Source organism: Paenibacillus sp. Y301 (genome assembly GCF_059445505.1).
The window spans coordinates 1-57,671 of the sequence record NZ_JCAIUL010000005.1 but is presented as its reverse complement, the minus strand read 5'-3'; the positions used below and the strand labels follow the sequence as shown (position 1 = coordinate 57,671).

At 40.2% G+C, this 57,671-nt stretch carries 50 protein-coding genes, 1 pseudogene and 1 other annotated feature (1 of these 52 running past the window's edge); of the genes and pseudogenes, 44 read left to right on the top strand and 7 right to left on the bottom strand.

Features of this window, described 5'->3' with window-relative positions:
* The 4 genes from AC1D69_RS10565 to map all read left to right on the top strand — a co-directional run.
* Positions 1 to 1,470 carry the 3' portion of an S-layer homology domain-containing protein gene (locus AC1D69_RS10565; RefSeq protein ID WP_495456124.1) on the top strand. Its footprint begins 102 nt before the window's first position, so the window shows 1,470 of its 1,572 coding nt (coding positions 103-1,572); the start codon falls outside the window, past its left edge; its stop codon occupies positions 1,468 to 1,470.
* A gap of 39 nt (positions 1,471 to 1,509) precedes the next feature.
* Positions 1,510 to 2,424: a DMT family transporter gene (locus AC1D69_RS10560; protein ID WP_495456123.1), complete on the top strand. Its 915-nt coding sequence runs from the start codon at positions 1,510 to 1,512 to the stop codon at positions 2,422 to 2,424.
* Positions 2,425 to 2,562: 138 nt separating this feature from the next.
* Positions 2,563 to 8,019, top strand: a complete 5,457-nt coding sequence (locus AC1D69_RS10555; RefSeq protein WP_495456122.1) for a HAMP domain-containing protein — start codon at positions 2,563 to 2,565, stop codon at positions 8,017 to 8,019.
* A 249-nt stretch (positions 8,020 to 8,268) separates the two neighbouring features.
* Positions 8,269 to 9,021: a type I methionyl aminopeptidase gene (gene map / locus AC1D69_RS10550; protein WP_495456121.1), complete on the top strand. Its 753-nt coding sequence runs from the start codon at positions 8,269 to 8,271 to the stop codon at positions 9,019 to 9,021.
* 97 nt (positions 9,022 to 9,118) lie between these two features.
* On the opposite strand, the gene AC1D69_RS10545 is transcribed toward map, so the two are convergent.
* Positions 9,119 to 9,724 carry a pentapeptide repeat-containing protein gene (locus AC1D69_RS10545; RefSeq protein WP_495456381.1) on the bottom strand — a complete coding sequence of 202 codons (606 nt, stop codon included), beginning with the start codon at positions 9,722 to 9,724 and terminating at the stop codon, positions 9,119 to 9,121.
* Between the two features lie 163 nt (positions 9,725 to 9,887).
* On the opposite strand from AC1D69_RS10545, the gene AC1D69_RS10540 reads away from it, so the two are divergent.
* From AC1D69_RS10540 to AC1D69_RS10480, 13 genes are all read left to right on the top strand, one after another.
* The gene (locus AC1D69_RS10540) at positions 9,888 to 10,724 is read left to right on the top strand and encodes a DegV family protein (protein ID WP_495456120.1); all 837 of its coding nucleotides are present in this window, start codon (positions 9,888 to 9,890) and stop codon (positions 10,722 to 10,724) included.
* Positions 10,725 to 10,949: 225 nt separating this feature from the next.
* Positions 10,950 to 11,549 carry a nitroreductase family protein gene (locus AC1D69_RS10535; protein WP_495456119.1) on the top strand — a complete coding sequence of 200 codons (600 nt, stop codon included), beginning with the start codon at positions 10,950 to 10,952 and terminating at the stop codon, positions 11,547 to 11,549.
* Between the two features lie 173 nt (positions 11,550 to 11,722).
* Positions 11,723 to 12,067 (top strand): YojF family protein, encoded by a 345-nt coding sequence (locus AC1D69_RS10530; RefSeq protein ID WP_495456118.1) that lies wholly within the window; start codon positions 11,723 to 11,725, stop codon positions 12,065 to 12,067.
* 29 nt (positions 12,068 to 12,096) lie between these two features.
* Positions 12,097 to 12,747, top strand: coding sequence for a bacillithiol biosynthesis deacetylase BshB2 (bshB2, locus tag AC1D69_RS10525; protein ID WP_495456117.1), 651 nt, complete (start codon positions 12,097 to 12,099; stop codon positions 12,745 to 12,747).
* A gap of 167 nt (positions 12,748 to 12,914) precedes the next feature.
* The gene (gene nagZ, locus AC1D69_RS10520) at positions 12,915 to 14,213 is read left to right on the top strand and encodes a beta-N-acetylhexosaminidase (protein WP_495456116.1); all 1,299 of its coding nucleotides are present in this window, start codon (positions 12,915 to 12,917) and stop codon (positions 14,211 to 14,213) included.
* Between the two features lie 36 nt (positions 14,214 to 14,249).
* On the top strand, positions 14,250 to 15,329 hold the full coding sequence (locus AC1D69_RS10515; RefSeq protein WP_495456115.1) for a lactonase family protein: 1,080 nt from the start codon (positions 14,250 to 14,252) through the stop codon (positions 15,327 to 15,329).
* A gap of 180 nt (positions 15,330 to 15,509) precedes the next feature.
* Positions 15,510 to 16,469 (top strand): phosphotransferase family protein, encoded by a 960-nt coding sequence (locus AC1D69_RS10510; RefSeq protein ID WP_495456114.1) that lies wholly within the window; start codon positions 15,510 to 15,512, stop codon positions 16,467 to 16,469.
* 195 nt (positions 16,470 to 16,664) lie between these two features.
* Positions 16,665 to 17,099, top strand: a complete 435-nt coding sequence (locus AC1D69_RS10505; RefSeq protein ID WP_495456113.1) for an NfeD family protein — start codon at positions 16,665 to 16,667, stop codon at positions 17,097 to 17,099.
* A complete protein-coding gene (locus AC1D69_RS10500; protein WP_495456112.1) occupies positions 17,100 to 18,023 on the top strand; it encodes an SPFH domain-containing protein in 924 nt (307 codons plus the stop codon).
* A 306-nt stretch (positions 18,024 to 18,329) separates the two neighbouring features.
* A complete protein-coding gene (locus tag AC1D69_RS10495; RefSeq protein ID WP_495456380.1) occupies positions 18,330 to 18,497 on the top strand; it encodes an ATP-binding protein in 168 nt (55 codons plus the stop codon).
* Positions 18,498 to 19,079: 582 nt separating this feature from the next.
* Positions 19,080 to 19,622, top strand: coding sequence for a hypothetical protein (locus AC1D69_RS10490; RefSeq protein ID WP_495456111.1), 543 nt, complete (start codon positions 19,080 to 19,082; stop codon positions 19,620 to 19,622).
* Between the two features lies 1 nt (position 19,623).
* The gene (locus AC1D69_RS10485) at positions 19,624 to 20,232 is read left to right on the top strand and encodes a hypothetical protein (RefSeq protein ID WP_495456110.1); all 609 of its coding nucleotides are present in this window, start codon (positions 19,624 to 19,626) and stop codon (positions 20,230 to 20,232) included.
* A gap of 636 nt (positions 20,233 to 20,868) precedes the next feature.
* Positions 20,869 to 21,885 (top strand): S66 family peptidase, encoded by a 1,017-nt coding sequence (locus AC1D69_RS10480; protein ID WP_495456109.1) that lies wholly within the window; start codon positions 20,869 to 20,871, stop codon positions 21,883 to 21,885.
* Positions 21,886 to 21,983: 98 nt separating this feature from the next.
* On the opposite strand, the gene AC1D69_RS10475 is transcribed toward AC1D69_RS10480, so the two are convergent.
* Entirely contained in the window at positions 21,984 to 22,454 is a 471-nt protein-coding gene (locus tag AC1D69_RS10475) for a DUF2306 domain-containing protein (protein WP_495456108.1), read from the bottom strand.
* A 560-nt stretch (positions 22,455 to 23,014) separates the two neighbouring features.
* Between AC1D69_RS10475 and AC1D69_RS10470 the strand changes: the two genes are divergently transcribed.
* The 5 genes from AC1D69_RS10470 (at position 23,015) to AC1D69_RS10450 (ending at position 27,178) form a co-directional block, all read left to right on the top strand.
* A complete protein-coding gene (locus AC1D69_RS10470) occupies positions 23,015 to 24,193 on the top strand; it encodes an AI-2E family transporter (RefSeq protein ID WP_495456107.1) in 1,179 nt (392 codons plus the stop codon).
* Positions 24,194 to 24,207: 14 nt separating this feature from the next.
* Complete coding sequence (locus AC1D69_RS10465; protein ID WP_495456106.1) at positions 24,208 to 24,618, top strand: GNAT family N-acetyltransferase; 411 nt, start codon at positions 24,208 to 24,210, stop codon at positions 24,616 to 24,618.
* 82 nt (positions 24,619 to 24,700) lie between these two features.
* On the top strand, positions 24,701 to 25,576 hold the full coding sequence (locus AC1D69_RS10460) for a radical SAM/SPASM domain-containing protein (RefSeq protein WP_495456105.1): 876 nt from the start codon (positions 24,701 to 24,703) through the stop codon (positions 25,574 to 25,576).
* A 94-nt stretch (positions 25,577 to 25,670) separates the two neighbouring features.
* Positions 25,671 to 26,408 (top strand): alpha/beta hydrolase, encoded by a 738-nt coding sequence (locus AC1D69_RS10455; RefSeq protein WP_495456104.1) that lies wholly within the window; start codon positions 25,671 to 25,673, stop codon positions 26,406 to 26,408.
* A 311-nt stretch (positions 26,409 to 26,719) separates the two neighbouring features.
* The gene (locus tag AC1D69_RS10450; RefSeq protein ID WP_495456103.1) at positions 26,720 to 27,178 is read left to right on the top strand and encodes a Fur family transcriptional regulator; all 459 of its coding nucleotides are present in this window, start codon (positions 26,720 to 26,722) and stop codon (positions 27,176 to 27,178) included.
* 2 nt (positions 27,179 to 27,180) lie between these two features.
* Here AC1D69_RS10450 and AC1D69_RS10445 read toward each other — a convergent pair whose 3' ends face one another.
* The 3 genes from AC1D69_RS10445 to AC1D69_RS10435 all read right to left on the bottom strand — a co-directional run bounded on the left by AC1D69_RS10445 (position 27,181) and on the right by AC1D69_RS10435 (position 29,303).
* The gene (locus AC1D69_RS10445) at positions 27,181 to 27,582 is read right to left on the bottom strand and encodes a hypothetical protein (RefSeq protein WP_495456102.1); all 402 of its coding nucleotides are present in this window, start codon (positions 27,580 to 27,582) and stop codon (positions 27,181 to 27,183) included.
* A gap of 174 nt (positions 27,583 to 27,756) precedes the next feature.
* Entirely contained in the window at positions 27,757 to 28,605 is an 849-nt protein-coding gene (locus tag AC1D69_RS10440; RefSeq protein WP_495456101.1) for a 1,4-dihydroxy-6-naphtoate synthase, read from the bottom strand.
* Positions 28,602 to 29,303 (bottom strand): futalosine hydrolase, encoded by a 702-nt coding sequence (locus AC1D69_RS10435; protein WP_495456100.1) that lies wholly within the window; start codon positions 29,301 to 29,303, stop codon positions 28,602 to 28,604. The genes AC1D69_RS10440 and AC1D69_RS10435 overlap by 4 nt, the downstream gene beginning before the upstream one ends.
* A gap of 244 nt (positions 29,304 to 29,547) precedes the next feature.
* Between AC1D69_RS10435 and AC1D69_RS10430 the strand changes: the two genes are divergently transcribed.
* The 21 genes and pseudogenes from AC1D69_RS10430 to AC1D69_RS10330 all read left to right on the top strand — a co-directional run bounded on the left by AC1D69_RS10430 (position 29,548) and on the right by AC1D69_RS10330 (position 54,225).
* On the top strand, positions 29,548 to 30,699 hold the full coding sequence (locus AC1D69_RS10430) for a type III polyketide synthase (RefSeq protein ID WP_495456379.1): 1,152 nt from the start codon (positions 29,548 to 29,550) through the stop codon (positions 30,697 to 30,699).
* On the top strand, positions 30,686 to 31,441 hold the full coding sequence (locus AC1D69_RS10425) for a methyltransferase domain-containing protein (RefSeq protein WP_495456099.1): 756 nt from the start codon (positions 30,686 to 30,688) through the stop codon (positions 31,439 to 31,441). The genes AC1D69_RS10430 and AC1D69_RS10425 overlap by 14 nt, the downstream gene beginning before the upstream one ends.
* The gene (locus AC1D69_RS10420; protein WP_495456098.1) at positions 31,429 to 32,586 is read left to right on the top strand and encodes an NAD(P)/FAD-dependent oxidoreductase; all 1,158 of its coding nucleotides are present in this window, start codon (positions 31,429 to 31,431) and stop codon (positions 32,584 to 32,586) included. The genes AC1D69_RS10425 and AC1D69_RS10420 overlap by 13 nt, the downstream gene beginning before the upstream one ends.
* Before the next feature lie 26 nt (positions 32,587 to 32,612).
* The gene (locus AC1D69_RS10415; RefSeq protein ID WP_495456097.1) at positions 32,613 to 34,823 is read left to right on the top strand and encodes an MMPL family transporter; all 2,211 of its coding nucleotides are present in this window, start codon (positions 32,613 to 32,615) and stop codon (positions 34,821 to 34,823) included.
* 88 nt (positions 34,824 to 34,911) lie between these two features.
* Positions 34,912 to 35,661 (top strand): AAA family ATPase, encoded by a 750-nt coding sequence (locus AC1D69_RS10410; protein ID WP_495456096.1) that lies wholly within the window; start codon positions 34,912 to 34,914, stop codon positions 35,659 to 35,661.
* A gap of 569 nt (positions 35,662 to 36,230) precedes the next feature.
* A complete protein-coding gene (locus AC1D69_RS10405; RefSeq protein WP_495456095.1) occupies positions 36,231 to 36,608 on the top strand; it encodes a hypothetical protein in 378 nt (125 codons plus the stop codon).
* A gap of 191 nt (positions 36,609 to 36,799) precedes the next feature.
* Complete coding sequence (locus AC1D69_RS10400; RefSeq protein WP_495456094.1) at positions 36,800 to 37,123, top strand: LysR substrate-binding domain-containing protein; 324 nt, start codon at positions 36,800 to 36,802, stop codon at positions 37,121 to 37,123.
* Between the two features lie 136 nt (positions 37,124 to 37,259).
* The gene (locus tag AC1D69_RS10395; RefSeq protein WP_495456378.1) at positions 37,260 to 37,994 is read left to right on the top strand and encodes a class I SAM-dependent methyltransferase; all 735 of its coding nucleotides are present in this window, start codon (positions 37,260 to 37,262) and stop codon (positions 37,992 to 37,994) included.
* Between the two features lie 133 nt (positions 37,995 to 38,127).
* Complete coding sequence (locus AC1D69_RS10390; RefSeq protein WP_495456093.1) at positions 38,128 to 38,802, top strand: stalk domain-containing protein; 675 nt, start codon at positions 38,128 to 38,130, stop codon at positions 38,800 to 38,802.
* 363 nt (positions 38,803 to 39,165) lie between these two features.
* A complete protein-coding gene (locus AC1D69_RS10385; protein ID WP_495456092.1) occupies positions 39,166 to 39,708 on the top strand; it encodes a helicase in 543 nt (180 codons plus the stop codon).
* A gap of 245 nt (positions 39,709 to 39,953) precedes the next feature.
* Complete coding sequence (locus AC1D69_RS10380; protein WP_495456091.1) at positions 39,954 to 40,646, top strand: response regulator transcription factor; 693 nt, start codon at positions 39,954 to 39,956, stop codon at positions 40,644 to 40,646.
* Entirely contained in the window at positions 40,624 to 42,843 is a 2,220-nt protein-coding gene (locus tag AC1D69_RS10375) for a sensor histidine kinase (RefSeq protein ID WP_495456090.1), read from the top strand. The genes AC1D69_RS10380 and AC1D69_RS10375 overlap by 23 nt, the downstream gene beginning before the upstream one ends.
* 243 nt (positions 42,844 to 43,086) lie before the next feature.
* Positions 43,087 to 44,016 carry a LytTR family transcriptional regulator DNA-binding domain-containing protein gene (locus AC1D69_RS10370; protein ID WP_495456089.1) on the top strand — a complete coding sequence of 310 codons (930 nt, stop codon included), beginning with the start codon at positions 43,087 to 43,089 and terminating at the stop codon, positions 44,014 to 44,016.
* 177 nt (positions 44,017 to 44,193) lie between these two features.
* Entirely contained in the window at positions 44,194 to 45,039 is an 846-nt protein-coding gene (locus AC1D69_RS10365) for an ABC transporter ATP-binding protein (RefSeq protein WP_495456088.1), read from the top strand.
* Between the two features lie 322 nt (positions 45,040 to 45,361).
* Positions 45,362 to 45,497: pseudogene (locus AC1D69_RS10360) on the top strand (IS1595 family transposase); the annotation flags it as partial.
* A 139-nt stretch (positions 45,498 to 45,636) separates the two neighbouring features.
* Positions 45,637 to 46,155 (top strand): hypothetical protein, encoded by a 519-nt coding sequence (locus tag AC1D69_RS10355; RefSeq protein WP_495456087.1) that lies wholly within the window; start codon positions 45,637 to 45,639, stop codon positions 46,153 to 46,155.
* Between the two features lie 339 nt (positions 46,156 to 46,494).
* Positions 46,495 to 48,771, top strand: coding sequence for an AraC family transcriptional regulator (locus AC1D69_RS10350; protein WP_495456086.1), 2,277 nt, complete (start codon positions 46,495 to 46,497; stop codon positions 48,769 to 48,771).
* Between the two features lie 42 nt (positions 48,772 to 48,813).
* Positions 48,814 to 50,433 carry an extracellular solute-binding protein gene (locus AC1D69_RS10345; protein WP_495456085.1) on the top strand — a complete coding sequence of 540 codons (1,620 nt, stop codon included), beginning with the start codon at positions 48,814 to 48,816 and terminating at the stop codon, positions 50,431 to 50,433.
* Between the two features lie 213 nt (positions 50,434 to 50,646).
* Positions 50,647 to 51,582, top strand: a complete 936-nt coding sequence (locus AC1D69_RS10340; RefSeq protein WP_495456084.1) for an ABC transporter permease — start codon at positions 50,647 to 50,649, stop codon at positions 51,580 to 51,582.
* A 17-nt stretch (positions 51,583 to 51,599) separates the two neighbouring features.
* Positions 51,600 to 52,472, top strand: a complete 873-nt coding sequence (locus tag AC1D69_RS10335) for a carbohydrate ABC transporter permease (protein ID WP_495456083.1) — start codon at positions 51,600 to 51,602, stop codon at positions 52,470 to 52,472.
* 73 nt (positions 52,473 to 52,545) lie between these two features.
* The gene (locus AC1D69_RS10330; RefSeq protein WP_495456082.1) at positions 52,546 to 54,225 is read left to right on the top strand and encodes an ABC transporter substrate-binding protein; all 1,680 of its coding nucleotides are present in this window, start codon (positions 52,546 to 52,548) and stop codon (positions 54,223 to 54,225) included.
* A gap of 149 nt (positions 54,226 to 54,374) precedes the next feature.
* Here AC1D69_RS10330 and AC1D69_RS10325 read toward each other — a convergent pair whose 3' ends face one another.
* Entirely contained in the window at positions 54,375 to 55,457 is a 1,083-nt protein-coding gene (locus AC1D69_RS10325; protein ID WP_495456081.1) for a bifunctional 3-deoxy-7-phosphoheptulonate synthase/chorismate mutase, read from the bottom strand.
* 40 nt (positions 55,458 to 55,497) lie between these two features.
* Positions 55,498 to 55,732: a binding site (T-box leader), on the bottom strand.
* Positions 55,733 to 55,960: 228 nt separating this feature from the next.
* On the opposite strand from AC1D69_RS10325, the gene AC1D69_RS10320 reads away from it, so the two are divergent.
* Positions 55,961 to 56,425 carry a hypothetical protein gene (locus AC1D69_RS10320; protein WP_495456080.1) on the top strand — a complete coding sequence of 155 codons (465 nt, stop codon included), beginning with the start codon at positions 55,961 to 55,963 and terminating at the stop codon, positions 56,423 to 56,425.
* Positions 56,426 to 56,525: 100 nt separating this feature from the next.
* Here AC1D69_RS10320 and AC1D69_RS10315 read toward each other — a convergent pair whose 3' ends face one another.
* Positions 56,526 to 57,494, bottom strand: coding sequence for an NAD-dependent epimerase/dehydratase family protein (locus AC1D69_RS10315; protein ID WP_495456079.1), 969 nt, complete (start codon positions 57,492 to 57,494; stop codon positions 56,526 to 56,528).
* Between the last annotated feature and the right edge of the window lie 177 nt (positions 57,495 to 57,671).

The following is a 57,671-nucleotide window of genomic DNA, read 5'->3' as shown; positions in this document are numbered from 1 at the left end:
CAGAAAGAAATTGTTCGATTAGCTGGTCTGAACATCATTAATGGTACGAAAGTAAGGACATATGAGCCTCGGAAACCTGTGACTAGGGCAGAGTTTATAACGATGATCGGCAGGGTGCTACGACTGGAACCTGTAGATAACGCCATTGCGTCCTTTACGGATGTTCGAAAGAAGGAATGGTATTATGGGTGGGTACAAGCAGGGGTGAACTTAGGTATAGTGGATGGGGTTCGCCCGGGATTCTTCGAACCTACCCAAGAGATTAGCCGTCAAGAAGCGGCTGCATTAATAGTCCGCGCGATGAAACTTAAGGCTGGAACAACGACTAGTAAACTCACATTCGTTGATTCCGATGATATCGCTACGTGGGCCATTCCGTATGTCTATACGATTCAGAAGGAATCGATCATGTCCGGTGAAGGACATAAGTATCGTCCCAATGATGCTATTACTAGACAAGAAACGGCAGTCGTATTGGACCGGATCCTAGACAGTTCATTCGGGGTTAAAGTGAGGAGTGGGCAGAGTGCTTCTGTTATTCATATGGGATGGCAATACGATAGTACAACAACAGAATTCATAGATCAAGTGGAGTCATCAACCGTTAATACATTGGTACCTAGGTGGTTCTATCTAGAGAATAATGCCGTCATATCGGACCATTCCAATGTAGAATTATTGACCTACGCTAAACAAAACAATAAGAAAATATGGGCGATGTTGGGAAATCACTCGAACTCGGAACTGACACATGAGATATTATCTAGTTCAACCTTGAGAAATAAAGCGATCCAACAAATCACTACGTATGTTCAAAAGTATAAACTAGCAGGTATCAATGTTGACTTTGAAGATGTGAATCCTACGGATCGTCAGAATTTAACCACATTTATTACTACACTTGCTAACCAGCTTCATGAGATAAATGCCGTTCTATCTATTGATGTTTCACCAGATTTAGGAACGGATTGGACGGAAGGGTTTGACTATGCAATGCTGGGTAAATCTGCAGACTATGTCGTGTTAATGGGTTATGATGAGCATTGGGGCGGGTCAACGGTAGCTGGATCTGTCTCTTCACTTCCTTGGGTAGAGAAGGCATTAAGCAAATTGCTCAAATCGGTTGCTTCTAATAAAGTTATAGTTGCACTGCCACTGTATACGCGTGACTGGTCTGTATCTTCAAAGAAGGTCCTATCAGAAGAAATAACGCTACCGTTACAGAATCAAAGAATCATTAAGAGGAATGCTAAACTAACATTTGATACTAGCACAAGTCAATATATAGCGAAGTATACTTTGTTAGGGACGAAACATAGCATTTGGATGGAAGAGAGTCGGTCCTTATCGCTCAAAGCCCATATGGCAGCTAGTAAAGGGGTTGCCGGTTATGCATATTGGTATATGGGTGGTGAGACTCATGATATTTGGGCCGCACTTCGGAATGTCGTTCGTTATTCAGCCTATTAATATGAGAAAATTAGATTTATAACGTGAAAGGAAATTGTAATGAAGAAATCAGCAGCACCTATTCCCATCATCATCCCCCTTCTTATCGGTGTTATCGCAGTCTCCTTTTCGTCCATATTCGTGAAATGGTCTACAGCACCCGCATCGATCCAGGGGATGTATAGACTACTATTCACGGTATTCATGATGCTCCCATTTGGTTTTCGGCGGGGTGCTGAATTGCGCTCCATCTCGGTTAAGAACTGGATCCTATTAGGAGCATCTGGTTTTTTTCTTGCATTACATTTTTTGTTATGGATGGGATCATTAACCTATACGACGGTTTCTAGTTCAACGATTATACTAGCACTGGAACCGGTGTTTATTTGGTGCGGAGCTTATTTTTTATTCAAAGAGAGAATGGCTTCTTTCGCGAAGTTGGGTATGCTAATTGCTGTTGCTGGAGCTGCCTTGATCGGCTGGGGGGATATCGGAATTTCAAATGAAAATCTATATGGAGATTTAATGTCTTTCCTAGGAACGCTTGCTGTCGCCGTACATATGTTAATTGGTCAAAAGCTGCTGTCACAAGTGTCGCCTTACGTATATAACTTGATCGTATTTTCATCTGCGGTGGTAGTGTTTGCTATCTATAATGTGACCATGGGGATATCATTTACGCATTATAATGAGCGAGAATGGGGAATCTTTCTATTATTAGCCATCGTTCCAACCGTGTTCGGACATATGTTGTTTAATTGGTTATTGCAATACATATCTGCTACAACCATTTCTATGAGTATCCTAGGGGAACCCATAGGTGCCAGCTTGCTAGCCTTTTTATTGTTAAATGAGACCATGAGTAATGTACAGATTTGTGGAGGACTTATGGCTATAACGGGTATGATTCTTTTTATGAGAGTCACGAACAGGACGAATAAGAGGGAATCAGTTCATGAGTTAGATGTTGTCTAGCATATCGATTTTATCAACAATTCATTTTGGAAGAATGACATAATTTCCATAACAATGTAAAATAAAAATAGTTATAAAAATCACCTGATCTTCACTAGGTGGAAATCAGTCAAGCATGTATTGTGGGAGGAACTGAAAATGCCGGAAAAGGATTCTATTGATGAACTGCCCAAAGAGCAATTCAATACAAGCGAGTTATTAAAAGCTTTAATAGCTTTTAAAAATGGAGATTTCTCTTATCGAATGCCGTATGACCTCGTTGGCCTAGAGGGTAAAGTTGCGGATTCGTTTAATGAGATTATTGAAATGCAAGAAAGCATGGTAGTAGAGATCCAAACAGTCGCTAAGGTTGTAGGAAAAGAAGGTAATCTATCGAGACGTTTCTCTCATATAAATACAGGTGGATCTTGGACGGTTGCTGTTGAAGCATTGAATGGTATGGTCATTGATCTCATTCAACCTACCAGTGAAATGGTCCGTGTCATCAATGCTGTTGCGGAGGGAGATCTCTCCCAGACTGTAGATCTAGAATTTGAAGGGCGTCCATTAACAGGAGAATTTAAGAAGTCTGCTAACAATATAAATATGATGGTGAATCAGCTAAGTAAATTTGCTTCCGAAGTCACACGTGTTGCGCGTGAAGTGGGCACTGAAGGGAACTTGGGTGGACAAGCTGATGTTGAAGGTGTATCGGGTACTTGGAAGAATTTAACCGATAGTGTTAATAATATGGCCACGAACCTGACAGATCAGGTCCGCAATATAGCTGTTGTAACCACGGCTGTTGCCAATGGAGATCTTTCAAAGAAAATTACGGCAGATGTTCAAGGTGAAATACTTGAGCTGAAGATTACAATCAATACAATGGTAGATCAATTATCAATGTTCGCTTCAGAGGTTACTCGTATGGCACGTGATGTTGGTACCGAAGGTATATTAGGTGGACAGGCAGAGGTAAGCGGCGTGGCAGGAACTTGGCGTGATTTGACAGAGAGTGTTAATTACATGGCTAGTAACTTGACGAATCAGGTCCGCAATATAGCTGAAGTTACAACAGCCGTTGCCAAAGGTGATTTATCGAAGACCATTACGGTAGATGCCAAAGGGGAAATTCTAGAGTTAAAGAGCACGATTAACACGATGGTGGATCAGTTAAGCAATTTTGCATCTGAGGTTACAAGGGTAGCGAGAGAAGTCTCAACTGAAGGTAAACTTGGAGGACAGGCTGATGTTAAAGATGTATCTGGGACATGGAAGGATTTAACGGATAACGTTAATTTCATGGCGGGCACATTAACAGATCAGGTTCGGAACATCGCTGAAGTTACGACAGCGGTTGCAAAGGGTGATCTATCCAAGCAAATTACGGTGAATGCCAAAGGTGAAATCCTTGAACTGAAGAATACCATCAATACCATGGTAGATCAGTTATCCACGTTCGCATCAGAAGTAACACGTGTGGCCCGTGAGGTTGGAACGCTGGGTATGTTGGGTGGACAAGCGAAGGTTAAAGGTGTTGCGGGAACATGGCGTGATTTGACGGAAAGCGTCAATTACATGGCTTCCAATCTAACCGATCAAGTTCGAAATATTGCAGTCGTCACGACCGCGGTTGCTAATGGGGACTTATCTAAGAAAATTACAGCAGATGTTCAAGGTGAAATTCTGGAACTCAAGAACACTATTAATACGATGGTAGATCAACTATCTACGTTTGCATCGGAAGTTACACGAGTATCCCAAGAAGTAGGTACGGAAGGTAAGCTTGGCGGACAAGCGCAAGTGAAGGGCGTAGGTGGAACTTGGAAGGACTTAACTGAGGGCGTTAATGGGATGGCTCGTAATCTGACAGATCAAGTGCGTAATATCGCCGACGTAACGACGTCAGTAGCTAAGGGTGACTTGTCTAAAAAGATTACCGTAGACGTTAAGGGTGAGATGCTTGAGCTGAAGAATACAATGAATACGATGCTAGATCAGCTCAGTAACTTCGCTTCAGAGGTTACTCGTGTGGCCCGTGAGGTCGGAACGGAAGGGAAACTTGGAGCCCAAGCAGATGTGAAAGACGTCTCTGGAACTTGGAAAGACCTGACGGATACCGTGAATTATATGGCTAGCAATTTAACGATTCAAATGCGTAACATTGCAGGTGTCACAACAGCTGTTGCGAACGGAGATTTATCTAAGAAGATAACCGTTGATGTAAAAGGTGAACTTCTGGAACTGAAGAATACGATTAACACCATGGTGGACCAACTGAACTCATTCGCATCAGAAGTAACTCGTGTGGCCCGTGAGGTAGGTACTGATGGGAAGCTCGGAGGGCAATCACAAGTACGTGGTGTTGGCGGAATATGGAAGGACCTCACAGATAACGTTAACATCATGGCGACGAATCTTACGGATCAAGTCCGTGGAATTGCCAAGGTTGTGACAGCTGTTGCGAATGGTAATCTGAAGCAGAAGTTAACGGTCGAAGCAAAAGGCGAAATCGCAGAGTTGACAGATACTATTAACAACATGATTGAGACACTGGCTACGTTCGCAGATCAGGTTACTACAGTAGCTAGAGAAGTGGGAGCTGAAGGGAAACTGGGCGGGCAAGCGAGCGTGCCAGGTGCAGCAGGAACGTGGCGTGATCTTACGGATAATGTTAACTATATGGCGAGTACCTTAACAACCCAAGTGCGGGCTATTACCAATGTAGCCACTGCCGTGACGAAGGGAGACTTATCTCGTACCATTGATGTCGCCGCAGCAGGTGAAGTTGCAGCATTGAAAGATAATGTGAATGAGATGATTCGTAATCTCAAAGAAACGACTCGAATTAATACGGATCAAGATTGGCTGAAGACGAATCTGGCTAAGTTTTCCCGATTGTTACAAGGTCAACGGGATTTATATGCTGTATGTCGTATGATTCTTTCAGAATTAGCACCATTGGTGTCCATGCAACATGGTGTTATCTATATTAACGAAGTAGTGAATGATGAGTCGGTATTATCCCTATTTGCAAGTTATGCTTATCAACAGCGTAAACATCTCTCCAATGAGTATCGAGCTGGTGAAGGGTTGGTTGGTCAATGTCTAATTGAGAAACAACGGATATTATTAACGAATGTACCAAGTGACTATGTTATGATCTCGTCTGGTCTAGGTGAGGCAACACCACTTAACATCGTTCTACTTCCAATCATATTTGAAGATCAAGTCCTTGCTGTATTAGAGTTAGCTTCATTCCGTGCTTTCGGAGAGATTGATATTGCCTTCCTAGATCAATTGACGGAATCGATAGGTATTGTTATTAATACGATGCAAGCGAACCAACGTACTGAAGAACTTCTAATTCAATCACAGTCTTTAACAGAGAAGCTACAGAAACAGCAAATGGAGTTACAGAACACGAATGAAGAATTAGAGGATAAGGCGAAACTCCTAGTTCTTCAGAAAGCAGAAGTCGAGAGTAAGAATAACGAAGTTGAAATTGCGAAGAGTTTCTTAGAAGAAAAAGCAGAACAATTAGCTTTGACTTCCAAATATAAATCTGAATTCTTAGCTAATATGTCTCATGAACTTCGCACACCACTTAATTCATTACTATTGCTCGCAGAACAACTTGCTGAGAATCCGGAAGCTAATCTATCCAGCAACCAAGTTAAATTTGCCAAAACAATTCAAGATTCCGGGTTCGATCTCCTTAATTTAATTAACGATATCCTAGATTTATCTAAGATTGAATCAGGAACGATAACACCGGATTATACGGAAATTAAATTGTTGGATTTAGTGGATGGATTAGATCGTACGTTCCGTCATATGGTGGATGATAGCAGACTTGAATTCCACATCAAGACGGAATCGAATGTTCCTGATACCCTAGTGACGGATGTAAAGAGACTCCAACAAGTTCTGAAGAATCTCTTGTCCAATGCATTCAAGTTCACGGAAGAAGGACAGGTCATGCTTCAGATCCGTAGAGCAACCGATGGATGGAATGTAGCAAATTCGACGTTGAGTAATGCGGCAATGGTGTTGTGTTTCTCTGTAAGTGACACCGGGGTAGGCATTCCAGAAGATAAACAGCGCATTATATTTGAAGCCTTCCAACAAGCTGATGGAAGCACCAACCGGGTATATGGAGGTACTGGACTAGGTCTTGCCATTTCTCGTGAAATTGCGAGTATGCTCGGTGGAGAAATTACATTATATAGTGTCGTTGATAAAGGAAGTTACTTCAATTTATACTTGCCGGTAGATGCTGAGTATCAAGAGATTGAAGTGGAGACGAAATATATCCCTGAGGTCATTGATGTCACACCTCCTGAGCGGAGATATACGGATAGTAGAAAATCAGACAATGATATCATCGATGATCGTGACCTGATCGAACCAGGTGACCGTGTGTTTCTAATTATTGAGGACGATTTAAAGTTTAATGAAATTGTCTTAGAACTTCTGCATAAAAGAAATATCAAAGCTGTTATCACAACCAAAGGTTCAAATGCACTTGAACTAGCCAGAAAGTATAACCCTGTTGCCATTACGCTTGACCTGCGATTAAAAGACACGGACGGATGGCTTGTTATTGAACACTTAAAGAATGATGTGAGTGTGAGACATATTCCTGTCTGCGTAATTAGTGTGGAGGAAGATAAAGTCCAACTGATGCAAAAGGGTGTATACGATTATATTTGTAAGCCTGTTAATAACGAGGAACTTGAGAATACATTGGATAACTTAAATCGTTATGCAGATCAGACTATTCATAATCTCCTGCTTGTGAATAGTGATGATGGCATTCGCCAGCAGTGGAAAGAATGTATCGATAATGAAGATGTACAAGTGCACGATACAGACTCGGGTCGTCACGCATTAGAGTATTTAAAAGCTAATGATGTGGAATGTCTATTAGTAGACAATGAATTGCAGGATATGGAGGTCCTTCATTTCATTCGGGAGATACAAAAGAATTCCAAAAATAAATTCTTAAGAATTGTGTTGTTTAGAAAGCAGAAATGGACACACGAGGAAGAGCATGATCTTGAAGATCTAATGAAAGTGGCTGTTATTCGTGAAGTGAAGTCGACGATTCAGATGATGGATGAAACAAGTGTATTCCTACATCGCAAGTCTGAGAATCTACCTGAAGGATCGCGTGAAGCGATTATCAAACTTCATCAATCTGATGAAATGATTAAGTATAAGAAGGTACTTGTTGTGGATGATGATATCCGTAACATATTTGCTCTCACAACCATTCTTGAACGTCATAATATGATGGTAACTTCTGCAGAGAATGGGCACGAAGCCATTACACTTCTAGAGCAATCACCGGACATTGACATTGTACTAATGGATATTATGATGCCGATTATGGACGGATATGAGACTACTCGTGCAATTCGTGAAAAACCTGAGTTTCAAAAGTTGCCAATTATTGCATTGACTGCGAAAGCAATGGCTGGCGATCGTGAGGAATGCTTAGAAGCAGGGGCCTCAGATTACATTACGAAACCCGTAAATAGTGCACATCTATTGTCCATGATTCGTAGCTGGTTAGATGAAGAAGTTGAAGAAGTATCTGAAGAGGATTAAGTGTTGAGTATAGCAGGTCAAGTTTTTTTTCCTTGAACCTGCTATTCTTATTTTTGATCATCCAAGATAAGGATGGTTGTTGGAATTAAAATACAGTAAGACATACTTTCGTATGCATCTTTTTGTCATAACTTTTGTATGCTATACGGAGATGGTGTATAATCTTGTTGTTTGGACTTGAATTTACTTCACCAACTCGAAACAGTTTGGTTATAATAAGAAGACCATAATAGAATGAGGGATAAGAGCATGATTACAATTAAAACGAAAGATCAGATTCAAAAGATGAAATTAGCTGGTGAAATATTAGCGGCCTGTCATCGTGAAATTAGTAAGATGATTGTTCCTGGAATAGCTACGCTTGAGATTGATCGATTTGCTGAAGAATTTATGATTAAGAATGGCGCTACACCGGAACAAAAAGGGTACAATGGGTATCGCTTTGCTACATGCGCTTCTGTAAATGATGTTATTTGTCATGGATTTCCGACGCACACGAAGCTAAAAGAAGGGGACATCGTGACCATCGATATGGTCGTTAATTTAAATGGCTGGTTAGCGGATTCAGCTTGGTCATACCCCGTAGGTCAGATATCTGAGAAATCACAGAAACTCTTAGATGTAACCAAAGAATCCTTATATAAAGGGATTGAGATGGCAGTTGTAGGAAACCGCATTGGAGATATTTCGCATGCTGTTCAAGTCCATGCTGAAGCAGAAGGGTTCTCTGTCGTACGAGAATTCATAGGACATGGTATTGGCAAGGATATGCATGAGGAACCTCAAGTTCCACATTATGGTCCAGCAAATGTCGGTCCAAGATTGAAAGAAGGCATGGTCATTACCATTGAACCTATGCTTAATACCGGTACTTATCGTAGCAAAATAGATGCAGATGGTTGGACAGCTAGAACAGTTGATGGTGGCTTGTCGGCACAGTATGAACATACTTTAGCTATTACGGCTGACGGTCCGATCATTCTAACGGATCAAGGTCTATAAGAAACATAATCATGTAACACAAGCAGCAGGTCAAGGTGTCAGCCTTGATCCGCTCTTTGGTGTTTCCGGTATATTGTGGCTTATTTTTTAGTGGTAGTTAATCTACCTTTGCACCATAAGAACGTGTAAAGGTAGCCGCTTGGGTGAGATCCATTCTAACGCCTTTGATGTCGAGAGACTTAAAGTCAATTCTATCGAGAATAGCACCGCGTAGATCAGCACCCGCTAGTTTGGCTTGACTCAATTGAACGCCAGTTAAATTGGCTTCTCTCAGATCAGCTTTTTCTAAATTGGATTGAACAAAATCTGCTTCCGTAAACCGGACTTTCCGTAAGTCTTGCTTGCTTAGGTTTACATGTCGCAGATTCGTGTAGGACCAATCTCCTTCTTGTATTGTGATTCCATCCATGCGTGCTTGAACAAAGTCGGAACCTACCATTTTGCAATTTTCAAATTTAGATACGAACAAGTTACTTCCTTTAAAAATGCAATTGGTAAAGGCAGAGCCAATATGCTGTGACGCATTAAGATTCGCATTTGTGAAATTACAATTAATAAATTGGCAGTTTGTGGTTGAGACTTCTTCTAAGGGTGTTCCGCTAAAGTTACATTCTTGAAAGGTACAATTCGTCAGTTCGCCATAGCATAAATCGGATTTACTGAAATCAATATGATCATAGTTTTGATCTATATGAAAAAACATCATATCATCTCCTTAATAGGTTCTATTATAATATATCTATCTATATTTGATAAAGAATTAGAAATGGGAATATCGTAAAGTTGAATATCTACTGTTAGTTTGTTATGGTTAATTGTAAGATCTACGAAGACTATATCATCTTTTGAAAGTGAGAAGTGAAACAATGAAATCAATTGCATGGGTTACAGATAGTACATGTACTATTGACCCTGATTTTGCTAGAGAGAATCACATTTATATTGTTCCTTTGCGACTTATATTTGGAAACGATTGTTACAAAGAAACGATAGAGATAACGAACGACGAAGTATACGAGAAACTTAAGGTTTATGAAAAAGCAGGCAGTTCACAACCTCCGATAGGGGAGTTTATTGAACTGTATGAATCGTTAAAAGATAAATATGATGAAATCATAGCAATTCATTGTTCTTCCTCACTTAGTGGAACTTTTCACAATTCGATCCAAGCAGCAGAAATAGCTGAGGCAACGGTCATTGGGATAGATACAGAGGCAGGTGCCTTTCCGATTAGAGAGATGATTATGTATGGGCTTAGATTGCAACATGAGGGATTATCAGCACAGGAGATTAAGAATAACATTCAACCTATGATTGATAATACGAAGTTTTTCCTTATTCCTGCTAATTTACACCAACTTCATCGTAGTGGCAGAGTATCAGGTACACAGTTGTTGATTAGTAACTTGCTTCGAATCCAATTAATTATACGTTTCGACCATGGTAAGATTCTTGTTGATGAGAAAATACGTACCTTTAAGAAAGCAAAGCATAGAATTATTGAACATTTAAAGACTGACATCGAAAAGATAAAAACCGTTTGTATTATGCATGCAAATAATTTATCCGTAGCGCATGAGATTGAACAGGAGATCGCTGAAGATCATCCACATCTCAAAATTGAAATTATGACATTCATTCCTGTGGTTGGAATTCTTGCTGGTGAGGGAACGATTGGATTATCATGGATTAATAATTATTAACCACAATATGTTATGGAAGCGTTCATATTTATGAGAGCTGTAGGCGAATGTGCCTGCAGCTCTTTTTTATTAATGGAGCTACTTATTGAAATCCAGACTAGGGTTAGCATATGTTGAGCAAAATACAATGAGTGAGTGTCATTTTGACATGGAATTTGTATTATTTTGAAAATTCATATATAATATAAAAAGTAAGTACATAACATTAAGGGAGGAACTATAATTATGGAAAAAGGGTTTTTTGAAGCAATTAAAAATAGACGTTCAATTTATGCAATTAGTAAAGAATCTGTGGTGTCTGACGAAAGAATTCAAGAAATCGTGAGCGATGCTGTAAAACATACGCCATCTTCTTTTAACTCTCAAAGTGCAAGAGTGGTCGTTCTTCTTGGAGAGCAACATGATAAACTGTGGAATATTACTGAAAACACACTTAAGAAAATGGTTCCTGATGATAAATTTGCACCAACAGCTGAGAAAATGGCAATGTTCCGTAATGGTTACGGTACCGTGTTGTTCTTTGAAGACCAAGAAGTTATTGAAGGATTGCAGACGGCATTTGCTTCTTACGCAGATAATTTCCCAATCTGGTCTCTACAATCATCAGGAATGCATCAATTGGTTATTTGGACAGGTCTTGAAAATGAAGGTTTCGGTGCATCATTACAGCATTACAATCCATTGATTGATGATGAAGTGAAACAAACTTGGAATATTCCAGCATCATGGAAACTTCTAGCTGAAATGCCATTTGGAAAAGTAGTAGCACCAGCTGGAGAGAAAGAATTCAAGCCTTTAGAAGATCGAGTTAAAGTGTTTAAATAATACTACAAGTGTCAGAAAATTATTTCTAACTAAAGCCGGTCCTCGATACTATAATTGTTCATATAGTATAGGGGGGCTTTTTTATTATTTGAGAATTTGTTGCAATGTAGACTATAATATAGTGTACATACAACAATATAGTAAGTGATTGACAGACGGGAGAGTAGAAAATAATGCAACTCATAGATCAGACAAATGTTCAGTTGATCATAGATCAGCTCAAAAACCAAGACCTATATATCCATCTTGAGATGACAACGGGAGCTTATGCCTCTCACCATGATGACTCAAAGTTCACAGCATCCACATTTATCCGTAATGGACATATTCGATATACTTTAGGTTCAATTGAAGGAAGTGGGCCTTATCGTGTTGGGCTCAAGATCGATCAAGGATGGGTATACTCTCAAGGATTAACGCATTGGGATGAGACGGATACGGAACGTCTAATACTCGCAGGTCATGATAACGACGGTAAATTAGTCGTATCTCTACAATTAAGTAAAGAACCATTTTAATATTAAATAGAGAGAGAGGGTTAATTCATATGGAACGTCAGATATTAGTAGTACTACCACATCCAGATGATGAATGCTTTGGTCTCTCTGGAACATTAGCCAAGCACATCACTGAAGGCACACCTGTAACGTATGCCTGTTTAACTTTAGGAGAAATGGCTCGGAACATGGGCAATCCACTATTTGCTAATCGAGTCACACTTCCAGAGATTCGTAAAATGGAACTGCTAGAATCATGTAAGTCTATTGGGATAACCGATGTAAGAATGATGGGTTATCATGATAAAACGATTGAATTCGAAGATCATGAAGCAATGAGCGAGAGACTTGGAGATTTGATCAAGGAGCTGAATCCTTCTCTTGTTGTTACTTTTCATCCCCTGTATAGTGTTCATCCAGATCATGATGCTACAGGCGCAGCAGTTATACGTACGATCGCGAAGATGCCGAAGGACCAAAGACCAGTCGTCCATTGTATGGCTTTTACGAAGGGCTGTGAGGAAATATTGGGACATTCTGACGTAAAAGTCGATGTTAGTGCTTTTCTTAAGCAGAAGATCGGCTCGATTCAATCTCATCGTTCACAGTGGCAGTTACCTGTAGATAGCCAAATGGTAGAGAGCGAAGCCATGAAGGAAAGATTCGGAACTGAGCGATTCTGGACTTATGTTATAGAATAAAATGAGATTAGGGTACTTGCAAGTTTGAAATAGAAAATAAGAAGCCGAGCCTTTAAGCTCGGCTTTGTTGTATAGTCCATGATATGAAAGTGTTAAAAATGGATGAATTCGGTACAATATAAGAAGTAGAGTAAGACTATACGCTAAGAGGGTAGTGTGATTTGATCGTGAAGAAGAATAACAAACCCATGATTCTAATGTTCCTAATGTGTATAATCCTCGTCCTTGGAGGGTGTGGTTCAACGGAATCGAGCCAGACAACTCCTAATTCTTCATTAGGTAATGAGGCGGAATCACCGAATCCTTCGCAATCCTCTCCTGATGGGACTGGATCGGGTGATCAGAATGATCCTTTAGAAGTAGTAACCGACTCCACACAAGAACTCTTGGAGACGATGAGTATGGATGAGAAGATAGGACAGCTGGTTGTCGTTGGCATGGATGGGACACAACAGAATGAGGATACTCAGAAATTTATTAAGGACTACCATGTGGGTGGATTTATCTTCTATAAAGATAATATTGAGAATACGGAACAATCATTACGTCTGTTTAACGAGTTGAAGAGTAGTAATGAGGGCAATAAAGTCCCACTCTGGATGAGTATAGATGAAGAGGGGGGCCGAGTGACTCGGATGCCTAACGAATTTCTGAAGCTACCTACGAATCAAGCTATTGGGTTGAAAAACGATAGCGAGTTATCCAATCAAATTGGGCAGATTCTTGGTCAAGAATTAAAAGGTTTTGGATTGAATATGGACTTCTCTCCTGTGCTTGATATTAATAGTAACCCGAATAACCCAGTCATTGGAGATCGTTCTTTCGGTGATCAAGCGAAACTCGTCAGCTCGCTTGGTATAGCCACGATGAAAGGCATCCAATCCCAAGGGGTTGTGCCGGTTGTTAAACATTTTCCAGGTCATGGAGATACGTCGGTCGACTCTCATATCGGCTTGCCTGTTGTGGAGAATGATCTAGAACGGTTACGTAAGTTAGAATTAGTTCCTTTTCGAGAAGCTATTCAACAACAAGCAGAAGTCGTTATGATTGCACATCTTCTGATGCCTAAGGTAGACCCAGATAACCCCGCATCCTTATCTAAGATTGTTATTACGGATATTTTACGTGAGGAGCTAGGCTTCAATGGCATTGTAATGACGGATGATATGACCATGGGAGCCATTGCTGACAATGTTGACTTGCAGGAGGCTTCCGTCCAAACGATCCTAGCGGGTACTAATATTGTTCTTGTTGGTCATGATGCACAGAAAGGCGTAGCCGTAATACAAGCTTTGACAGATGCAGTGGAGAACGGTAAAATTTCAGAAGATGTGCTCAACAGTCGAGTCTACACGATATTGAAGCTTAAAGAGAAATATGGATTAACGAACGAAGCTGCCAAAGGGCCCAATGTCCAATCTCTAAATTCAGATATACGAAAGATACTTGACCAGGTAGGGAAGTAACGAAATAAAAAAGACAATCTAAGGGAGGCATTATACATGGTAGATCATCATGGGAAATTGTTTGTGTTTGTTGGCTCATACGCTGAATCGGAAGATAGCGGTGTATATGTGTATTCTTTGGATGAAAGTACAGGGGAATTAACCCGTTTACAAGACGTTGCTGGACTTAAAAATCCGACTTTTTTAAATATAGACCCGAATCAACACAAATTATATGCCATTTCAGAAACACAGCCCTTGGAAGGTACTAAAATCGGGGAAGTTGTTGCCTACTCCATCGATCCTACCACGGGCAATCTCAAGTTGCTTGATCGCAAGAATAGTGTAGCTGCGACCACATGCCATATTCAACGCGATCCATCAGAGAAGTTCCTTACCGTGACTAGTTATCATGGAGGAATGATCGGTCTAATGGCTATTGAACAGGATGGAAGCGTAGGAGAACTATTAGATGTGCAACAGCATGAAGGCCACAGCGTACATAAGAATCAGGATCGACCACATCCACATTCCTCTTTCTATAGTCCAGATGGTAAATATGTATTTGTGCAAGATCTTGGATTGGATATCATTCAAGCCTATCATATCGATCCAGACAAGCAGCAGCTGATCAAGAAGGGAACAACTCATCTCCATCCAGGAGCTGGACCTAGACATCTCGTGTTTCACCCACATGGAACGTACGCTTTTGTCATTAACGAACTGAACTCGACCATCACATCGTTTGCCTATGATGCTGAGAGCGGTGAATTAACGGAGCAAGAGACAGTGCCAACACTTCCGTCAGATTTCACAGGGGAGAATGGTTGTGCAGAGATTACAACTTCTCAAGATGGTAAATATGTGTATGGCTCAAATCGTGGACATGATAGCATTGTTGTCTATGCTTTTGATGAAGAGTCAGGCAAACTTACTTATGTGGAACATGTATCTGTAGAAGGAGAACATCCTCGTCACTTCGCGATAACGCCCAAAGGAGACTACCTCATCGTGGCTAATCGTGATACGAACAACCTTACCACATTCCGTGTGAATCAGGAGTCGGGTAGACTGGAATATACGGGCATAAGCGTAACGGTGTCTAAGCCGGTATGTGTTCAACCTTATTATTTGTAAATATCGATTAATACCGAAAATCTAACTTTTATAAGAAGAACCTATTCAATTCAGTAAATGCTGAAGGATAGGTTCTTTTTAGTATGATAAAGGGGAATTCGAGTGAATAGGAGAAGTAACTAATATGTCGTAAAATCATGGGATATATGAGTAAATCAAACCTATATATTGGAGAGTGTTATGATGGAGAGCTATAACAAAACCAAATTAAGTGATGCCCAACTGAAGATCATTATGGATCAAGCATTTAGTCAATCGATTCAAACAGTAGAAGAACTATCGGATGGCTGGGCTAATGTTGCTTATGTGGTACAACTGAACGATGGAAAAAAGGTCGTCTTAAAGGTCGCTCCCTCGAACGATAAGCAACTCATGCGCACGGAGAAGAATAATATGCAAACCGAGGTTGAAGCGATGAGATTGGTCGCTAATAGGGGAGATGTTCCAGTACCTTACATATATACATACGATCCAGATCGTCGCTTGATTCCGTCTGAATATTTCATTATGGAATTTATTGAAGGTACACCTTTAAATAAAATAAAAGAAACGTTATCTAAAGAAGAGCTAGAAGGAATACAAAAACAGATCGGTGAATACAGTCGACAAATTAATGCATGTAAAGGTGCGAAATTTGGCTATTTTCATGATAGTGATGAATTGAGAAGTTCTTGGACGGATGCATTTCGTAGAATGATGGACGATGTATTGGCTGATGGTAGAGATTTAAATGTTGAACTTCCGATCTCCTATGCCGATATTGAAAAAGAGGTAGAGAAAAGAATAGATGCTTTGGATGAAGTGACCGAGCCTTTTCTTGTTCACTGGGATTTATGGGACGGAAATGTGTTTATCCATGAAGGAAGGATTTCTGGCATTGTTGATTTTGAAAGAGCATTCTGGGGAGATCCTCTGATTGAATATTATTTCGGTAAATTTGGTAGATCCGCTGCCTTTGATGAGGGATATGGTAGAGGGGTGATTACAGAGTCGGAGCGGGTAAGACGAGAATTATATGATCTGTATTTAGATCTGATATTAGTTATTGAATGTGACTATCGTAAATACGAAGATCGGAGTCATATTCAATGGACACGGAATAATTTTGTAGAAGGATTTAAAATACTACAGAATAATTGAGAAAGGTTTCACAATAAATAAAGCCAGAATATGCCAATGTAAGTTATAATGATGTTAGGAGCCAATATCAGGATAAACACGGGATCGAGAATGACAAAGATACAGATAACAACTATTGTAAGCGTGTCACTTCCCGAGTCTGGGTAATAATTATTTGTTTGGTTCCATATAATCCAGCAAAAGGCGGTGAGATCAATGGAACTTTGGGCAATATGGCTCATCATCGGAATCGTACTATTTGTTATTGAGATGCTGACATTAACCTTTTATCTGTTATGGATTGGGATTGGGGCAATTGCGGCAGGACTTATTGCTTTGGTAGTACCTGATTTATTTTTCGTGCAAGTCGTTGTTGGATGTTTAGTGGCGTTAGTGTTAACTTTCTTTACGAAACCTCTTACAAGATTTATGCGGAAAACTAAAGGGTTTACGGATGTGATTGATGATTTAGTTGGTAAGCAAGGTGTTGTTATTGAAGACATTGAGATCGGTAAGAATGGCATAGTTAAGTTGGGCAACGAAACATGGAGTGCTACATCGTATCAGCCTTTACAAAAAGGGGATGTCGTCATTGTAACCCAACGTGGTACCACGGTATTAGAAGTTCAAAAATGGGAAGGGGTTTCTTAAATGATTTATGTTGTATTGATTATCCTCGTTATTGTTGTTGTTTTTATTTCACTGACAATCAAAATTGTACCTCAGCAACGCGTAGGGGTTGTGGAACGTCTCGGTAAATTCCATCGTTTGTTAACACCTGGACTAAATATTCTTATTCCTATTATTGATCATGTAAGGGTATATCACGATTTGCGTATTCAACAGGCGAATGTTCCTCCGCAAACGGTAATAACGAAAGATAATGTTCAAGTTGAGATTGATACGATTATATTCTATCAAGTTGTGGGTCCAGATCAGGCTACATATGGTATTTCCGATTATGTCTATGGTGTTCGTAACATATCTACAGCAACCATGCGTCAGATCATTGGTAAGATGGAATTGGACGAAACGTTATCCGGTCGGGAAAAAATATCGATGGAGATTCGTGTTGCTTTGGATGAAGCGACAGAGAAGTGGGGCGTACGTATTGAACGGGTTGAAGTTATTGATATTCAGCCACCAAGAGATATTCAAGAAGCGATGGATAAGCAGATGAAGGCTGAACGTAGTAAGCGTGCGATTGTACTTGAAGCAGAAGCTGCTAAACAAGACATGATTCTACGTGCTGAAGGTGACAAACAAAGTAAAATCCTTAAGGCTGAAGGGGATAAAGAAGCCCGTATTCGTGAAGCTGAGGGGTTAGGGCAGGCTCAAGAGCTTGAAGCGATTGGTCAAGCGAAAGCGATTCTAGCTGTTGCTGAAGCAGAGAAGAATCGAATTGAGATGATTCGGGATGCTGGACTTAATGAGAGCGTCCTAGCTTATCAATCATTCGAAGCATTGACTGAGATTTCTAAAGGACCTGCTAATAAGGTGTTTATTCCTTCCAATGCGGTGGAGATTCTTGGTAGCCTGGGTGCAATTGGAGAGATTTTTAAATCTAAAAAGTAATATTGGATCTAAAGAGAGCCTAAACAGTAGTTAATGTTTAGGCTCTCTTGGTATAAAAAACGATGCTTAAGTATCTGCAGAAATAGTGAGGAGACCGTGGTTATGATTAAATATCCATTCTTGAAAAAAGGAGCAACAATAGGAATAACAGCGCCCTCATCCGGAGTTCATAGGATCGATTAAGTACATGATATCCAGATTAACATGAGCTTCTTTAACTACGCTTAATTTTCCTTGTTCCATTGCAGATCCGCTCGTCATTGATGAGATTGATTACCGAACGACGATGAATGATACTGCCGCTCAATTTTTCTTCCCAATTATCTCTCTGAACGGTATGAGAAAGGTTTCATCAATCTCACCTCCAATAAGTCGTTTGGCTCTTGGGGTGAAATATTCCGAGACAGGGTACTGGCTACCTCGATCCTAAGCCGTCTCCTGCATCATTTCGTACCTATAGATTTCATGAAGTAACCATAGTCTGAATAATGGAAACAGGCTTCGTATTGTCGTACAAACAGGATGCTCTTGTAATCCCTCAAAAGTATGTCCATGTGTGACATACATTCCTTATAAGTGCATTTTCTTGATCATGAAAAGGCTCAATCTAGAAATCAGTGGTTGATATTTTCAACCAGATAAGCGATGCCTATTGCATTCGACTAAAATGCCAACTTTGTAGCAAACTTCGGTTTTGAGCCTATATCCACCTGTACTTTAACAATAGGTTCATAAATTTTGATACGCTACATCCCCCCCATCTTTCGATATTTTACATGCCCAAAACAAAAAGAGAAACTCGAAATCATGAAATTGCCCGATATTTTTTAATTTTTTTCTCAATATTACTTACTTTGTGGCAACTTGTTGCGTTATATATAGTAGGTGGATTTTTTAACCATTTTAAACGTATTCATAGAAGGGAGGTGATCGGAAAAATTCTCATAACAACAAGCAGAGGGATGATAATCGTATAGTGTACTAATTTACAAGGGTTTCCTCTTCTTGGGCGCCTGTCTTATAGTTTTTCGTATTAAACTAAAGGAGGCAATAAGGATGAAAAAGGTTGTTGGGCTACTACTTGTTTTTTTGTTTATCATTCCTATTAATGCTTTTGCGTCTGATGTTAATATTAACGAGGTAGTACCGAAGGTCGAGGTCTCAGAAGACTTTGCATCACTCCCTGATAGTATCACGGTCGAAGGTGATTATGTTTGTGTGGATGATACTGATGATAACCTAACGGTTCAATCAGTTGATGGTCAGATTGAGCCGCTTTCTACTTGTTCTGGAGACGGAGGATATGCTCGTTTAGATGCAGCCTTTAATGGTGTCAGGTGGGAGATTAATCCTCGATTTTCCACAGTACATACTTTTACCGGTGTTTTGATAATATCAAAATTTGTAGGTGGTCTCCCCGTACCATATGATTCTGTATCGATAACTTGCACAGGCGCATTAGGTGGAGCGTGTGGAGATACCGTAAGTTTAGGTTTATCATCAGGTGCTTACAGTGTCAGCATGACTGGGACGGCAAGAGACGCTTCAGGCCTATTTTTTTGGACTGTACCGCCATGCAGTATAGGAATAAGTATCTAATATGACACTTTCTCGAAATGATAAGCAGTTGCGCATAAGTAACTTCTGCCCTATGGATTTGAATTTTCTTTTATTTATCGAAAATATCTATGAGTGCTATCATAAAGGAGAAGAGGTCTTTCCAGGTAGATACTTAATCTCAAATGACCAAGAATTACTAGAATCTGAGAGTTTTAATGAAATTTTTCATACATGTTGGGATGAAATTGTAAAAGAATTTGAACAGCAACAATACATGGACAACCCTTTAAACACGCTTCATTATAGAGATTGTTATAAGAGTTTGTTTAGAAGGGATTCAGTATTCCATACAGCTGAAAGAGTATGGAATACTTTTTCCTTGTGGTGGTGGTCTGATTACGGTATTAAAGCCTACATGGAGAGATACACTGATCTATTTATGCCAGAACTTGCTGAGCAGATATGGAAAGGGCTTTACGAAAATAATATTGAAATTGATGACGGTAGTTCTCTTTATGTCATTCTACTGTTCAAACAGCCTGTTATGGTAATCCCGAAGAGTTCAAACAAGCTATTTTTCTCAACTATCAATAACTTTGTATATAAAAAGGAGGAGATTGTCAGCGAAATTGTTGATTTATTTGTTTAAGTTATCACCCCTAGTAGCTCTGAAATGAGTTCAGACTGCCTCAAACGTGATAATCTGATTTTAGTGCGAATGCATCGGCAAAAGCCCCGTCAACCTTAATTGGTGAACTGACCCCAAAAATTTAGACACATGTAGACTTAGGCTGCTATAGAGGACTGGAGGCGGTATTCTACCGGCGACAGTCCTCTTAGCTTTTGTATAGTCCTTCGGTGGTAACAAAATACCATATTTCTGCTGCATGATGACATAATGATGTTTAGCGGTCACCGGCTTAGAGTAGGAAAAGTCGACTGTTTATGCTCGTACACGCCCTTAGCGTATATTTTCGTTAAAATGTTGGCTAGACCCCATAAAAAACTCCCTAATCTTGACTATATATTCCTCTCCCCTCGGTAAGTATTTCGGCTAATTTTGGGGAACTTTCAACTGCTGATATTAGTTATTTTACAAGTAATGTTCAAATTACTATAAGATGAAGTCATATTCATGTGGAGTTCAGTTGAGAAAGACCGTGGTATTTGGGTTATTGTCCATGATAGTAGCCATTTTATTTATCTTCACGATATTATAGTAGAAGGAAGTCTAAAATCGCATTGATTACGTGGGTGCAGATGTAATGAGGAGACCCGAGGGAATATGATTAAATATCCATTCTTGAAAAAAGAAGCAACAATAGGAATAACAGCACCTTCATCTGGAGTTAACAATGAATTGCATGACTTGCTAGAACGTTCATGTCATCGTATGAAGATGAAAGGATTCCATGTGATTTGTGGAGATACGGTACGAGTGCAGGATAAGGCAAAGTCATCTCCTGCCAAAATACGTGCTAATGAGTTTAATACGATGATGTCTGATGAACAGATCGATCTCATCATCCCTCCATGGGGTGGAGAACTATTAATCGAAATACTTGAAGATATTGATTTTGAAAATTTGAAGACAAAGTGGATCTTAGGTTATTCCGATATAAGTGTGCTGTTACTAGCCATTACGTTAAAAACAGGCATAGCGACGGCTCATGGAACGAATCTCATGGATTTAAGAGGAGAATATACCGATCATACAACAGGGATGTGGCAATCAGTATTATCCACAAGAACTCATAAATTTAACGTCCAACATTCATCCCTCAAATTCCAAAAAGAATGGCAATTTACTAACCCTTCACCTTGTGTTTTTCATCTAACGGAAGACACATACTGGGGCGTTGTTTCGAATATGAAGGTGAATATCCAAGGTCGCTTACTGGGGGGATGTATCGACGTCATTAGACATTTGATTGGCACCCCGTTTGGTGATGTTGAACATTTCCAGAAACATGTTATCCATGGTGACTCGATTGTGTGGTATTTAGAGAACTGCGAAATGAAAACAACAGACTTACGTAGATCATTAGTTCAAATGAAGTTAGCTGGGTGGTTTGAGAATTGCTCGGGTATTCTGTTCGGTAGAAGTGATGCTAACCAACCTGTTGAGAATTATACTGTTGAAGATATCTATCAAGAAATTTCAGAAGAACTTCAAATCCCTATTATCTACGATGTTGATTGTGGACATGTTCCACCACAAGTGACTTTTATCAATGGGGCATATGCAGAGATTGAAGTAGAAGATGGCAAAGGAACTGTTAAGCAATATTTCAAAGAATAGATAAGTGAGTTGGGTATTCGACATGAACATAAGAAGACTTAAAAAGTCGAAAATATAGCCATTAGGCTGTCTTTTCGACTTTTTAAGATGAATGACTACTATTTAAACGGAATCTTATAAATTCTCCGGATTACGAACTCAGCGATTATGTAGAGTAGTGGTATCGTTGTATAGATGCTGATCGTATAGCTTGTACTATACGTGATACCCAATCCATGATGGAAAATAAAGGTGAAGATATGAATAAACATATTCGTAAAGCAGAACGCGTAACTTCGAATCATCCATTTTCGATGTAGATTGATTTGTTTCTTTTTAATTTGGATGAGTGCAATTAGAGTCATTACCGGCCAAATGATATTTAGTGTATTGAATGCGACGCTATTCAGTTTCCCGCCGGTTGAATAAGGTGCCATGTAGCCAGAGGTTAAGACAACAAGAAGGACGGATATAACATATACATAACCATTGAGTCGATGGAACTTACGATATTTACTCAACATTCGATTAGAAAAATTGATTGCTCCTGATACCATAGCTATACAAGCAACAACTACATGGATATACATGATATTTAACCAAAGTGGGATGGGTAAAGGACGGCCAAGTCCAACTTTATGGCTTAGAAAATCAATAGCTTGGGGATCGTGAATGAAATTTTTATACAATACAAAAATGATGAAAAGGATGGAAACGATTAGCATAAGTTGATATAAACGCTTGCTTGAGAACATTGGATTAAACCTCAATTCGGAGTTGGTATCTTTTATTATTGTAATCCAAATGTCGTATTTATTCACTATTTGCAAGTCGACCAGCTACCTATCAATTAAACATGAAGGAATAATTTGTAATAAATAATCTTGCTGCTGTCTTAAAATGATGTTTAATGAATGTGATAGTATGTATAAATATAAATACAGTGAGCATTGATGTATCCAACTGGAGGGATATAAGAACATCAGCAGCGATTACAAGTATTATCTTGAGTCTTGTGAGTTATCATTTATGGTTCACGAAAGATCTACGAATGGCTCCATGACTAGGTATTCGTGCGAATGGAATCCCATGGGCTTAATAAGTTATAATGATTATAATATCTATTAACTAATAAAGGGACTGATAGCTAATGCGACAAACGGCGGCAGAGATGATGAGACGCTCTCAACTATTGCTCAAACAAAAAAAATTACTGTTTCTAGTCGTTGTTCTACTAATTGGATTAATTATTATGGTGTTTAGTAAGATTTCTTACATTTTCACACCTATCAAAATTATTCTCAGTACAATTTCTATACCCATCATATTAGCTACTGTGGCTTATTATTTGTTTAACCCACTGATTGATTTCATGGAACGACGAAAGATTGGACGTGGTTATTCGATCCTTATCCTGTACGCAGTCATTATTGGATTATTAACGGTTCTCATTGTCGAAATCATTCCAGTGGTTCGCAATCAAGTAACGGAGTTTATTGAGAATCTTCCAGTATACAGTGAGGAAGCGCAGCTGTTATTCGAGAATTGGATAGGTAGCGACCTATTCTCTCAGATTCAGCAGAATCTTGGGTTTAATGCACCCGATCTGATGGGTGAGATTTCTACTAGAGCTTCATCGGTTTTTAACAATACATTTAAAGGGATTGGTACTGTAGTAGGTGCTGTAACAGAATTTATTCTAGCCTTTATTATTGCACCTTTCATTTTGGTGTATTTATTGAAGGATGGAAAGAAACTTCCTCCGTATCTTCTGAAGATTCTTCCAACGAAGGCTCGTCCAGGAACATTAAAAGTATTAGGAGAAATTGGTCATCAAATCAGTTCATATATTCGTGGTCAGATTATCGTGAGTGTTTGTATTGGGGGCTTACTCTATATCGGTTATCTTATCATCGGTCTAGATTATCCTGTGGTACTTGCAATCATTGCAGCTTGTACAAGTATGGTTCCGTATCTGGGCCCTACGATTGCCATTGCACCTGCCATTATTATTGCTTTAGTAACATCACCGATCATGCTTCTCAAGATGGTTATCGTATGGACGATTGTACAATTGATTGAAGGGAAATTTATATCACCACAAATTATGGGTAAGACGTTGAGTATTCATCCTATTACCATTATTTTTGTTATTCTCGTAGCAGGTAAACTATTCGGAGTTCTTGGAATTATATTAGCAGTACCTGGTTACGCCATATGTAAAGTCATCGTGATGCACTTATTTCAATGGTTTAAGAGCACATCAGATTTGTATGCACCTTTACCGGAAGTTATGGCGAATGAAGAACCTGCGGATAGTGATATTTAATGAGGAGTTATGACATGGATCCCACAATCGATATATCATATAAACCGCCGTTACCTAAGGAATACAATGCTTTAAGAGTGAGAGCAGGAATGAGCCCTAGAGACGAAGTGGGAGCTGCTATAGCTCTGAACAATGCAATCTTTACTGTTACTTTGAGAGACTCCCATCAACTCATTGGCATGGGAAGAGTGGTCGGTGATGGAGGGTGCTTCTATCAAATTGTAGATATTGCGGTAGATCCGACACATCAAGGCAAGGGACTAGGAAAAGTGATTATGTCGCATATCATGGATTATCTAGACAAGAATGCATTTAAAGACTCCTATGTGAGTCTAATAGCTGACGTTCCCGCTGATCATTTGTATAAGAAATTTGGCTTCGAATACACTCAACCAAGATCTATTGGTATGTATAAGAAATACTAGAGTAACTATACTTAGCGATAAGTTCTTCGTTACTGCTGGCATTATTCGTGTTACTTACAGAATAGGACGGAGCATCTTTATTATGAAAAAATTCAAGAAATTCTATATCGAGATAACAAGTGTATGCAACTTGGCATGTTCCTTTTGTCCACAGACGAAGCGACAAGCGAACTTCATAAAGATTGAAGATTTCACCAAGATACTTGACGAGATCAAGCCACATACGGATTATATCTATTTCCATGTGAAGGGTGAGCCGCTTCTTCATCCCAAAATCGATCAACTATTGGATCTAAGCCACGAGAGAGGATTTAAGGTTAATATTACGACGAATGGCACACTTCTACATAAGGCAAAGCATAAAATCATGATGAAACCCGCCTTACGACAGTTGAATTTCTCGTTACATAGTTTTGATGGTCACGAGGGTTCAACGGATAAGGAAGGGTACGTATCTTCGGTTCTTACTTTTGCTAAAGAAGCCGTGGAGAAATCAGATGTTCTGGTATCACTTCGATTGTGGAATTTGACAGAAGACAACATAACTAATGCTGAACGTCATCGAAATCGGCAAATCTTAGCATGGATTGAGCAGGAATTTGATCTAGATTATAAAATAGAAGAAAAGGTCGTTCCCGGTAGTGGCGTGAAGATTGCGAAACAGATCTATCTCAATCAAGATCATGAATTTAAGTGGCCAGATTTGAAGGAAGAGGAAGACGAGGGTAAAGGATTCTGTCATGGGCTTCGTAATCAAGCAGGCATCCTTGTAGACGGAACGGTCATTCCTTGTTGTCTTGACGGTGAAGGTGTCATTAATTTAGGGAACATCAATCAGACACCATTCTCAGATATTGTGGAGAGTGAACGGGCGAATAACCTTTACAATGGATTCTCAAGAAGAGAAGTTGTAGAGGAGTTATGTAGAAAATGTGGTTATCGGAAAAGATTCTCTTAATGTGAACCAATGAGCGGGTGTCTCATCATGGGGATGTTCGTTTTCTATGGGAAAAGTAAAGAGTAGAAATCGTGTAAAAAAGGAGATCAGTCCTATGAAAAAATGGTTTCGTTTTCGCTGGTGGAAGCTGCTAATCCTCATTGTGATCTTGATTGGTATTGGGATGGCAGTCTATCTGAAACCTTACGCTCCGGATGCACGAGCACTTGAGGCGATGAAGGGTGGCAATGGAATTACGGTGTCTGAACAGAGTAAGTGGATTCAGTTCGATCCAAAGAAATCGGAGGGGTCTAGCGTCATTTTTTATCCTGGTGGATTAGTTAAACCTGAGAGTTATGCACCTATGGCTAAGGAACTTGCCTCCCAGGGTCATCGGACTTATATTGTAAAAATGCCATTGAATCTCGCTGTACTTGGAGGAGATCGAGCGGATGCTATACTCAACATGGATTCGAAGGAAAGGTTTGTCATCGGAGGTCATTCACTAGGTGGCGTTATGGCATCGCGTTACGCATCAGCACATCGAGACCAGATCGAGGGAGTATTCTTTCTAGCAGCCTATCCTGATTCAAAAGGGAGCTTACTCGAAACGGATGTACCTGTGATATCGTTGACAGGATCGGATGATGGCGTCTTGAAAAAGGATGCGTATGAATCTGCTAAACAGTACCTTCCGGAATCATCAGAATATGTCGTGATCGAAGGTGCTGACCATGCCCAATTCGGGAGTTATGGCGATCAACAGGGAGATAATCCTGCAGGGATTACACCGGAATTACAGCTTCAAGCGGTAATAGATAATTTAACGAAATGGATGGAAATGTGGGAATGACGCCAATACGAGGTTTATTGAAAAATTGATACTCGGTAGGGGCTCTCTTGAAGTGAGTAAACGAGCAGCGGCTACTATAGGCTGTTCGTTTTTTTGTATGAATAAAATCCATGAAATCTGTAATACAACTCGTCATATCTTGACATGGTATGCAGTGTTGTTCAGCAGTAACGCTCCATATGGTATAATGGTAGAATCGGATTCAGCAAACTAGAGGATACTTGGTTTGAAGTTACAGGAGTTAAAGGAATGACAACATATAATAACGATGCAATCAACATATCGGTACAACTTGGAAAGGAACGATGTGCATGGCAGTACACGAGGATAATAAGTCATCGAGAGTTCAAGAAATGATTCATGTAATGACTACAAGCGGTTGGCGGATTACAGAACAACGTAAGAAATTAGCAGAAATATTTACGGAAGCGAATGGCTATTTATCTCCCAAAGAGGTATATGATCAGATGACGATCCCTTATCCGAGTGTTAGTTTTGATACGGTGTATCGTAATTTACGCTTACTGAGCGAAATGGGCGCATTGGAGCAATATTATTCAATGGAGGGCGGTTTGAAATTTAAAGCCAGCTGTTCAACACATCATCACCATCATCTCATCTGTGTGAATTGTGAGAAAACACTAACGTTCGATTATTGCCCTATGGAGCAGTCTTTGAAATTACCGGGTTCTTTTAAAATCATGAATCATCGCTTCGAAGTATATGGGTTATGCGAGGAATGCCAAGCGGGGCAGGAAAGCAAAACCTAAATTCACTTATAATATTCAGGCGCATGCTCAATATCAATAAGGATTTGAGCACTAAAATTTTTTAGATCATCTAGAGACACCTTGAAATTCGGAATCCAACCTGAAAGAAAAATAATAATCAGATAGAGGTCGGTTGTTTGTTCATAATACCATTTCCACTCGAAAGATTCGTCGTAATGCGAGAAATACCCATTATAAAGTTCCATTGGAAAATTATCTAACATCTTGATAAAACTACTTAATGTTTGGTTTGTCCAGCCAAAATCAACTGCAACATCGTTTTCGAATTGGGGATCAGTGATAGTAACAAGTATATTGCATCCTTGATCTAAGTTTTTGTTTCGTTTAGTTATTTGAAAATCTAAAAGTTTACGATTATTTAAATGATCTCTTAATATAGCCATAATAAACCATCACTCCTAACATGAATTATAGTAATCTTAGTTAGTATATATTAAGTGCATCAAGAAAAGATACCTGTAAAAAAGGATCGCAAAGTATGTACCCATACAGGGTATAAGCGTTGCGATCTTTTTATAATTACATGTGTAATTATATTTCCTGATCCTTAAAGGCTACTAGCTCTTCCAGAGAATAGCATCGATATCCATAGCAGGGATAATGCCTTCTTTAGAAGCCCGGTGAAGTAGTGCCTTAATGGCACCGTAACCATCATTACCAAGATTGGCACTAAACTCGTTTACATATAAATCAATATGCGCTTGAACGACTTCGGGAGACAATTCTTGGGAGTGATGGAGGACATATTCCTGGGAAGCTTCTGGATGAGCCCACGCATATTCGACAGATTCACGAATCCAAGTCGTAATCTGATTTAAATCTAATGATTTACGAGCGATAATAGCTCCCAAAGGGATGGGTAAGCCAGTATCTTCTTCCCACCAACTTCCTAAGTCGGTCATTAACGACAAACCATAATCGGGGTAGGTAAAACGAGCTTCATGAATGACGAGTCCAGCATCAATGAGGCCATCACGTACGGCAGGCATGATCTGGTCAAAAGGCATGACTATAATTTCACCTATTCCACCTGGAATGTTCTGTGCTGCCCATAAACGAAACAATAAATAGGCGGTAGAGCGTTCGCTAGGAACAGCAACACGACGACCGGAGAGAGATGCGGGATCACTCGTAATCTTATCTCTACCGGATGTGAGAACTAATGGACCGCAACCCCGTCCGAGAGCACCACCACACGGTAGTAATGCATATTCATCGGATACCCAAGGTAAAGCACCATAGGATATTTTGAGAATATCAGGACCATCAGCTCCTTGAGATAACGTATTCGTAATATCAATATCCGCGTATGTAACTTCTAATTCTGGTGCACCAGGGATTAAACCATGGACCCAGGCATGGTATATGAACGTGTCATTAGGACACGGAGAAAAAGTAATCTTCATGTTAGTACCTCCAGTAGTATTGTGCTCGCTGCTTCAAGCGCTTCGAAAGCTTCTTTCATCTTCCATGCTGCTCGATCCCTTGGACCCACAGCATTAGATATCGTCCGAATTTCAAGAACGGGGATGTTATAGATCTGGGCTGCAACAGCTACACCATAACCTTCCATCGCTTCTGCAGTAGCTCCGGGTATACGCTTGTCCAACATCATCGCACTCTCCGATGAACCTGTCACTGTAGACACGGTAAGAATGGGACCTGTATGAACGGAAAGACCAGCACGTTGCAATGCATTCGTTACTAGTGATACAAGGTTGGATTCAACAGAAACACGGGAAGATCCAAAGCCTAGTTCATCTACGCTGCAGAAGCCTTCAGAAGTCTCTGCTCCCAGATCTGCGGCTACAATGTGACTTCCGACCACAATAGAGCCAAGTTCTGCTTGTCCAACAAATCCTCCACCAATACCAGCGCTAATCACTAGGCTATAATCGCCTAAGGCGAGTGCAGTTGCTGTATTTGCAGCAGCAACGGGAGAACCAACGCCTGCGATTCGAACATCAAATTGATTAGATCCATGAATACCACGAAGGACAGCGTCTCTCTCTGCCTCGACAGCGGTCATAATCAGTATGCGTTTCTCTGAATCAAGAGGCTTCTCAGCATTCTTGACTGTTTCAATCCTGTTATCTTGCTTCAAAGTTATCCCCTCACTCGCGTATTTATTATCTAATACGTACCGTTACGATTAGACTTCTCAATATATAAAGTTACCGTTAACAGCTGAGGATGTAAAGGGGAAGGGACATAGAGTAATGCGTTCAGCGGATACACTAGATTGTTGATCCCCATAGAATCAGGCATATACAAGCTATTTCACGAATAAACTTGTTCCATAACGCCATATTTAAGCAAACCTTGGACAAGGAGTTGATGAACTCATGATGGATACAATGTCTCCTAACATTTCTATATTAGGCATAGGTACTGCACTCCCTACATACCGAATTGAACAAGGTGAGGTGCTAGATAAACTAGAGGAAGCCTTACAGGACTCCCCCAATTCTGTACGGTGGGCTAGAAGAATCTTTAAACAATGTGGTGTAGCGACCCGATATACGTGTGAACCTAACCTCGTCGCCAAAGGTTCAACGAATCGTTATCTGCCATCTAAGGGACTTCAAGATGTTCCTTCTACCGCAGAACGCATGGAAATTTATAAAAGAGAATCTATTCCCTTAGCGATACAAGCAGCGAAAGGCGCCCTACTTGATGGTGAGATTGAGGCTTCACAGATCACGCATCTGATAACGGTGAGTTGTACAGGGCAATTTCTTCCGGGACTGGATGCTGTTCTTGTGAAGGAAATGGGATTATCTCCACATGTGAATCGGATTCCATTAACTTTTCAAGGATGTGCTGCTGGGTTGAAGGCAATTCAATTAGCCAGGACGTTGATGGAGGGGCAATCAAGTAGACATATACTCATTGTCTGCGTGGAGTTATGTACACTTCATTTCCAACCTTCGAGCGACCGTGAGGCTTTGTTTGGTGCATCATTCTTCGGCGACGGGGCATCAGCATGCGTGATCGGTAGCGCAAATACGAACAGTAAAGGCCTGTTTCAATTAGGTGAGGGCCATTCTATTCTTTTGCCTGAATGTAGTGAGGAAATGATATGGGAAGTCGGCAATTATGGATTCGATCTCTATCTGTCTACAAATATCCCCAAATTGTTAGGACGTTATCTGACTGCGGAAATGGATGCACTCTTAGATGGAGAAGAGGCTCCTAGTTTATGGGCCATTCACCCTGGTGGTAGAGGTATAATTGATGTCGTTCAACAGATGTTCCAATTAACTGATACTCAGGTTCATTCTAGTCGAAGTATTTTACATGATTATGGTAATTTATCTTCAGCCACCATTCTGTTTGTTCTAAAAGCAATGCGTGAAGATCTTCTAGCTCATAAAGTAGAATCATCAAGTGGTGTAGCCTTAGCTTTTGGACCTGGATTAACAGCAGAACTAATTAAGTTTATGTACCTTCCTTCTACCATTCTGCAAGAACGGGTTATCGATCATGTTCATTCTTAAAAAGTTGCAGAAGAGAGCCGAAGAGCCTGAATTAATGGATGATTTCAGTATGGGCGGAACTGACCTTCACGAAGCACTACGAGATCTAAGGCTATTGAATCAAATATTTGTTGCTTCTAGTCCTACTATTTATGGTATCGAACGCTTGTGGATTCTGGCAGGACGTCCGAAACAACTATCTATCCTTGATGTGGGAGCGGGTTCTGGAGATGTAAATAGGCGTGTTCTGAAGTGGGCGGATAAGAGAGGCATTGATATTACGATCCAGCTAGCAGATGTCACAGAGGAAGCCTGTGAAGAGGCACGCCAATTCTTTCACGATGAACCACGTGTAAGTGTACGATTAGTGGATGTGAAAGACATACCTGAAGCAAGTGTGGATATCGTGAGTGGATCGCAATTTGTTCATCATTTTACGGGAGATGAGCTTAACAGAATCGTGACCTATATGCATAAAGCGTCGAAGATCGGTGTTGTCATCAATGATATTCATAGACAATGGATTGCGTGGATCGCTGTTTGGATTGTCAGCCGTGTGGTATCTACTAATCGTTATATTAGACATGATGCAACATTGTCTGTGGCCAAAGGGTTTCGTGCTACGGATTGGGTTGCGCTAAGAGAAGCTTTAAGAATCCCGCAACTTCGTTACTCATGGAGACCTTTATTCCGTTATGCGGTTGTCATTCCACAGCACCCTTCTCAAGGAGAAGATGGAGGTTCAGCGCCATGGGACAAATAATGGATGCGGTCGTGATTGGTGGTGGAATTGCTGGGTGCAGTCTTGCCAAACAACTAGCAGATCTGGGTTGGAGAACCACATTATTAGACAGGCAAGTATTTCCTCGCCATAAACCCTGTGGTGAATTTCTATCTCCGGAATCTCAAGAGATGTTAAGTAAGCTTGGACTGGGTGATGTTATGGAATCGTTACAACCTCAGTTGATATCCAAAGCGAGATTAATATTTGAACGTGGAAGTTCAGTAGAAGTTCCACTACCAGGAACAGCTTGGGGAATAAGTCGCTACAAACTTGATGCTGCACTTCACGAAGCTATCATTCAAGCAGGCGTTATCGTACGGACGGGTATGCATGTCATTTCCGTCAAGCAACATGGTGAAGGGTACGAGGTAAAGATCAAACAACGAGGTGAAGTGGAGGTCATTCAAGCACGCACCGTGTATGCAGCATGGGGATCTCATCGCCACGCTAGTATGTTCGTGGAACCGTATAAATCGAATACAACAGATTCGAGTATGGCTTCTTATGTCGGGATTAAATCACATTATTCAGGCATGGATCATGAACTTGTTACGGAACTATTTTTCGTGAAGGGCGGATATGTTGGGATTTCTCCTGTCGAGAATGGTTACTCGAACGTGGCTGCGTTACTGGATAAAGAAGTGGTTAAAGGTTCGGGGACAACCGTACCTGCGATTCTTGAATCGGTTTCAAGAGAGAATACACAATTAGTAGAGAGAATGAGACATGCTGTTCCAATTGAGGGGACACAAGTATCTATCGCTCCCGTACATCTATCTCTTCGTCCGCTAGCGTGGCATGTCATTCCACATCTAGGGGATGCAGCCGTCGTGATCCCACCGCTCTGTGGAGATGGCATGTCGATTGCCCTGCGATCTTCTTTTCTATGTAGTGCTCTCGCTGATCGGTATCTACGTGGGGAGATATCCCTCTCTCAATGGCAAGAGGATTACACACAAGAGATGAATCATGAATTTGGAGGTCTTATCAGACGTGGAAGGCTTGCACACAACTTATGTTCCATACCCCAATTGACAAGGTGGTTTCCAAGTGCAGTAAGGCTATGGCCACCCCTTGGAAAGTTTCTAGTGAAAGCCACACGATTGAAACCGTATAAAGGTTAGCTATTATTGTTTAGGAGAGCTGTATCATGGTGTATCGTATGCTTGCTAAACTTTCCTATCGGTTTCCGATATGGATCATCGTATTGTGGACGGCATTTTTTGTCGTGTTTGGTACGTATGCGTTGAAGCTACCAACTGTACTTAAGGATCACGGTCTTGTGTCAGATGGGAGCTTTACACGCGTACAGGAAGTATTATCATCCGATTTTGGAATTCCCAATGAGCCCATTATGTTAGTTTTTGAAAAAGAACCATCTGTAACCAAGCAGCAGTATCATCGATACATAGAGAGTGTTCTAATGAGTATGCAGGAGATTGAGGGACTATCTCTACACATTTCTCCGCTTGATCGAGAAGGAATGTTCCATGGTAATGTGGCGTATGCACTTCTTGGATTTCGTCAACATGCCTATGAGATCGGACCGGTGCTAGAACAGATTAGAGAACGCCTACCTAAGTTTTCGCACATTTCAGTGGGTGTGACAGGCAAATCGGTTATCCAAATGGATGTGAATCAAGCAAGTCGTCACGGATTGAAGACAGCTGAGCTAATCGGTTTACCCATAGCCTTTTTAATATTAATATTTGCGTTCAGAGGTATTACCTTTGCCATACTTCCGCTTATCATAGGAATTATTGGAGTAACAGGTACCCTTGGTATCATGACGTTGGTCGGTACGGTAATGGAATTATCTAATTTTGTATTAAGTGTGATTCCGATGGTAGGGTTAGCGTTGAGCATTGATTTTGCGCTTGTGATTATTAGTCGGTTTCAGGAGGAACTCCCCGGAAGAAATATAGAAGAGTCGTTAATTATATCGATGAGCACGGCGGGACGAGCTGTAGTATTCTCAGCAGCATGTGTAATACTTGGCTTAATGGCGATTCAGTTTATTCAATTACCTCTGTTCATAACGGTTGCCTTAGGTGCCATGGTTGTTCTAATCATATCCCTCTTACTTAACTTAACGTTGCTTCCAGCGCTACTTAGTATAGTAGCTCCATATATAGCTGCCAGACCTATAGTCCCCAACAGACAGAAATCTCAACAAGCCGACACATTTCATAGAACTCAGGAAAACCAGCATCACCATGCTAAGTTACAATCTTTAGGCTTCTGGGATCGCTGGTCACGTATGATTATGAAAAGACCTGTCATATCCGTACTTGTCGCATCGATCGTGTTACTTAGCTGTCTTTTACCATTACGCCATATGGTGATTAGCATACCTGATGATAATTCACTTCCAAAGGGATATGAATCACGGATAGCAGCAGAGCTTTACAAAGATCACTTCACCTCAGATTCTAGCTCCGAGGTTGTTATAATTGCGGAAGGAAGAAATGCTATATTCACATCTCAAGATTGGATTGACGCGTACCAATGGGTGCAACGGTTGAAACAAGATCCAGGGGTGATCAGCATAGAATCCATATTTGATCAGTTTCCATTGTTGACCGAGCAACAGTTACTTCGTATGCTTCAGAATCCAACTTTTATGACGAAGATGGAGCCAGAATTACAATCTGCGATCAGGGATAATAAAATGCTCTTGCGGTTGACAATACAAGGTACCGCTGGTTCGAAAGTAGCTTCGGATTGGTTACGGGATTTGGAAGCGAAGGGAGCTTCTGCGGAACTACCATTGGTCGTTGGGGGAGAGGCGAAGTATCAACAGGAGATATTTGATGAAATTTCGAGGCATATCGGTTCTATCCTATTATTCATTGGTGTGACTAATTTTATTGTGTTATGCCTTGCATTCCGATCTATTCTGATTCCAATTAAAGCGATCGTTATGAATCTACTGAGTCTAGGTGCTTCGTTCGGTATATTAACCTTTATTTTTGAAAAAGGGAGATTGGGATTAGAGCCTAATGCGATTGCGATAATGATCCCTGTGTTTGTATTTGGTATGGTATTTGGAATTAGTATGGATTACGGAGTGTTCCTCTTATCTCGCATGTCTGAAGTCTATGAACGTACAGGTGATCACATGGAAGCTGTCACTTCTGGGTTATCTACAACAGGACGGATTATCACATCGGCAGCTGCAATTATGATTGCGGTCACCTTACCCTTTGCCTTCGCAGATGTCGTAGGGGTAAAGCAACTAGGTATCGGAATTGCAGCAGCGATATTTATGGATGCCACCATCATTCGATTGGTCCTTGTTCCTTCATTGATGTCTCTTCTTGGACAAATGAATTGGTGGATGCCATTTCAGAGAAAATAGGAGTCTGAACTTAGAGTGGATTCCTTTTACAAATAAATCAATAAATTTGGTATTCTTAAAGTATTGAACGCAACCGAAAGGAGACCCTATGTCTTTTCTAAAGAGGATTAGTCTAAATTGGGATAGTTTGTCTCGTGAAGATGAACATCAATTTCCATTTCAAATCCCTGCACTGCGTAGTTTAAACACCTTACAGTTAGAGAGCAATGTGACCTTTCTAACTGGAGAGAATGGTTCGGGTAAATCTACTTTATTGGAATCGATCGGACTCAGTTGTGGATTTAGTATCATTGGGGGAAAAGATCTGGTCATTCAGAAAGAGAAAGATAATACCTCGCTTGCATCGATTATGAAATTAAGTTGGATGCCTAAAGTGAATCATGGGTTTTATTTTCGAGCGGAGACGTTTGATGCATTCGCGAATTATATCGATGAGTTAGCAGATGATCCCGATGTGGGGAGTTCTGCTTATGGCCCGTATGGTGGGAAATCCTTGAATGAACGGTCACATGGACAAGCCTTTTTAACCTTTTTTAACAATCGATTAGATAAAAAGGGGCTGTATTTATTAGATGAACCAGAGTCGGCGTTATCTCCACAGAGCCAGCTATCCTTTATGAGATTGATATGGGAGATGGAACAAAGTGGACAAGCGCAGTTCATTATTGCGACGCATTCTCCAATGCTCATGGCATATCCTCATGCTCAAATCCTACATTTCTCAGAGTCATCAATAGACCCAATAGAATACGAAGATACGGAACATTATAGCTTGACCCGAGATTTCCTGAATCATCGTGAACGGTATTTCGATATGCTGTTCTCTGATGATGAGTGAGAGCTTAGAGATTAGGGTGTAAAACAAACGCCGGTGACCGGTGTTTCCATATTAGTGTTATGGAGTTTTGCTCTCATCCATGTACAGACTAAATGAGGTCAACCAGTAAATACTGGCTAACCTCATAATACGACGGGACACGATAGCTTAATAAAGACACAAAGGCAGCAGGTCACTGGATCCGCTGTCTTTGTTTAACTAATGGGAGGGTAGTTCGAATATATGGTATTATTTGTTTATTAAGCTAATGATTGAGTTACTTCGTTAACAGTACAGTAGTGAGGGGGTTAGTAACATTAAACAGAAAACCTTTGTTGGATTGTTCGCCTCAATATTTCTCATTTTATATGGTATATGGAAACTGATTGATTTTATTGAACCAAAAGTTGGCCCAGTAGGTAACGGTCTTAGTGATACTGTTGTGGTAATAGTATGGATATTGTTTGGTATATCAATGATTTTGGGTGTTGGGGGAGTGATTTATTTTTCTTATTTAATTTTTAGGAAGAAATGAATAATTGAAAAGCTAAAAATTTGTCGTTCCTATAAAATGGTGGTGTTTAATAAAAATGTTAAAACAAAATAAACGGATCAAAAAGATATTTTCAGTTCTTACTTTTAGTTTGATGATTGCTTTGCTTGTCTCCTGCTCTTCATCCCAAGGTACACCGAATGCTACAGCCATCTCTTTGAAACACTCCTTGTCTATGGATGACTTCGATCAGTTTCAGACATTATTCACTGAAGAAAAAAGGCTGTCTGCCACAAAGGGATTATTCGAAAAAATTAAGGGAATCAATTCAGCAGGTGCAGAATTTAAAAGCTATACAGTCATCACATTAGATAATGGTGAGATGGTACTTGTGAATTTAATCCCAGACGAGGAACAAGCTATCCAGAGCATAGCGGTTATTCCTCAGGAGTATAAAGTTCTATTTACCGAATAGAGACTTATTACGCTAACGGAACAGGGGATAGTTTGCTAACAGACTTTAATGGTTTGAATAATCAGAAATCGATAGCACCATAACAATAGGCAACCGAGATCATCTTCTGCTACCTATTAAGATATTCTAACTTAAATATTTCAAAATATACTTATCAGTATGTTCACTTAACTCAATCCCCTAAAGAAAGTATGAATGAGCGATCAGCCATCGTGTTTGCTGCATCTGAAGAGATATCTCAGAAAGTGAGAAACGGTGGATTCCAGATTCTTAATGATGAACTTTTTATCAGTAGCGGCACATCTTGTTTGTATCATACGAATGCTGTAGATGTTTTGAGAAATGCCGGGATTATGGTTAAAGATGCGTTGGAGCTATCAAGTCTTGAGATGATAAAACAATATGTAAGCTGTGGAAAAGGGTATGCTTTAGTTCCTGAAATAGCTATCAACAACGAACTTAAGACGGGTACACTAAAGATCCTACCGTTTAATTCCAAAATGAGTTTTTCGTAGGGCCTAATTGTTCATAAAAATCGTGAGCTTAGTTTTACGGCACAAAGTTTTCAATCTGAACTCCTGAGTTTTTTTAATAGGAAAGAGTATAGAGAATTAAATTGATTCGATTTCAAAGAGCAAGGAGATGTAGATGATGAAACAAAACAAATACGATGATCCAAATTTCTTTTCTGCATATAAGCAAATGCCCCGTTCAATCAATGGACTTGAAGGTGCAGGAGAATGGCATGTGTTAAAAGGATTAATGCCAGAATTACGAGATAAAAGTGTGCTTGATTTAGGTTGCGGTTACGGTTGGCATTGTCTATTTGCGCGCGAGAAACAAGCACGTTCAGTAATAGGTGTAGATATATCTGAAAGGATGCTTCAACAGGCTCGCGAACAAACAAATGATCCTGCCATTTCATATGTACACTTACCTATTGAAGACATTCAATTTGAAAATGCACAATTTGATGTGGTTATCAGTTCATTGGCTTTTCACTATATCGAATCATTCGCAGACATTTGTGCAAAAGTACATGCTTATCTAAAGCCAGGTGGGACTTTCATTTTTTCTGTTGAACATCCTATTTTCACTTCTCGTGATGAACAAGATTGGTACTATGATGAACAAGGAAATCGTATGCATTGGCCCGTAGATCAATATCAATCAGAAGGCGTACGCACAACATCATTCTTAGCACCCAATGTTATTAAATATCACCGAACCATCTCTACATATATGAATGACATAATTGAGGCTGGATTTGTATTGAAAGCCGTTAAAGAACCCATGCCTTCAGATGAATTGTTAAAGAATGACTCGATGATGCAAGATGAGAATCGTCGACCGATGTTCTTGATTATTTCTGCAGAAAAAGCGTGAGTCTGGGAACTGACTATTCGGACGATACTGTACATTTTTCTAATTAAGATAACGGGAAGACTTGTTTATTTGAGGGAACTATTTCACTCTTTCGTCGCAAGAAAAATCTGATGGTAGGAGATGTTAGCTATTTATGAAATATTTCAAGAAATGCTTAAAATCTGTACTTATTGGTGTAGTTCTTCTCTCGGCAGCAACGGTAGTAAACGCATCCAGCTCGATTCATGTTGCACTTAATGGTAATCCTGTATCCACGGATGTTATGCCTAAAATTGAGAACGGGCGAGTGCTTGTACCGATCAGCACGATCGCAAAAGCATTTGGGGCTAATGTCCATTGGAATAAGGATTCCAAGACAGTTGAAATTAGTACCGAGGAAAACGTATGGGATGACGATTTAGCGAAGAATATCTACTGGCAACCCATTCATGACCTAATCATGCAATATATCATCGGCTTTGATTCACGGAACCTCGACATAGTGAAGTCTCTTCGTTCCGAAGATTTCGACAGCGACGTGATTGGTCCCGAAATTACCATCCCAATAGGCGGAATCTTTCCAGCCGTAATTGACACCCAATTTATAGACGTGAAGCAGGATAAAAATTTTATTATTGCGGTACGAGTTGCAATTGTGAAGCAAGAGGCAGGTCTAATAAAACAAACCCTGGATTTTGTGTTAGAACCAGCAAAAACAGATTCGACATACGGTTACTTAATTAAAGGCATTTGGCAAGTCAAAGAGGAAAAGTTGAAAGAATATTCTCCGGTTCCCGGGATTTCTTTTCATAGCGAAGATATAAAATAAGGGTATCCAGATAAAACCGTCTCTCTAAGGATCAGTCATGTATGGCATTCAACCTTATTGGGACACCTTAGCCCATTAAACAGCGGCAGTCTAGGAATTTATTTTCTCGTCCACGCCTACCGCTGTTTCTATAATTGTGGCAATTCATAGCTCATGATAGCTGACGATTTAATAATTTGAAAAACGGTCTTGACATAAAGTGCATTCAACAAAACAAGTGAATCAAAAGCCAAATGGAGCAACGGTATTGCATTTCGCGCGTAAAGATGGAATGTAATTGCAACCATGCGTTATGGACTTCACTTTATTTTTACTTTTCAGGTTTTTCAGTCTATACATCCAATTTGTTAGGAGTGACTACGAATGCGTAGCGAAAAAGAGAAAATATACCCTAATTGCCCAACTATAATGAGAACAGTAGAGGTTGGCGGACTTACTAAATTGCAGCTTAATCAGAATTTACAACAATACTCTATCTTGATAAATGAGCTCGGAGAGAGGCTATTAGCTGACAATAAATTTACGACTTCTGATACAAAGTACAGCCTACATACTGTTGAACTAACCGTTGTTGCCCTTGGTTTTCCGGACGGAGCTACTACGGCTCAGATTTTTACAAGGGCAAGAGAACTTGGGTTGGAATTGTGTCCTCTTGAGCTAGGACCTCACCTTAGACTGAAGTATCTGGATCAGCCTGAAGGTTTTGCGGGTAATCCCATACAGCGACATCAAGCTCCTTCCGGTTCCATCACAATAGCATCGGAGATACTAACGGAAGATGATGATTTTCCTAAAGGTTTTTATCTTAGACGAATTGATGACGCGTTATGGCTGCGTGGATACATTGCTGACCATATTCATGTTTGGAATCCTGATGACCATTTTATCTTTTGTCAAACAAATTAGACCATTTCGATATGCTTTTCTCCTCTGATGAGTGAGAAGAGGGAAGAGTTCCGCTGAAACGGCTGTGCCGCCCTTGGAAAAGGATGGCGCAGCCGTTTCTACTTGTTTAACGAGCAGGTAAACGGAACTATTTGAGCAATTTATAAGAATATTAAGAAGTTCTTCATAATTATCGTAAATCTTTGTTAATATATTCCGTCTATAATTAAGCTAATGAAGGATGAATGCAGGAAGGTAGGTTGGAAATGGAACACTTTTATGTACTTGTTGTTGATGATGAAAAGGAAATACGGGATGTTATTGAAATTTACTTGAAAAATGAAGGAGTTACCGTGTTAAAGGCAAAGGATGGGATTGAAGCTTTAGAAATCATAAATGAACACCCAATCCATCTCATTATATTAGATATTATGATGCCCAAGTTGGATGGGATTTCCACTACATATAAAATTCGGGAGCAGAAAAACATTCCTATCATTATTTTGAGTGCAAAAAGTGAGGATGCTGATAAGATATTAGGCCTACATATGGGAGCGGATGATTATGTCACAAAACCGTTCAATCCAATGGAACTCGTCGCCCGCGTGAAATCCCAGTTGAGAAGATATGTGACTCTCGGTACTTATGAAGGTATTAAAAAAATAATTGATCTAAATGGCCTCACATTAGACAAATCAGCAAAAGAAGTGACCGTACATGGAGACCCCGTGAAGCTTACTCCAATTGAATATAAAATTGTTGAATTACTTATGACTAACGCCGGAAGAGTATTCTCGATCAATGAAATCTATGAACGTGTATGGAAGGAGCCTTGCTATAACGCAGAAAATACGGTAGCCGTCCACGTTAGAAAAATTCGCGAGAAAATTGAAATTGATCCGAAAAATCCAAGATACTTAAAGGTGGTATGGGGAATTGGATACAAAATGGAAAAATAGAATCATCATGGGTGCTTGCGTTTTTATGTTTTGTTTTGGCATAAGTGGGATCGCATCCTTCTTCACAAATAGCAACGATTACGTTCATCAGGACTATTTCCACACTCCTGAGTTTCAATACGAGCTCGACCGATTCGCCGGGGATTTAAGCATGTTCGAGCTAAACAATATGAATTTAAAGGAAGCGAAAAAAGCGATAGTGGTCTCTGAAGACGAAATTAATGAGTATCGTGATCGGTTTGGATATCTAATTACTAACATAAAAGATGAGTATGAATTTCTTATACAGCAAGCAATGGAAATGGATGACCAAGATGTAGCGGATATCTATCTAGCGGAAAGAGATAAAAAAATAGAGGATATTACCAATGGGATCAAGAATGATGAATTTATTAAAACAAAGGTTATAAATGAAAAAGAACAAAAAATAGATGAGTTCAACAAGGAACGAGAGGATCACCGTGCGGAATTTATGAAATACAAAGATGCTTTTTCTTACTATTTTAAAAATAGTGAAACTGGAAAAGTCAATACAAATCTAAACAACTCACAAGATGAATTAACGAAAGACGATATGTCTCCCAACAACATGTTGTTTATAACCAATTATTCTATATCCAGAGAATCTATGATGTATTATTATAGCATTCCGACTGAACTGGAAAGTTCATTTGTTCCTTTTGAAGGACAGATTGCGGTATCTAAATCTCTATCTTCATCGAACCCGGTTATGATCGAATATGAACGCTATAAACAGATGCAAATTATATGGTTGGTGTATATTTTAACAAGCGTAATCGCCCTTATTCTGTGTTTCTATCTCTTGAAAAAAGAGAAAGTTAATCTTGCTGGAATTGAAAAATGGCGACCCTATTATAATAAGGTTCCCATTGATTTGAGAATATTTATCTTCGCGACAATAGGAATTGTTTCTATGATCTACCTAGTTTTAATTAATGAACAAATTTTTTATAACTTTGACAATCTATTTATTTACGGCTGGGATATATTAATCTGCTTAGTAGTGGGATCAGTCCTCTGGTTTCTTACCCTTGTTCAAGGGAAATTTCTTATTGCAGAATTAAAGGACAGGAAGAACCTTAAAAAAGTATGGGGAAAGGCAATCCTGTCTAAAGTATGCCAAAGCATTAAGGCAATGTTCAATAAAGTAATACGTAGTCTGAAAGACGTTTTTATAAATAAAAGCATGGGCATGCAGTTGTTTATTGTATTAGCGGCAGTATTTGGGTTAGGTTTATTATCGATCATGATTATCGTAGATCCTATCTTTCTTGTTATATATATATTATTGCTTGGGTTAATAGGGCTTCCAATAGTAGTGGTGTTGATTAAAAACATCGGGTATTTCAACCGGATTGTAAACAAAACAAATGAATTGACTTGTGGAAATCTAGGTGAGGATATGCAGATATCAGGGACATCTGTTCTAGCCATGCTCGCTAGTAATATCAACATGTTAAAGCAAGATGTAAAACAATCGCAGAACGAACAGGCAAAGAGTGAACGCCTAAAAACAGAGTTAATTACAAATGTAAGTCATGACCTAAGGACACCGCTAACCTCTATTATTACGTATACTGAGCTATTAAAAACGACGAATTTATCAGATGAGGACAGGAAAGCCTATCTCGAAATTATTGACAGAAACTCCAAGCGGTTAAAGGTGTTGATTGATGATCTATTTGAAGTTTCGAAAATGGCCAGTGGAAATATGGAGTTGACAATGGAAAAGGTGGATCTCGTCCAGCTATTACAACAAGCACTTGCGGAATATGATGACACTATTAATGAATCCTGTCTGCAATTCCGGATTTCGTATACGGATATGCCAGTTTACGCCTTAGTCGACGGGAAAAAGTTATGGCGTGTCTTTGATAACCTAATTGGAAATGTTCTTAACTATTCGCTTGAGAACTCGCGCGTTTATATTACAGTGCGTAAGCTCGACAATCAAGTGATTCTTTCGTTTAAGAATGTCTCGAAATATGAACTTAGTGAAAATGTTGATGAGCTATTCGAACGTTTCAAACGTGGAGATTCTTCGCGTCATACAGAAGGTTCTGGACTCGGGTTAGCCATTGCGAAGTCAATCGTGGACATTCATGAAGGTAGTCTTGATATTGAAACGGATGGCGACTTATTTAAAGTGAGTATTTCTCTGAAGCTAGTGGATTAATGAAATGAAATTTGCGTATGTTTAAAGATCATCCGTGGTTGAAAGTGGAATAACGGTGAGATTAATAAATAGTAAATAACATAGATACGACCGGGGCGCAGTACAATAAATCCGGTCGTATCTTTGTTTAATATCATTCATGGGCAGTATGTTGTTTTATTTTTTTAATAGAAACTGACAAAAAAGTATCCTGACATTATAATTGTATTATATATCCATAATGGCACTTACCAGGAGGACGGCATGCAATTTCAACCAATGTATATTGATGGGGAATTATTTCTACCGAAATTCGAATTAAATATGACATCGAACCAATCGATAGGCATTATAACGGACTTGAAGCGAAAGCAGTTTTTAATGAAACAATTGGTTGATCATTCCCAATTTTATTTATTTCGAGCTCAACAAGGCGAGTATATGCGTTTAACGGTAGAAGAGCTCATAACCTTTCTAAGCAAAGTAACGGAGAGGAATGAGCATGTCGCTTTGTTAATGGATTATTTTGCTTTAAAAGAAGTACGGAAGGTAAAAATAAAGGATCTAAGCCCATCGAAAAGGATGTATGTGGCATTGCTGCGTGTCTTTTTTGCGCATCAGCCTACACTTGTACTGGAGGAACCCTATTTTTACTTGGAAGAACAAGATCGTCGTCATTTTAAACGGATTTTAGATGACCTTTCGAAGCAGATTTTAGTTATAACTTCGAATTTAGAGGATGCCATTATTTCCTGTGATGCAATTTATCGATTGAACGAATTTGGATTTCATCAATTGGATATTCGGGACTCCGAAGAGGATAAGCAGGAAGTGCAGAAACAAGATGAGGCCAATATAATCTTGCAGAAGATCTCTACCAAACGAAACGACAAAGTGATTTTATTTAATCCGCCTGAAATCGATTACATAGAAAGTATAGATGGTTCGATCCTTGTTCATGTGGGTGGGGAAAATTATGACTGTGTTTTGACCCTGACCGAGCTTGAGAAGAAGTTGATAAATTTCGGCTTTTTTAGATGTCATCGATCCTATATCGTTAATCTGCAAAAAATAAGAGAGATTATTACATGGACGAAGAATAGTTACAACTTGCGGTTAAATACAGGTCGAGATGCTGTGGTTCCGTTATCCCGTTCAAAATTGCAGGAATTAAAAACACTTCTTAATATTTAAAATATTTGCGAAGCAAACATAACTTCGTAAGCATATGCCATTTCCGGGGAAATGTCGCACCAATCAAGCTTAGATGGTACCATTCAGGCGATAACAGCTACATTTCAGCGGATTTTGATGGCACGAAGCTGGTAATATGTATATGTTTAAGTCATCAATGCTAAGGAAGTGGTGTTAATGGATGTTGTCCAGGTAGAACGTATTCGTAAGAGATTTGGAAATAAGGATGCGTTAGCAGATGTATCTTTTTCAATTCCGAAAGGGGAAATTTTTGGTTTCTTAGGTCCGAGTGGTTCAGGAAAAACAACATTAATAAAAATTTTAACTGCGCAGTTAAATCCGACAAGTGGATATGCAAGTGTATTTAATCAGCCAGCGGAGATGATGCAGCAGTCTGCACAGAAGGTACGCTTTGGCATTTTGACGGATAACAGTGGTCTATATGAGAGGTTATCAATAGAGGAAAATCTAGATCTGTATCGTAAGTTATATGATCTACCTAGATCTTCGGTCGATAAGGTGCTGCAGTTTGTAAACTTAAGCGGAGAGCGCAAAAAGAAGGTCAATCTCTTATCGAAAGGGATGCGTCAGCGTGTCATGTTGGCATGCGCGATTATCCATGAGCCAGAATTATTATTTTTAGATGAACCTACTTCGGCTTTAGATCCTGTAAACTCAGCACATATTTATAAAGGTTTACACTACTTAAATGAGAAAGGGACAACGATTTTTTTAACTACGCATGATATGGCTGAGGCAGAATTGATATGTAACCGTGTAGCGATATTGTATCAGGGACAAATCCAAACCATCGGCTCACCCAAGGAACTTAAACGACAGTATCGAGAAAACGTAGTTCGTGTTGAATTAATCAATGGAGAAACTTATGAGCTCCCGATCGATGAGGGGACGGCTGATCAAATCGCCGATTGGATGAAAAGAGGGTTAATTGATCGATTAGAAACGAAAGAGCCAAGTCTAGGAGATATCTTTATTAAAATGACAGGAAGTGAGTTACTATGAGTATCTCATTAAAACGAGCCCGGGCGATATTTGTTAAGGATTACAAATTGTTTTCACGCAATTATGCCGTTTCTATTATGTTAGTTTTTCCAATACTCATAGCGTTCCTTTATAAAGGCCAAGGCATATCCTCGGATGAAACATTTGGTTTTGTTCTGAATTTTTCGTTTGCGATGTTAACGAGCTTTGTACAAGCATGCTTGATTGCGGAAGAAAAGGAGCGAAACACCTTACGTTAGTTAATGATGACTCCTGCCACAGCCATGGATGTTTTAATTGGCAAAAGTGCTCTAGTCTTTGTAATGTCTTCTGTCGTTCTGGCTATCACAGCCGATTGAAGAAATGGATAGACCTTTTTAATGGTTTTTCAACCAAATATTTGAAACATTATTTAGCTTGGTTTCGTTATGTAGTCAGCAAGGAATATGAGAACACCACATCGAATAAGAAAGATATGTTAGTCAAATCGTATCTTTTTACTGTAACTTACACAAATACCAAACTTAGGATTTTTTATTCTTGTTAAACTAACAGTCAGTACAAGAAGACTTTAATACGTTACGCATTATAAAAAATATATTAGGAGGTATGGAGCATTTGAGGAACACATTCATATTAAGTATTATAATTTTACTATTTGGAGTATTATTATTAGCTGGTTGTAGTGGGAATGAAGTTAACTTACAAAATGGAGATAAGCATATAACCGAAGAAATGAATGAAGTCATTTCTGATTATATTATTCAAAAAAACTCATCCTCATTTAAAAACACAGAAAAGCAATTTGAAGTCCACAAAGTATACGGCACGAATGAATCAGATGGGGTAATAAGCGTTTATATGTGGTCTTATTATGGAGGATTTAATAAATCCACTGGATCAGAAGTCCAAACAGGATATTCATTACCTGCTGTAATTCGGTTAAGTATAAAAGAAGAGAATTATTCTGTTATTGAATACACAGAAACACAAGATGGTGATTTGTATCAGTCCTCTCTAAAAAAAATGTTTCCCCCAAAATATTTAAAATTGGCTCAACAAGATAATGGGAATGTAAAGGATTTGCAAAATGAAATGTACAAGAAAGTAAAACAATGGTTAGAGAAACAGGAGTAATTGTCAGTGAAATTTAATTATCTGGTATTCAAGTAACGGTTATGATAGCTAAGAAAACCGCCTTCGTGATAAGGCGGTTTTCTTATGCTCAAATATCAACATTATAATTTAACATAGCCTAATTATTGCATCGTTTCTATTTGTGGTAAACGACATAAATACTATACTTTTTAAAGTATAAGCTTTAATTTTTAAATAGAATGTTAAGGTAAATATTGTTAAATTTATTATTGTAAACGCTTTCAAATCTATTTTCCATAATAGAATCAGTATAATTTCTTGAACAACTACCGCATTAGAGGAATGAACATCATGATAAGCGGCTTAGGGGGAAATGAATTGAATTGGGGAAGAAGAAACTTCATGCGAAGTGTGGCATTTCGATGGATCGTGTCGTACGCCGTGATTTTATGCATACCTGTTATTCTTAGTGTCATCATATACAGCCAGACTAGGGGAATCGTGAAATACGAGATTGAGAAGGCAAGCAGTGCAATGCTGTTGCAAGTGAGATATATCGTAGACGCAGAGCTACTTCAGACGGAGCAATTGGCCACTCAACTATCCATACATCCGGATGTACGGAGATTGTTAACTTCGCCAGCAAATGAAAGTGCCTATTCTATATATGGAATGAAACAAGAACTGAACAAGTTACTATCCACTAACGATTTTATTAAGGGAATATACCTCTATTCAAAACCTCTGCAATCCGTACTCTCGAGTGAAACATATGTAAAAGACCAGCTATTTTACGAAATGAAACATCAGACAGATACGTTCACTTATAAGGAATGGCTTGAGTTGATCAACCGATCTCAGTCTGATAGGTATGTGTCGATTCCAGTTGAGAACCAAGGTAAGATCGTATCTACCCCTTCCTACATTCGGTCGTTGCAGTTACAAACAGAGGGTGACTCGGCCGGTACGCTTATCATACCGCTTAATGCCGAGAAGATGATGACCATGCTCGCAAACATCGATTGGGTGGAACAAGGTCAAGTGTTCATCATGGATACGAATAACCAAATCCTGTTTCAGAACGCCGAAGATTCTACCATAAATCTATCGTCATACCAAGAATGGAACGAGCACGGGACGGGCACCTTTACTGACACCTTTCAAGGAATTGAATCGATAGTAACGATTGAGTCGTCCGATACAACGGGTTGGAAGTATATCAGTGTGTTTCCAACCGAGGTCTTCTGGGAGCGTGCTGGGAGCATTCGTACGATGAATATACTCGGACTTTTACTTTGCTTCGTGATCGGTGGCGTGGTCATATATTATTTCGCTCGTAAAAACTATGATCCTGTAAAACAACTGGTGAGTGTATTTTCCCGGAGTCCCTTGCAAGCCACCGGACCGGACACGGACGAATATATGTTCATTCGGAGAAGTGTGCTCGCGACAATTCGAGAGCGTGATGATATGAACAATAAACACGTTCTACAGATTAGGGTTTTGCAGAATTACTACCTAGGGAGGCTGTTAAAGGGGCAGGCGGATCGGAACGTTCCGTTGTCAGAACTGGCGAAGACTCACAATTTGTATTGGACGTCTGATCGTTTCGCCGTTCTGTTATTTTATATCGATAGCGAGGAGGGTGGGATACATGATCTAACCTTGTCTCAGTTTATCGTGTCCAATATCGTCGCGGATTCGGTCGGTGACTGCCTAACGTTACATTTCACGGATGTAGACGGAACACTCGCAGCGGTTGTGAACGTCGATCCGGATCGTGAGGAGCAATGGAAAGAGGATATCGAGGAAAATTTAGCGCAAGCTTGCGAATTCATTATGGTCCGCTATAAGCTTCGCTTTACGACGGTAGGAAGTGAACTTCAAACTGGCTTGGATGGTGTACATCAGGCCTATCTTCAGGCTTTGGAAGCCCAAGAATTCAGTATGTTGTTAGGGGAAGGGCTATTGATCTGGTACGGGGATATCAAACCGAGCGAGAGTAGTTATTTCTTCACGGTAAATGACCAGATGATTCTAATTAATTACTTAAAGGCTGATGAATTCGAGAAGGCGAAGCAAATGATCGATAACGTTATACAACAAGCTTTCCAGAGGGAAACGTCGTCTGAAATTGCGAAGTGTGTCCTGTTTGATGTAGCGACTACGCTAATCAAGACGATTCCCGACCAAGAGCAAGCCGGTATGGCTTGGGATGAATGGCGACCATTAAAACGACTGTTGTCATGCTCAACGAAGATGGAATTCCATCAAGAGCTTCTCGACATATTTGATCGGATATGCACTGTGCTTCGGAGTAAGCAGAATGTACAGACGAGCGTAGGGATCGGTGAGAAAATTGTGGATTTTGTACAGGAGAATTACAACGATAAGAACTTAAGTGTATCCCTGATTGGAGAACAATTCCGATTGACACCGCAGTATGTATCTCGATTGTTTCGTGAACAGATAGGGCGGGGGCTACATGATTATATTAGTCAGACTCGTGTGGAAGCTGCCAAGGCGCTGTTACTAGAAGGAACTAGTATTGATGAGACAGCAGGTCTGGTCGGATTCACAAGTGGTCATGCGTTTATTCGTGTATTCAAGAAGTATGAAGGGATCACACCGGGGAAATACAAGACAATCCAGTAATAAATGAAGAAACAGAATGTCTTTGAAAGGAGCCTAATGACGATGGGAGTACACAATTTGGACTTTCTAAGGAAGAACGGAATCGCGTTCGTCTGCTTAATCTTATTCACGTCTGGATGCTTAGAACGAAGAAGTATGGAAGATCGATCGTTGACAAAGTCAGAGAGTACAATTCGAGAACAACACTTTCCTGTAACCTCCGATAATGCGTTCGAATATCCCATGCAAGGAGTTCCGGAGCTGACGTTAATGACGGAGTTTGCGGATATGGGGCTACCCAATGTGGGACCGATTGACGAGGAATATGAGAAACGAACAGGCATTGCGATTAGACATCTCGGTGGTGTCCCCATGCAAGACAATAAATTCAGTTATCTTCTTGCCTCTGGGAACTTACCAGACATCTTTATGAATAACTGGCTTCAGTTTCCCGGAGGTCCTGAACGAGCTATCCAGCAGGGGTATATCCTTCCTCTGAATGACGTTATTGATCGGTATGCACCGAATTTCAAGCGTGTGTTAGAAGAAAACCCCGAGATTGATAAGATGGTGAAGACGGATAGTGGTATCTATTATGCGTTTCCGTTCATTCGCTCGGAGGTGGGTAAGGTGTACGGGGGACCAATCATTCGTAAGGATTGGCTTGACGAGTTGGAACTCCCGATCCCTACGACAATGGATGAGTGGTACGAGACTTTGAAGGCATTCAAAGAGAAGAAGGGGGCGACGGCACCGTTGACGCTCCGAACCCTATTCATGGGGGAACGAACGGCAGGTTTCGCAGGCGCTTTTGGCGTTATGGGGAATTTTTATATTGAAGACGGAAAGGTAAAGTACGGTTTTCTAGAACCAAAATATCGGGAATATCTGGAGACGATGGCTAAATGGTATAAGGAAGGGTTGATCGATAAAGATTTTGCCGTATTAGATTTGGAGTCCGTGGATAAAAAAATGACTTCTGGGGTAAGCGGAGCAACCATTGGCTGGTTTTCGTACATTGAGAAATATAATCTCACGATGCTATACAATAACCAGACAGCGCGTTATATAGCAGCCCCATATCCAACGTTGCGAAAAGGGGATATCCCGAAGTTCGGACAGCTTGACAACGCTTATGCAGGTACCAGTTCGGCAGCGATCAAGTCCACGACGAAAAACCTAGAAGCAGCGGTTCGGTGGTTAGATTACGGTTATTCGGTAGAAGGCAGCCTGCTGAACACGTTCGGCATCGAAGGTATTACGTATACAATGGAGCAGGGTGAACGGAAGTATACCGATTTGGTCGTAGCGAATCCCGATGGTTTATCTAGTGATCAGACGATGCTTCAATATGCCCACCAAACGAACTTCCCAATGCTACAACACGATTCACAACTCGAATGGAAGTTCGAAGAAACAAATCAGGCCATAGAAGTATGGCGAAATACGAAGCATGAAGATTATTTGTTGCCACCGATTACGCCAACGTCGGACGAGGCCAGCGAGTTAGCTACACTGATGGACGGGGTGGATGAGTACGTAAAGGAAGTGGAACTTCGAATCATTCTGGGTGTGAATTCTATCGATGTGTACGACGACATGGTGAAGCAACTGAAGTTATTGGGAATTGAACGGATCTTAGAAATAAAACAAACTGCATATCAACGATATATAGACAGATGACCTCTGAAGGCTTGGAGGTCGTCTTTTTTGTCATCCGATTCTAGAAAGGGCCCATTCGTTTCAAAATGTCACTCGTGATTTCCTTGTTTATGTACATCATTATTGTTATTGAACATTGATGATCGACGCTTTCTCTAATACATTGATGGAGAGACAGAAAACGTTAGAACCGAGTCCTGCTAGGGAAAATTCTCGTAAGGAAGTGATGACGGAATGGCAGCTCATGCGCAAGAGAAGGCTGTAAGTACAAGTTCACTTTGGAAACACGTTAGAAAGGAATGGAAACTTTATTCGTTCTTAGTTATACCTGTTATCTACTTCATCATCTTCAAGTATGTACCTATGCTCGGAAGCATTATTGCATTCCGGAAGTATAGAGGCGGACCGAATATTTTTGGATCGGAATGGGTTGGGTTTACTTACTTCGAGATGTTTATGAAGGATCCGACGTTCTGGAGAGCCTTCTTCAACGATTTAAGCTTAAGCGTAAGTTATCTCCTGGTTAAATTTCCGATTACCTTGATATTCGCACTGCTACTGAATGAATTAGGAAGAATGAGGTGGAAGAAATTTGTACAAACCGTATCTTACCTTCCCCATTTCATTTCTATGGTTATCGTAGCTGGGATGGTTAAGGAATTAGTTTCCTTAACGGGTCCTATCAACTATGTATTGGGTTTAATCGGGCTTGATAAGATCTCTTTCATCTCCCTACCGGAATGGTTTCCAACGATTTACGTCACCTCCGGCGTCTGGCAAAGTCTTGGCTGGGGAACGATTCTATATTTGGCGGCGATGACTGGCATCAATACGGCACTCTATGAAGCAGCGAAAATGGATGGAGCGGGCCGGTTCCGATTGGCCATGCATGTCACGATTCCCGGTATTTTACCGACGATTATGGTGCTCTTAATTCTAGATATCGGCAGTATCTTAGGTTCGAATTTCGAGAAAATATTGCTCCTGTATAATCCTCTGACTTATGAAACGGCTGACGTCATCTCCACATACGTCTACCGAATGGGTATCACAGGAGGCAATTTCAGTTATGCGACGGCGGTAGGTTTATTCGAAGGCGTCATAGGACTGATATTGGTAACCATCGCAAATGAAGTATCGAAGAAAACTACGAAATCTAGCTTGTGGTAGAAAGGAGTCGATCTTTGGTGAAGCGAACCTCAACCTTTAGCGCATTTAATTTGATTAATGGATTATTCATGATGTTGATAGTCTTCTTCACATTATATCCATTCATCTATCTCGTGGCGCAGTCTTTTAGTTCTGAAGCCGCTATCTATGCTGGGAAAGTGACAATCTTTCCTGTTGAATTCACGACCAAAACATACGAAGTCATATTGAGTAAGCCAGACTTCTTCCGCTACTACTGGAATACGATTGTTTATTCCGTGGTAGGTACGCTTATCGCGGTGGCTGCAACGGCTGTAATGTCGTATCCTCTATCCAAAGATAGATTACGCCTCAATAAGTTCTTTATTCCATTCGTTCTGTTTACGATGTATTTCGGTGGAGGTCTCATTCCGAACTACATTCTAGTCGCGAAGACTTTGGGCATGCGAGATACGATCTGGGCTATTGTCGTCCCGGGGGCGATCAGTGCCTTCAATGTCATATTGATGAAGACGTTCTTTGCCGGCATACCTAACGAATTGGAAGAAGCGGGGCGTGTCGATGGTCTCGGTGTGTTCGGGATATTCATAAGAATTGTACTTCCTTTATCGAAGCCGATCCTAGTGACGATTATGCTATTCGTTATGGTCGGTATGTGGAACAACTGGTTCGGCCCCTCGCTCTATTTACAGTCGAAAGAGAAGTGGCCAGTCGCTTTATATTTGAAACAAATTATTGACAATGCGGTCAGTCCGGCAGAAGTCGGGGCCACGTCGGAGCAAGCTAGCCAAATCGCAGCAAGCGTCAAATCGACAGCTATGGTTCTCACCTCGGTGCCCATTATCTGCATATACCCTTTTGTACAGAAGTATTTCGTACAAGGGATGATGATTGGGGCAGTAAAAGGGTAACCGATATAATCGGAAGGGCTACTGCCTTTTTCGTTATATAAAAACACAGGAGCTAATAAAAGGGAGGTACGTTATGAGTAGATTCAGTAAAGCAACACTAATGATGATGTTGGTAATGACGGTCGCGTTGACAGCAGCATGCAGTTCGTCTGGAAATGAGGGCGCTTCCAAAAATGGAACACCTACTCCATCGAATAGCACAGGTACGAAAGAGGGTTCGACTGTAGCAACGGATTACAAATTTGGGGAAGGACAGACGTTCCATTCCAATGAAGCAGTAACCTACTCTATGATGTACAGCGATCACGAGAACTACCCTTATAATAAGGACTGGCGGCTGTGGAGTGCTATTCAAGAAAAGACGAACGTAACCTTCGATCTGGCGACCACGGCTAGAACAGAATATGAGAATCAAAAGTCTCTATTGGTGAACAGTGGTGATGCGCCATATATTATTCCTAAGACGTATGATGAATCTGCATTTGTGTCAACGGGCCAGATTGTAGCTGTCAGTGATTGGGTGCAATACATGCCGAACTTCACCAAAGCTATCAAAGATTGGGGCATGGAAGAGGATTTAAAAGCTAAAATGAAGGATGATGGGAAATATTATGTCCTTCCAGGAATGTGGGAAATTGCGGGCGGCGGATATTCCTATATCATCCGCAAGGACGTATTCGAAGCGGCTGGTGTAGACGTCGAGGGACAACAAGCGAACTGGACTTACGATGATTTCGCTGCTGCTATGATGAAAGTGAAAGAATTTACTGGGAAGCCATATGTCTTCTCAGATCAATCGAAGGGTGAATCTACCCTGAATATCGCTGCCATTCAATATGGCGTTACCGGAGGATGGGGAATAGCTAACGGCCTGGTCTACGACCACGACAAGCAACAATTTAATTTCGCTGATTCATCGGACGACTTCAAGCAATACCTTGGATTTTTCAATAAACTCGTGAGTGATAAAATTATGGATCCTGAATCCTTCACACAAGAGGATGATATTGCAAAGGCTAAGTTCTTCCAGGGAGATAGCCTCGTAATTAACGGTAACTACCAGGTCATGTCAGATTTCAAGTCCAAGATGGCAGATCCGAAAAGCGAGCTATACATGATCACGGCTCCTGGCGGACCTAAGGGTAAGCTCCAAAACGAAACCTCACGTCTAGAGAACGGCGTTATGATCAGCAAGAACGCGCTTGACGGTCTTGGAGAAGAAGGATTTATCAAGATGCTTCGTTTCGTCGACTGGCTCTGGTATTCTAATGAAGGCCAGACACTATCCTTATGGGGCGTAGAAGGGGAAACCTATACCAAGGATGCGGAAGATAACATTGTACTCAATAAGGATATCTATTTCAATGGATTAAATGAGGGTGCTACGAAGCAATTAAACGTAGATTATGGATTTGCTAATGGTGTCTTTGCATACGGTGGTGACACCAAACTGAAGATGTCCAAGATGTCGGAAGGTGAGAAGGACTATACGAATCGCACCCAGACGACACGGGAGCCGCGCAAATTAGCACCTCCTATCATGGGTTCGATTGAGGAAACAGAACAGATGAATCTCATCTCAACGCCGCTTATTGATTACGTGAAGACAATGACATTAAAGTTCATCACCGGTCAAGAAAGCCTTGATAAGTGGGATAGCTATAAGGCACAGGTCGAAGCGAATGGTAGTACGCGGTATACGGAGATGGCAAATGACATTTTCCAGAAGACTAAGGGTTTACTAGGTTACTAATTATTATTATAAACAGTGATAGGTGTATGACTCCCGAAGGAGAATATGCAAATAGGGTTGTCGTGTAATTCTTAATGTACAAAAAGAATGGATAGAGACTTCAGATATATTCTGATTTCTCTATCCATTTCTTATTTGATTTCTTCGTTTTATTTCGAAGAAGTAAACAAACCTGATCCTAGAAGCCCACTCCAGAAATCGTGGAATTGTGGAATATCGAGCTGTTGATTCGCATCGGATAGAGCTGTCGCTGGATCGGGATGCACCTCAACCATAATGCCATCGGCACCAGCAGCTAGTGCAGCCTTAGCGCATGGAAGGAATATATCCTTACGACCTGTAGAGTGTGTCACATCAACTAGGACAGGCAAGTGGGTCTCTTGCTTCAACAATGGAACTGCTGAAATATCTAATGTGTTACGTGTTGCTCTTTCATACGTACGAATACCTCGTTCGATAAGCATAACTTGAGAATTACCATGGTATAGAATATATTCTGCAGCATGAATGAATTCATCCAGCGTTGCGGCAAGGCCACGTTTCAATAGAACGGGAATCTTCGCTTCACCAGCGGCTTTTAATAGCTCGAAGTTCTGCATGTTACGAGCACCAATCTGGATCACATCAATTGTCTCGGCTGCAATCTCCATATGAGCAGGATGGACAATCTCACTGATGATTGAAAGACCGAACTCATCGCCAACTTCCTTCAACATCTTCAATCCGTCGATACCAAGTCCTTGGAAATCATACGGCGAAGTGCGGGGTTTGAATGCACCACCACGCATGACCGTCACACCAGCTGCTTTAAGAGCCGCTGCTACGGTACGTAATTGTTCCATAGATTCTACAGAGCAAGGGCCAGCGACCATAATGGGAGAGCCATTTCCGACTACCGTATTCCCTTTTAGAGGGATGACCGTATTAGATTGGTGTTGTTTACGGCTGACCAATAACGTACGCTTATGTTCTTTCTCTTGAACGTCAAGGGAAGCTTTGAATATCTCCTTGAACAAGTGTTTAATCGTGCTATTGTCGAAAGGACCTTGATTCTTAGCAATAAGTTGTTCTAGCATTTCTTTTTCACGAATAGGGTCAAACTTAGGCACACCTTGTTTCTCTTTCACGACACCAATTTCATGACTAATGCGCGCTCTCTCGTTCAATAACTCCAATAATGTACTATTCACCTTATTCAGTTCTGCTCGTAATTGATCTAATTGTTCATTCATTTCCCCATAACCTCCATATAAAATAATAAAAAGCCGTCTCGCAAGGGACGGAAAATTCCGCGGTACCACCCTCGTTAGACAGCCAAATGTTTTGGTTTCTCACTTAACACGGATAACGGCGTGTGCCGGACTTCCTTACTGCAACCCGGGTGCGTTCAGGAAGTCGACTCTGGAGTGAATTTCATCCTTGCAATTCCTGTCGGTTCGCTCTCAATCTGTGGCGTACCGTCCCTGTTAGGGTGCAGTGGATTACTTGTCTCCATCATGGTCTGTATTTCACATGAAATTTGTATCATTATATGCACGATAGGTAAAATAAAGCAAGTTATCGCATTAACGCATTGATGTGAATGTTTACGTATGAGATATCTTTAAACGCTTCGTGATGAGTGTAACAATTATAACATTCTTCCGAAGTTCTGTAGAAATATAATAAGACCAAATTGACCAGTAAATGGAATGATGGACAGTTAATGAATTAAGGGGGGGAGTTAAGTTAAATCATGAAATCTAAACACGAACGATCGTGGATATTGTTTATTTTACAGTTATTTTTAGGTGTGGGAGCTGTATTCGGTGGTGTGCGCTTAATGATTGATCCAACGGGGGAATCAGTGGGATTACCATCGAGCCTGTTAGAAAGGTCACCTTTTCAAGACTTCTTGATTCCAGGTATTATTTTGTTTATTGTTTTAGGTATTTTTCCGTTATTGCTATCCATGACACTCATAACAAGATGGGAGTGGAGCATGGCTGATAAAATAAATATTTTTAAAGATCGTCATTGGAGCTGGACATTTTCATTGTATAGTGGATTTGCAATTATTATCTGGATAGCGGTACAAGTCTATATGATTAATGCAGTTTCGCTTATCCATATGGTGTATATCACTTTAGGATTAGTCATTCAAATCGTTACGTTATTGCCTTCGATCCAAGCTAGGTATAAGACCAAATTGAATATCTAATTTCAAAAAAAACAAGAGCCCTTGTAATGGGCCCTTGTTACCTTAAGTGACATCAAATTTTTCTTGTGTGTAGATGGGATAGATATGATTATTGACCAGCCTAGACACAAGCGCTCAATGTTTCCTTGATCCAAGCGCGAATATCATCTTTTTTGTACTGAAGGATAGGCATTGTATCTTCTGGATCTAGATAGGCGTCACGGTCTTGAACTTCTGCGATGTAGCTCAAATGTATACCATGTTCCTTGCCGGAAGCTTCTGTTTCAATATCGTATTGCTCCATTGTTGGTTTAACGGATTCAAGCGGAACGACCTGGATTTTGCTGTTGGGTTGTTGTAATGCATCGGCAATCATTTGATAGAACTCGCTGTATTTCATATTAGTGTCACATATGGCATACTTGCCTTTATGTTGGCCAAATTCAATTGCGCCTACAGCTGCTTCTGCTACTTGCTTCGCAGTTACCATTGCTGTACCACCTTGTTGAATAGGAACCAAATCTTTACCTTTAACTCGATCAATGAACATCGTCCATAGTGGAGCACGCCCAGGCATTACACCAAATATATATGGGAGACGAAGACTCATGACATCCATCTTATCTTCGCCCTCCATGATCGCAACTTCCTCTTGCAATAGACGTGTACGCGGATAGGCATTATGTTCTTTTAAATCTAGATCCGTCCATTGTTCGGTAAAGTGTGAAAAATATGAGTTAAACAAGACAAACTTTTTCACGCCCGCTTTTCTCGCTAGTCTAGCTATTCTTTGAGCAGGAAGGACGTTAGCTTCATAGAAAAACTTGCTTGCTGGTGCTTGTGGAACGACTCGTTCATCAGCTCCTGCTGCATAGACAAAAGCGTATACGCCATCTAATAATTCCATGACTTGTTCATCGGTATAAGTATTAAGATCGCCTAAGAGCGTTTCAACTTCTTCAGGAAATAAGTTCTCATCTGGAAAAGGAGGAAGGGATATGGAAGATACTTTATACCCTCTTTTCAACAACTCATTAGTAGTGTAATAGCCTAGAAATCCAGTTCCACCTAAGATAAATACTTTCTTCATAATATCTTCATCTCCTAAAAGGGTATGTATGCTAAAGTTAAATCAAATATATCATATCTCATATAATAGTTAGTGATTTTTATCACAAATTTAAAATTAAATTTAAAATAATGAATCTTTTAAATATATAAATGCGGACGTCAATGGTATGGGAATCTGAGGATTTCCCATACCATT

Excerpts from the sequence above, each read along its gene's own strand:
- AC1D69_RS10560 (WP_495456123.1), top strand. The coding sequence starts at position 1,510 with ATGAAGAAATCAGCAGCACCTATTCCCATCATCATCCCCCTTCTTATC.
- AC1D69_RS10555 (WP_495456122.1), top strand. The coding sequence starts at position 2,563 with ATGCCGGAAAAGGATTCTATTGATGAACTGCCCAAAGAGCAATTCAAT.
- map (WP_495456121.1), top strand. The coding sequence starts at position 8,269 with ATGATTACAATTAAAACGAAAGATCAGATTCAAAAGATGAAATTAGCT.
- AC1D69_RS10545 (WP_495456381.1), bottom strand. The coding sequence starts at position 9,724 with ATGTTTTTTCATATAGATCAAAACTATGATCATATTGATTTCAGTAAA.
- AC1D69_RS10540 (WP_495456120.1), top strand. The coding sequence starts at position 9,888 with ATGAAATCAATTGCATGGGTTACAGATAGTACATGTACTATTGACCCT.
- AC1D69_RS10535 (WP_495456119.1), top strand. The coding sequence starts at position 10,950 with ATGGAAAAAGGGTTTTTTGAAGCAATTAAAAATAGACGTTCAATTTAT.
- AC1D69_RS10530 (WP_495456118.1), top strand. The coding sequence starts at position 11,723 with ATGCAACTCATAGATCAGACAAATGTTCAGTTGATCATAGATCAGCTC.
- bshB2 (WP_495456117.1), top strand. The coding sequence starts at position 12,097 with ATGGAACGTCAGATATTAGTAGTACTACCACATCCAGATGATGAATGC.
- AC1D69_RS10515 (WP_495456115.1), top strand. The coding sequence starts at position 14,250 with ATGGTAGATCATCATGGGAAATTGTTTGTGTTTGTTGGCTCATACGCT.
- AC1D69_RS10510 (WP_495456114.1), top strand. The coding sequence starts at position 15,510 with ATGATGGAGAGCTATAACAAAACCAAATTAAGTGATGCCCAACTGAAG.
- AC1D69_RS10505 (WP_495456113.1), top strand. The coding sequence starts at position 16,665 with ATGGAACTTTGGGCAATATGGCTCATCATCGGAATCGTACTATTTGTT.
- AC1D69_RS10500 (WP_495456112.1), top strand. The coding sequence starts at position 17,100 with ATGATTTATGTTGTATTGATTATCCTCGTTATTGTTGTTGTTTTTATT.
- AC1D69_RS10490 (WP_495456111.1), top strand. The coding sequence starts at position 19,080 with ATGAAAAAGGTTGTTGGGCTACTACTTGTTTTTTTGTTTATCATTCCT.
- AC1D69_RS10485 (WP_495456110.1), top strand. The coding sequence starts at position 19,624 with ATGACACTTTCTCGAAATGATAAGCAGTTGCGCATAAGTAACTTCTGC.
- AC1D69_RS10480 (WP_495456109.1), top strand. The coding sequence starts at position 20,869 with ATGATTAAATATCCATTCTTGAAAAAAGAAGCAACAATAGGAATAACA.
- AC1D69_RS10475 (WP_495456108.1), bottom strand. The coding sequence starts at position 22,454 with ATGTATATCCATGTAGTTGTTGCTTGTATAGCTATGGTATCAGGAGCA.
- AC1D69_RS10470 (WP_495456107.1), top strand. The coding sequence starts at position 23,015 with ATGCGACAAACGGCGGCAGAGATGATGAGACGCTCTCAACTATTGCTC.
- AC1D69_RS10465 (WP_495456106.1), top strand. The coding sequence starts at position 24,208 with ATGGATCCCACAATCGATATATCATATAAACCGCCGTTACCTAAGGAA.
- AC1D69_RS10460 (WP_495456105.1), top strand. The coding sequence starts at position 24,701 with ATGAAAAAATTCAAGAAATTCTATATCGAGATAACAAGTGTATGCAAC.
- AC1D69_RS10455 (WP_495456104.1), top strand. The coding sequence starts at position 25,671 with ATGAAAAAATGGTTTCGTTTTCGCTGGTGGAAGCTGCTAATCCTCATT.
- AC1D69_RS10450 (WP_495456103.1), top strand. The coding sequence starts at position 26,720 with ATGGCAGTACACGAGGATAATAAGTCATCGAGAGTTCAAGAAATGATT.
- AC1D69_RS10445 (WP_495456102.1), bottom strand. The coding sequence starts at position 27,582 with ATGGCTATATTAAGAGATCATTTAAATAATCGTAAACTTTTAGATTTT.
- AC1D69_RS10440 (WP_495456101.1), bottom strand. The coding sequence starts at position 28,605 with ATGAAGATTACTTTTTCTCCGTGTCCTAATGACACGTTCATATACCAT.
- AC1D69_RS10430 (WP_495456379.1), top strand. The coding sequence starts at position 29,548 with ATGGATACAATGTCTCCTAACATTTCTATATTAGGCATAGGTACTGCA.
- AC1D69_RS10425 (WP_495456099.1), top strand. The coding sequence starts at position 30,686 with ATGTTCATTCTTAAAAAGTTGCAGAAGAGAGCCGAAGAGCCTGAATTA.
- AC1D69_RS10420 (WP_495456098.1), top strand. The coding sequence starts at position 31,429 with ATGGGACAAATAATGGATGCGGTCGTGATTGGTGGTGGAATTGCTGGG.
- AC1D69_RS10415 (WP_495456097.1), top strand. The coding sequence starts at position 32,613 with ATGGTGTATCGTATGCTTGCTAAACTTTCCTATCGGTTTCCGATATGG.
- AC1D69_RS10410 (WP_495456096.1), top strand. The coding sequence starts at position 34,912 with ATGTCTTTTCTAAAGAGGATTAGTCTAAATTGGGATAGTTTGTCTCGT.
- AC1D69_RS10405 (WP_495456095.1), top strand. The coding sequence starts at position 36,231 with ATGTTAAAACAAAATAAACGGATCAAAAAGATATTTTCAGTTCTTACT.
- AC1D69_RS10400 (WP_495456094.1), top strand. The coding sequence starts at position 36,800 with ATGAATGAGCGATCAGCCATCGTGTTTGCTGCATCTGAAGAGATATCT.
- AC1D69_RS10395 (WP_495456378.1), top strand. The coding sequence starts at position 37,260 with ATGAAACAAAACAAATACGATGATCCAAATTTCTTTTCTGCATATAAG.
- AC1D69_RS10390 (WP_495456093.1), top strand. The coding sequence starts at position 38,128 with ATGAAATATTTCAAGAAATGCTTAAAATCTGTACTTATTGGTGTAGTT.
- AC1D69_RS10385 (WP_495456092.1), top strand. The coding sequence starts at position 39,166 with ATGCGTAGCGAAAAAGAGAAAATATACCCTAATTGCCCAACTATAATG.
- AC1D69_RS10380 (WP_495456091.1), top strand. The coding sequence starts at position 39,954 with ATGGAACACTTTTATGTACTTGTTGTTGATGATGAAAAGGAAATACGG.
- AC1D69_RS10370 (WP_495456089.1), top strand. The coding sequence starts at position 43,087 with ATGCAATTTCAACCAATGTATATTGATGGGGAATTATTTCTACCGAAA.
- AC1D69_RS10365 (WP_495456088.1), top strand. The coding sequence starts at position 44,194 with ATGGATGTTGTCCAGGTAGAACGTATTCGTAAGAGATTTGGAAATAAG.
- AC1D69_RS10345 (WP_495456085.1), top strand. The coding sequence starts at position 48,814 with ATGGGAGTACACAATTTGGACTTTCTAAGGAAGAACGGAATCGCGTTC.
- AC1D69_RS10340 (WP_495456084.1), top strand. The coding sequence starts at position 50,647 with ATGGCAGCTCATGCGCAAGAGAAGGCTGTAAGTACAAGTTCACTTTGG.
- AC1D69_RS10330 (WP_495456082.1), top strand. The coding sequence starts at position 52,546 with ATGAGTAGATTCAGTAAAGCAACACTAATGATGATGTTGGTAATGACG.
- AC1D69_RS10325 (WP_495456081.1), bottom strand. The coding sequence starts at position 55,457 with ATGAATGAACAATTAGATCAATTACGAGCAGAACTGAATAAGGTGAAT.
- AC1D69_RS10320 (WP_495456080.1), top strand. The coding sequence starts at position 55,961 with ATGAAATCTAAACACGAACGATCGTGGATATTGTTTATTTTACAGTTA.
- AC1D69_RS10315 (WP_495456079.1), bottom strand. The coding sequence starts at position 57,494 with ATGAAGAAAGTATTTATCTTAGGTGGAACTGGATTTCTAGGCTATTAC.